Origin of the sequence: Syntrophotalea acetylenivorans (assembly GCF_001887775.1) — a bacterium.
Taxonomy (GTDB): Bacteria; Desulfobacterota; Desulfuromonadia; order Desulfuromonadales; family Syntrophotaleaceae; genus Syntrophotalea_A; species Syntrophotalea_A acetylenivorans.
Genome location: NZ_CP015519.1, coordinates 806891 through 864561 on the forward strand (window position 1 = coordinate 806891; position 57671 = coordinate 864561).

General features: G+C 47.3%; 48 protein-coding genes, 1 tRNA gene and 1 pseudogene (1 of these 50 cut by a window edge). 17 read left to right on the forward strand and 33 right to left on the reverse strand.

Annotation, left to right across the window (positions count from 1 at the left end; all coding sequences use genetic code 11):
* On the reverse strand, positions 1 to 1003 hold the 5' portion of the coding sequence (locus A7E78_RS03695; RefSeq protein WP_072282967.1) for a mechanosensitive ion channel family protein. Its footprint begins 122 nt before the window's first position; the window shows 1003 of its 1125 coding nt (coding positions 1-1003); the start codon lies at positions 1001 to 1003; its stop codon lies off the left edge, out of view.
* Between the two features lie 292 nt (positions 1004 to 1295).
* Here A7E78_RS03695 and A7E78_RS03700 point away from each other — a divergent pair, with 292 nt between their 5' ends.
* From A7E78_RS03700 to A7E78_RS03710, 3 genes are read left to right on the forward strand one after another with little or no spacing between them, the layout of a single operon-like run.
* Positions 1296 to 1739 carry an ATP-dependent zinc protease family protein gene (locus tag A7E78_RS03700; protein WP_072282968.1) on the forward strand — a complete coding sequence of 148 codons (444 nt, stop codon included), beginning with the start codon at positions 1296 to 1298 and terminating at the stop codon, positions 1737 to 1739.
* A 13-nt stretch (positions 1740 to 1752) separates the two neighbouring features.
* On the forward strand, positions 1753 to 2658 hold the full coding sequence (gene rimK, locus A7E78_RS03705) for a 30S ribosomal protein S6--L-glutamate ligase (RefSeq protein WP_072282969.1): 906 nt from the start codon (positions 1753 to 1755) through the stop codon (positions 2656 to 2658).
* Complete coding sequence (locus A7E78_RS03710; protein WP_072282970.1) at positions 2655 to 3686, forward strand: succinylglutamate desuccinylase/aspartoacylase family protein; 1032 nt, start codon at positions 2655 to 2657, stop codon at positions 3684 to 3686. The genes rimK and A7E78_RS03710 overlap by 4 nt, the downstream gene beginning before the upstream one ends.
* A gap of 121 nt (positions 3687 to 3807) precedes the next feature.
* On the opposite strand, the gene A7E78_RS03715 is transcribed toward A7E78_RS03710, so the two are convergent.
* Positions 3808 to 8559 carry an NAD-glutamate dehydrogenase domain-containing protein gene (locus A7E78_RS03715; RefSeq protein ID WP_083552650.1) on the reverse strand — a complete coding sequence of 1584 codons (4752 nt, stop codon included), beginning with the start codon at positions 8557 to 8559 and terminating at the stop codon, positions 3808 to 3810.
* A gap of 462 nt (positions 8560 to 9021) precedes the next feature.
* Here A7E78_RS03715 and A7E78_RS03720 point away from each other — a divergent pair, with 462 nt between their 5' ends.
* Complete coding sequence (locus A7E78_RS03720) at positions 9022 to 10782, forward strand: B12-binding domain-containing radical SAM protein (protein ID WP_072282971.1); 1761 nt, start codon at positions 9022 to 9024, stop codon at positions 10780 to 10782.
* Positions 10783 to 10828: 46 nt separating this feature from the next.
* Here A7E78_RS03720 and A7E78_RS03725 read toward each other — a convergent pair whose 3' ends face one another.
* The gene (locus tag A7E78_RS03725; RefSeq protein ID WP_072282972.1) at positions 10829 to 12370 is read right to left on the reverse strand and encodes a sensor domain-containing diguanylate cyclase; all 1542 of its coding nucleotides are present in this window, start codon (positions 12368 to 12370) and stop codon (positions 10829 to 10831) included.
* A 232-nt stretch (positions 12371 to 12602) separates the two neighbouring features.
* Here A7E78_RS03725 and A7E78_RS03730 point away from each other — a divergent pair, with 232 nt between their 5' ends.
* Positions 12603 to 13547: a class I SAM-dependent methyltransferase gene (locus A7E78_RS03730; protein WP_072282973.1), complete on the forward strand. Its 945-nt coding sequence runs from the start codon at positions 12603 to 12605 to the stop codon at positions 13545 to 13547.
* Positions 13548 to 13696: 149 nt separating this feature from the next.
* Complete coding sequence (locus A7E78_RS03735) at positions 13697 to 15760, forward strand: molybdopterin-containing oxidoreductase family protein (RefSeq protein WP_072282974.1); 2064 nt, start codon at positions 13697 to 13699, stop codon at positions 15758 to 15760.
* Between the two features lie 47 nt (positions 15761 to 15807).
* Here A7E78_RS03735 and A7E78_RS03740 read toward each other — a convergent pair whose 3' ends face one another.
* The 4 genes from A7E78_RS03740 to A7E78_RS03755 all read right to left on the reverse strand — a co-directional run bounded on the left by A7E78_RS03740 (position 15808) and on the right by A7E78_RS03755 (position 19145).
* Positions 15808 to 16710: a class I SAM-dependent methyltransferase gene (locus tag A7E78_RS03740; RefSeq protein WP_072282975.1), complete on the reverse strand. Its 903-nt coding sequence runs from the start codon at positions 16708 to 16710 to the stop codon at positions 15808 to 15810.
* Between the two features lie 168 nt (positions 16711 to 16878).
* On the reverse strand, positions 16879 to 17865 hold the full coding sequence (locus A7E78_RS03745; protein WP_072282976.1) for a serine/threonine protein kinase: 987 nt from the start codon (positions 17863 to 17865) through the stop codon (positions 16879 to 16881).
* Positions 17866 to 18023: 158 nt separating this feature from the next.
* Positions 18024 to 18305 carry a peptidylprolyl isomerase gene (locus A7E78_RS03750; protein WP_072282977.1) on the reverse strand — a complete coding sequence of 94 codons (282 nt, stop codon included), beginning with the start codon at positions 18303 to 18305 and terminating at the stop codon, positions 18024 to 18026.
* A 183-nt stretch (positions 18306 to 18488) separates the two neighbouring features.
* Positions 18489 to 19145 (reverse strand): 3'-5' exonuclease, encoded by a 657-nt coding sequence (locus A7E78_RS03755; RefSeq protein WP_072282978.1) that lies wholly within the window; start codon positions 19143 to 19145, stop codon positions 18489 to 18491.
* 234 nt (positions 19146 to 19379) lie between these two features.
* On the opposite strand from A7E78_RS03755, the gene A7E78_RS03760 reads away from it, so the two are divergent.
* From A7E78_RS03760 to A7E78_RS03770, 3 genes are all read left to right on the forward strand, one after another.
* Positions 19380 to 20366 carry a tRNA-dihydrouridine synthase family protein gene (locus A7E78_RS03760; protein WP_235606792.1) on the forward strand — a complete coding sequence of 329 codons (987 nt, stop codon included), beginning with the start codon at positions 19380 to 19382 and terminating at the stop codon, positions 20364 to 20366.
* Positions 20363 to 20587 carry a DUF3820 family protein gene (locus tag A7E78_RS03765; RefSeq protein ID WP_072282979.1) on the forward strand — a complete coding sequence of 75 codons (225 nt, stop codon included), beginning with the start codon at positions 20363 to 20365 and terminating at the stop codon, positions 20585 to 20587. Before A7E78_RS03760 ends, A7E78_RS03765 begins: the two co-directional genes overlap by 4 nt.
* Positions 20588 to 20787: 200 nt before the next feature.
* Positions 20788 to 21135 carry an RNA recognition motif domain-containing protein gene (locus A7E78_RS03770; RefSeq protein ID WP_072282980.1) on the forward strand — a complete coding sequence of 116 codons (348 nt, stop codon included), beginning with the start codon at positions 20788 to 20790 and terminating at the stop codon, positions 21133 to 21135.
* Positions 21136 to 21657: 522 nt separating this feature from the next.
* Here the strand turns inward: A7E78_RS03770 and A7E78_RS03780 are convergent.
* From A7E78_RS03780 to A7E78_RS03795, 4 genes are all read right to left on the reverse strand, one after another.
* Entirely contained in the window at positions 21658 to 23388 is a 1731-nt protein-coding gene (locus tag A7E78_RS03780; protein ID WP_072282982.1) for an aldehyde ferredoxin oxidoreductase C-terminal domain-containing protein, read from the reverse strand.
* A 483-nt stretch (positions 23389 to 23871) separates the two neighbouring features.
* Positions 23872 to 25419, reverse strand: a complete 1548-nt coding sequence (locus A7E78_RS03785) for a M48 family metallopeptidase (RefSeq protein WP_072282983.1) — start codon at positions 25417 to 25419, stop codon at positions 23872 to 23874.
* A 262-nt stretch (positions 25420 to 25681) separates the two neighbouring features.
* Positions 25682 to 27445: a DEAD/DEAH box helicase gene (locus tag A7E78_RS03790; RefSeq protein WP_072282984.1), complete on the reverse strand. Its 1764-nt coding sequence runs from the start codon at positions 27443 to 27445 to the stop codon at positions 25682 to 25684.
* A gap of 654 nt (positions 27446 to 28099) precedes the next feature.
* Positions 28100 to 29959: an NACHT domain-containing protein gene (locus A7E78_RS03795; protein ID WP_072282985.1), complete on the reverse strand. Its 1860-nt coding sequence runs from the start codon at positions 29957 to 29959 to the stop codon at positions 28100 to 28102.
* 847 nt (positions 29960 to 30806) lie between these two features.
* Between A7E78_RS03795 and A7E78_RS03800 the strand changes: the two genes are divergently transcribed.
* From A7E78_RS03800 to A7E78_RS03815, 4 genes are all read left to right on the forward strand, one after another.
* On the forward strand, positions 30807 to 31427 hold the full coding sequence (locus A7E78_RS03800; protein WP_072282986.1) for a hypothetical protein: 621 nt from the start codon (positions 30807 to 30809) through the stop codon (positions 31425 to 31427).
* A gap of 131 nt (positions 31428 to 31558) precedes the next feature.
* Entirely contained in the window at positions 31559 to 32893 is a 1335-nt protein-coding gene (locus A7E78_RS03805) for a serine/threonine protein kinase (RefSeq protein ID WP_072282987.1), read from the forward strand.
* Positions 32894 to 33016: 123 nt separating this feature from the next.
* Complete coding sequence (locus tag A7E78_RS03810; RefSeq protein WP_072282988.1) at positions 33017 to 34285, forward strand: AAA family ATPase; 1269 nt, start codon at positions 33017 to 33019, stop codon at positions 34283 to 34285.
* Positions 34286 to 34373: 88 nt separating this feature from the next.
* Entirely contained in the window at positions 34374 to 35114 is a 741-nt protein-coding gene (locus A7E78_RS03815; protein ID WP_072282989.1) for a hypothetical protein, read from the forward strand.
* A gap of 275 nt (positions 35115 to 35389) precedes the next feature.
* Here the strand turns inward: A7E78_RS03815 and A7E78_RS03820 are convergent, their stop codons facing one another.
* Positions 35390 to 35941, reverse strand: a complete 552-nt coding sequence (locus A7E78_RS03820) for a recombinase family protein (protein ID WP_072282990.1) — start codon at positions 35939 to 35941, stop codon at positions 35390 to 35392.
* 90 nt (positions 35942 to 36031) lie between these two features.
* Between A7E78_RS03820 and A7E78_RS15010 the strand changes: the two genes are divergently transcribed.
* Together A7E78_RS15010 and A7E78_RS03825 are read left to right on the forward strand one after the other, a co-directional pair.
* Complete coding sequence (locus A7E78_RS15010) at positions 36032 to 36190, forward strand: hypothetical protein (protein ID WP_158516065.1); 159 nt, start codon at positions 36032 to 36034, stop codon at positions 36188 to 36190.
* Positions 36191 to 36601: 411 nt separating this feature from the next.
* Positions 36602 to 37945: a hypothetical protein gene (locus A7E78_RS03825; RefSeq protein WP_201258030.1), complete on the forward strand. Its 1344-nt coding sequence runs from the start codon at positions 36602 to 36604 to the stop codon at positions 37943 to 37945.
* 165 nt (positions 37946 to 38110) lie between these two features.
* Here A7E78_RS03825 and A7E78_RS03830 read toward each other — a convergent pair whose 3' ends face one another.
* Positions 38111 to 38473 (reverse strand): recombinase-like helix-turn-helix domain-containing protein, encoded by a 363-nt coding sequence (locus tag A7E78_RS03830; RefSeq protein WP_072282991.1) that lies wholly within the window; start codon positions 38471 to 38473, stop codon positions 38111 to 38113.
* 477 nt (positions 38474 to 38950) lie between these two features.
* Here A7E78_RS03830 and A7E78_RS03835 point away from each other — a divergent pair, with 477 nt between their 5' ends.
* On the forward strand, positions 38951 to 39556 hold the full coding sequence (locus A7E78_RS03835; protein WP_072282992.1) for a rolling circle replication-associated protein: 606 nt from the start codon (positions 38951 to 38953) through the stop codon (positions 39554 to 39556).
* 355 nt (positions 39557 to 39911) lie between these two features.
* Here the strand turns inward: A7E78_RS03835 and A7E78_RS15705 are convergent, their stop codons facing one another.
* The 12 genes from A7E78_RS15705 to A7E78_RS03895 form a co-directional block, all read right to left on the reverse strand.
* Positions 39912 to 40184 (reverse strand): DUF4236 domain-containing protein, encoded by a 273-nt coding sequence (locus A7E78_RS15705; protein ID WP_072282993.1) that lies wholly within the window; start codon positions 40182 to 40184, stop codon positions 39912 to 39914.
* Complete coding sequence (locus tag A7E78_RS03845; protein WP_072282994.1) at positions 40165 to 40734, reverse strand: Mov34/MPN/PAD-1 family protein; 570 nt, start codon at positions 40732 to 40734, stop codon at positions 40165 to 40167. The genes A7E78_RS15705 and A7E78_RS03845 overlap by 20 nt, the downstream gene beginning before the upstream one ends.
* Positions 40731 to 41369, reverse strand: a complete 639-nt coding sequence (locus A7E78_RS03850) for a ubiquitin-conjugating enzyme E2 (RefSeq protein ID WP_072282995.1) — start codon at positions 41367 to 41369, stop codon at positions 40731 to 40733. Before A7E78_RS03850 ends, A7E78_RS03845 begins: the two co-directional genes overlap by 4 nt.
* Before the next feature lie 4 nt (positions 41370 to 41373).
* The gene (locus A7E78_RS15805; protein WP_072282996.1) at positions 41374 to 41625 is read right to left on the reverse strand and encodes an EsaB/YukD family protein; all 252 of its coding nucleotides are present in this window, start codon (positions 41623 to 41625) and stop codon (positions 41374 to 41376) included.
* A complete protein-coding gene (locus A7E78_RS03860) occupies positions 41612 to 42748 on the reverse strand; it encodes a ThiF family adenylyltransferase (RefSeq protein ID WP_072282997.1) in 1137 nt (378 codons plus the stop codon). Before A7E78_RS03860 ends, A7E78_RS15805 begins: the two co-directional genes overlap by 14 nt.
* Positions 42749 to 42752: 4 nt before the next feature.
* Positions 42753 to 42992, reverse strand: coding sequence for a J domain-containing protein (locus A7E78_RS03865; protein WP_072282998.1), 240 nt, complete (start codon positions 42990 to 42992; stop codon positions 42753 to 42755).
* Positions 42989 to 43741, reverse strand: coding sequence for an OB-fold nucleic acid binding domain-containing protein (locus tag A7E78_RS14905; protein WP_145924837.1), 753 nt, complete (start codon positions 43739 to 43741; stop codon positions 42989 to 42991). The genes A7E78_RS03865 and A7E78_RS14905 overlap by 4 nt, the downstream gene beginning before the upstream one ends.
* A 60-nt stretch (positions 43742 to 43801) precedes the next feature.
* Positions 43802 to 44062, reverse strand: a complete 261-nt coding sequence (locus A7E78_RS14785; protein ID WP_083552653.1) for a single-stranded DNA-binding protein — start codon at positions 44060 to 44062, stop codon at positions 43802 to 43804.
* A gap of 189 nt (positions 44063 to 44251) precedes the next feature.
* Positions 44252 to 45145, reverse strand: a complete 894-nt coding sequence (locus A7E78_RS03880) for a GIY-YIG nuclease family protein (RefSeq protein ID WP_201258031.1) — start codon at positions 45143 to 45145, stop codon at positions 44252 to 44254.
* A 493-nt stretch (positions 45146 to 45638) separates the two neighbouring features.
* Positions 45639 to 46160 (reverse strand): hypothetical protein, encoded by a 522-nt coding sequence (locus A7E78_RS03885; RefSeq protein ID WP_072283001.1) that lies wholly within the window; start codon positions 46158 to 46160, stop codon positions 45639 to 45641.
* Positions 46161 to 46403: 243 nt separating this feature from the next.
* Complete coding sequence (locus A7E78_RS03890) at positions 46404 to 47642, reverse strand: M48 family metallopeptidase (RefSeq protein WP_072283002.1); 1239 nt, start codon at positions 47640 to 47642, stop codon at positions 46404 to 46406.
* 300 nt (positions 47643 to 47942) lie between these two features.
* Complete coding sequence (locus A7E78_RS03895; RefSeq protein WP_072283003.1) at positions 47943 to 48341, reverse strand: hypothetical protein; 399 nt, start codon at positions 48339 to 48341, stop codon at positions 47943 to 47945.
* Positions 48342 to 48825: 484 nt separating this feature from the next.
* Between A7E78_RS03895 and A7E78_RS03900 the strand changes: the two genes are divergently transcribed.
* Positions 48826 to 49263: a thermonuclease family protein gene (locus A7E78_RS03900; RefSeq protein ID WP_072283004.1), complete on the forward strand. Its 438-nt coding sequence runs from the start codon at positions 48826 to 48828 to the stop codon at positions 49261 to 49263.
* A 386-nt stretch (positions 49264 to 49649) separates the two neighbouring features.
* Here the strand turns inward: A7E78_RS03900 and A7E78_RS03905 are convergent, their stop codons facing one another.
* The 8 genes and pseudogenes from A7E78_RS03905 to A7E78_RS03935 all read right to left on the reverse strand — a co-directional run bounded on the left by A7E78_RS03905 (position 49650) and on the right by A7E78_RS03935 (position 57668).
* Positions 49650 to 51056 (reverse strand): site-specific integrase, encoded by a 1407-nt coding sequence (locus A7E78_RS03905; RefSeq protein WP_158516066.1) that lies wholly within the window; start codon positions 51054 to 51056, stop codon positions 49650 to 49652.
* 33 nt (positions 51057 to 51089) lie between these two features.
* Positions 51090 to 51260, reverse strand: a pseudogene (locus tag A7E78_RS15710) (DUF6538 domain-containing protein); the annotation flags it as partial.
* An 88-nt stretch (positions 51261 to 51348) separates the two neighbouring features.
* Positions 51349 to 51435 (reverse strand) — tRNA-Leu (locus A7E78_RS03910).
* A gap of 223 nt (positions 51436 to 51658) precedes the next feature.
* Positions 51659 to 52975, reverse strand: a complete 1317-nt coding sequence (locus tag A7E78_RS03915; RefSeq protein ID WP_083552658.1) for a nucleotide sugar dehydrogenase — start codon at positions 52973 to 52975, stop codon at positions 51659 to 51661.
* 223 nt (positions 52976 to 53198) lie between these two features.
* Entirely contained in the window at positions 53199 to 54209 is a 1011-nt protein-coding gene (locus A7E78_RS03920) for an NAD-dependent epimerase (RefSeq protein ID WP_072283007.1), read from the reverse strand.
* Between the two features lie 84 nt (positions 54210 to 54293).
* Positions 54294 to 55631, reverse strand: coding sequence for a UDP-glucose dehydrogenase family protein (locus A7E78_RS03925; protein WP_072283008.1), 1338 nt, complete (start codon positions 55629 to 55631; stop codon positions 54294 to 54296).
* A gap of 249 nt (positions 55632 to 55880) precedes the next feature.
* Positions 55881 to 56705: a tyrosine-protein phosphatase gene (locus A7E78_RS03930; protein ID WP_072283009.1), complete on the reverse strand. Its 825-nt coding sequence runs from the start codon at positions 56703 to 56705 to the stop codon at positions 55881 to 55883.
* Positions 56706 to 56804: 99 nt separating this feature from the next.
* Positions 56805 to 57668 (reverse strand): secretin N-terminal domain-containing protein, encoded by an 864-nt coding sequence (locus A7E78_RS03935; RefSeq protein WP_072283010.1) that lies wholly within the window; start codon positions 57666 to 57668, stop codon positions 56805 to 56807.
* Between the last annotated feature and the right edge of the window lie 3 nt (positions 57669 to 57671).

The following is a 57671-nucleotide window of genomic DNA, read 5'->3' on the forward strand; positions in this document are numbered from 1 at the left end:
CCAGGAGTTTCTCTCGAACCTCGCAGCGAAGATCCCATGCCATGGAGGAATCGGGAGCGCTCATCAATGCACGGAATTCCACGGTTGTTGCCGTGGCATTGGTCGCTTGCAGCTTCCAAACTTTGCCGTCCCAATTTTCTGACCCAGCCAGAATCCGCTGTAACTCATTTCTGAGGGCCTCAACTGGCACGGTGTAATCGGCGTGGAGGAAAACCGACCCAAGAAGGTCGGCAGAAACCCGCGTCCAGTTCTGGAAAGGCTTTTCCAAGAAATAAGTGACGGGAAGGATAATCCGGCGCAAATCCCAGATTCGGACTACCACATAGGTCAAGGTAATCTCTTCGATCCGGCCCCATTCGCCCTCTACGATCACCACGTCGTCGATACGGATCGGTTGGGTAATGGCGATCTGAAGGCCTGCCAGAAGAGTTCCGAGGCTGCGCTGAGCGGCGAAGCCGACGATGATCCCGATCACTCCCGCCGAAGCCAGAAGGCTGGTGCCCAGTTGTCGAATATTTTCAAAGATCATCATCATGCACGCTGCCGCTATAACACAGATGACAACCAGGGTTATTTTGACCAGTACATTAATCTGGGTGTGAACTGCCCGGGCCTTCAGATTGTCCCGGGCTGTGACATCGTATCGGCTAAGAACCAGGTCGCGAAAGATGAATACGGTGCTCCCAAGGAGCCAGGCAACACTGGCAATAAAACCGAGGCTGAAAATGCGTCGGCATACCATCACGGTCTCTTCTGGAAACTGCAGGGCAGGTGCGATCAACAGGATGGAAAGCAGGGGGATGACCAGACCGGCGGGAGCGCGCAAATGCTTCAACAAGGTTACACTCAGGTTTTGCCTGCTATCTACCGCCCGACACTGAAGTAATCGGAAAACAAGAAAATGAATTATTCGCCCAATGATGGCCGCCGCCAAAAGCCAGCAGACAGAAAACAAAATGTGATCCCAGCTTTGACTGTCTTCAAACAGCATACGCCAATTCATTTACCCACCCCGATGAAGTCCAAAACAGTAGCCACCCTAAAAAAATGACTCGAAATGAACAATGGTAAGGCCTCCTTGTTTTTGTCTAAATATGGCTTTTCGCTGAAAGTTGTTAGTTTCAGCCTTTTTCAAAAACCCTGACTTCAGGATAATTTCTGACAATTATAGGCTAAATGCAATGGAGTGCTAAATGAAATCACAAAAAAACAGTGCAAAATTAGGCACAAAAGATTATATAGTGTCGCAAGAGGAAATTTTGTCATACTTTCAAACAATTAGCTAAGGCTCCTTGATGGATAAAGTTCTTATAGGCTGGCGGGAATGGGTATCATTGCCGGAGCTGAATATTCCCAGAATTAAGGCCAAAATTGATACCGGGGCCAGAACCTCGGCATTGCATGCTTTCTTCGTTGAACCTTTTGAAGAAGACGGCATTGAGATGGTGCGTTTCGGCGTACACCCTCTGCAGAAACGCCTCGACATTGAGGTGATCTGTGAGTACCCGGTAAAGGACTATCGTCAGGTCAGTGATTCCGGTGGGCACAAGGAAATGCGCTACGTAATTGAGACGACGGTTCAACTGGGGGAAAAATCCTGGCCCATTGAAATGACCCTGACCAACCGCGACAGCATGAAGTTTCGGATGCTGATCGGCCGGACGGCAATGCACAACCTTGCGGTACTTCCAGACCAATCGTATCTATTCGGACGGCCCACCACTCAAACTGCCAAATGAAAGGGAAGAAGAGATGAGAATTGCCATTCTCTCCAGAAACCCCAAACTCTATTCCACGCGCCGGTTGGTTGAAGCCGGCACGGCGCTGGGTCACGAAATCAAAGTCGTAGACCCGCTTCTTTGTTACATGACCATCGCCAGCCAGCGCCCAACAATCCACTACAAAGGGGAAGAGCTGATTGGGGTCGATGCTATTATTCCGCGGATTGGCGCGTCCATCACTTTTTACGGCACGGCTGTGGTACGTCAGTTCGAAATGATGGGGATTTATAGTGTCAATGAGTCGGTTGCCATCAGTCGCTCCCGTGACAAGCTGCGCAGTCTGCAGTTGCTGGCCCGTAAAGGCATTGGTCTGCCTGTGACGGGTTTTGCTCACTCAACAAAATACACCAACGATTTAATGGACCTTGCCGGCGGAGCGCCACTGGTCATTAAATTGCTGGAAGGCACCCAGGGAATCGGCGTCGTTCTGGCAGAGACTAGCAAGGCTGCTGAAAGTGTTATTGAAGCTTTTCGTGGTTTAAAGGAAAACATCCTGGTTCAGGAATTTATCCAAGAGGCTGATGGAGCCGATATCCGTTGTCTTGTCATCGGCGACAAGGTCGTGGCCGCCATGAAACGCCAAGGGAAAGAGGGTGAATTCCGCTCCAACCTGCACCGGGGTGGCCAGGCAAGTATTGCCCGACTAACCCCCGAGGAACGTTCAACGGCAACCCGTGCCGCCCGCATCATGGGTTTGAATATCGCGGGAGTCGATCTGTTGCGTTCTAACCATGGCCCGGTTGTCATGGAAGTCAACTCCTCCCCGGGCCTGGAAGGAATCGAAACCGCTACGGGGAAGGATGTTGCCGCCATGATCATCCAATTTATTGAAAAACAAGCCAGGCCCGGTCGGACCAAAACCCGAGGAAAAGGATGAAAAGCGCAAAACCCTTCGAGTTTGGTGGCGTCACGGTAAACCCTGGCAGCCGTGCGACTATCGCATTGCCCATGGCGCGCCTGTATACAAGTAACGAAATGACCCTGCCGGTTCAAGTTGTCCATGGTCGAAGCAGCGGACCGGTTCTTTTTGTCAGCGCTGCCGTTCATGGTGATGAGATCAATGGTGTAGAAATCGTCCGGCGTCTTTTAATTAGCCGTTCGCTTAAAAATTTGCGAGGGACGTTGTTGGCGGTTCCTGTTGCCAACCCCTTTGGATTTATCCAGCGATCCCGCTACCTACCGGATCGCCGTGATTTGAATCGCTCCTTTCCCGGCAAGGTAAAAGGCTCTTTGGCAGGACGCTTAGCACATCTGTTCATGACGGAAATCGGCAGTCGCTGTGATTTTGGCATTGACCTGCATACCGGATCTAATTTCCGTAGCAACTTGCCGCAGATTCGCGCTTGTTTGGACGATGCAAAAACCATTGAACTCGCTTCAGCCTTTGGTGCGCCCATCGTGGTCCCCAGTGAGTTACGGGAAGGGTCATTGCGGGAAGCGGTTGCTGCCCTCGGAAAACCGGTATTGGTTTTCGAAGGTGGCGAAGCTTTATATTTCAACGAGTCCGTTATTCGTACCGGCTTGCGTGGCATTCTCAAGTTAATGCGACATACGGGAATGCTGGCGGCGGATAAACGGGCAAAATACCGGGAGCCCATTATCACAGACCGCACCAGTTGGGTCCGGGCGAATATGAGCGGAACCTTTTCGCTTAAAGTAAAATTGGGAGGCTTGATCAAAAAGGGGAATTTGCTCGGGGTTCTGAGTGATCCCTTTGGCGATGATCGCGAAGAAGTTATTGCACCATTTACAGGGGTGGTGATTGGCCAACTGAATCTACCCTTGGCCCACGAAGGGGACGCGCTGATTCATCTGGCAAAAGTCCCCGACCATGATGAGGCCGAAGAAGTTTTGGACGAATACACATCAACATTAACCGAAGAAGATTTCGGTCTTGAACGATAATGTTTTTGCTCCCGGTGAATTGCCTCGAGTTTCATAACCACACCCAATCCATGCTAATGCGGTCCAGGTTTTTGTTTCAGAACGTTTCCTGGCGATTGCTGGTAGTTTTTCGTCCTGAAGTTTAATGCAGTAATGCCTCCAGCGTTCCCGCCAAAGCCGTAAAGACGTTGTAACTTGGCAAAACTCCTTCTCGAATGCCATCCAGCAATTGACGGTAGCTTGCCAGACGGGTTGGCCGATCAGCGAAAAAGGCGCTTTGATCGCCGGCATTCTTGTTCCAGACGGCCAACGGCAAAGTAAAACCTAGTTCAGCGACCTTATCCAAGAGTGTACGGCGAGCCAAACGATCCCAGGGACTGCTGACCGGCACCTGCTGAAGACGTTGCTCTAAAGTTGCCAGTTCAAGGCCAGCTCTCACCTCTGCATAAAGCTTGGCGGCATCGGCCAGGTCCTGACCGGTTTTGTTCATAAGAGACACCACGGGCAGAAAATGACGAAGCTGAGGCAACAGAACCACCTGCCACGCGTAGTCGTCGTTAATCCCCGCCTCGCGCAAACGTTTTTGTTCCCCCTCGATCTCAAGCCGCGTAGCTTCAGGCAATAATTGCTTTTGAATGGCGGTAAAGCTCTTTAAATCATTGGCCAGGCGACCCAGTAACGGTTCGGCAGGCTCAATCTCCATGTCCTGCAGCAAACTCCAGCGACTCAAAGCCTCTAGACAGGACTCCAACCGATGCAGCAAACCATACTGTTCAACAGGTGGCAAACGGTTGTCGAGATCAGCTATCTGCCGCCGTAATGCTCTCCCCCCCAGCAACAGATCAAAGGTCAGATAAGCCGAGACGAGTTCAGCGGTGGTCGCCCCTGTCTCTTCTGTCAGGCGATGTATAAAGGTGCAACCGGCCTGATTGATCAAAGAATTCGTTAAGACGGTGGCCGCAATCTCAGAAGCCAAGGGATGAGTGACTAAAAGACCGGAAAAGCGGTCCTGCAGCACTTGGGGGAAATATTTAACCAGACACTGTTGACCGACCGATTGCTGCGGCAGAGTGCTTTGCAGCAATTTATGTTTTAAATACATCTTGCTGTAGGCCAACACCGCCGAAAGTTCGGGCCTGGTCAGCGACTTAAATCCACGGTTCTGCAACTTCTCCACCGTCGGCAAGGTTTCGTTCTGTCGGTCGAGAAGTCCGCTGTTCACCAGATGCTCAATCAGTGCCATGAAGGGGGCAGGATCATCCTCACAGCGATGTTTATCGAGGCTAAGGCACAAGCCCTGGCCGTAGCAATCCGCCAGGACCGAGTCGCTTACCGCCTCAGTAAGATCTTCCAGCAATCGATCCCGTTCTTCGCGGCAACCAAGAACCCCTTGCTCTTGTAATTGAAGCAACAGTATCTTGATATTAACCTCACGATCGGAACAGGCGACGCCACCGGCATTATCTATACCGTCGGTATTAATTCGCCCGCCGGCCAACGCGTAATCGATCCGGGCCTGTTGAGTAAAACCGAGGTTTCCGCCCTCCCCCACCACAGGTACCTGAAGTTGCTGGGCATCGACCCGCACACCGTCGTTGATGCGATCACTCACCTGCTGATGAGTTTCGCTACCACTTTTGACATAGGTGCCGATGCCACCGTTCCACAACAAGTCGACAGGTGCTGTCAGCAACAAACGGATCAAACCGGGGCCGTCCGTTGAAGCATGGGAGACTCCCAGCCATGTCCGCATTTCATCGGAAAGGGGAATGTCCTTCGCATCCCGGGAAAAAACTCCTCCCCCTGGCGAAATGAGATCAGGATTGTATTCATCCCAACCCAGACGCAAATTGAAAAGTCGCTGCCGCTCGGCAAAAGAACGCACTGTATCGGGGTCGGGGTCGATAAAAATATGCTGATGGTTGAAAGCTCCAAGCAAGCGGATTTGCTGAGAACGCAACATGCCATTTCCGAATACGTCCCCTCCCATATCGCCGATACCTATCACCGTTATCGGCTGCCGTTGAATATCAATCCCCATTTCGCGAAAATGGCGTTGAACGCTGACCCAGGCCCCCCGCGCGGTGATACCCAATTTTTTATGATCATAGCCGTGAGAACCGCCACTGGCAAAAGCATCGCCCAGCCAATAGTGATATTTCTCGGCGATGGCATTGGCCGTATCCGGCAAATGAGAGGTCCCCTTATCGGCTGCGACCACCAGATAAGGATCCTCGCCATCGTAAACAACCACCCCCGGAGGATGCACCACCTTCCCGCCGACCCGGTTATCCGTTACATCGAGCAAGGCCTTCATAAAGTCGCGGTAAGCAATTTCAGACAGAGCGGCCCCTTCGTTTCGATCGATGAAAGGAGTTTTAACCCGGAAGCCGCCCTTTGACCCGGTGGGCACAATAAGCGCATTCTTGGTCATCTGGGTCTTCATCAATCCCAGAATTTCGTTGCGCAGATCGAGCCGATCCGACCAACGAATACCACCCCGGGCAATATTTCCGCCGCGCAGATGAATGCCTTCCATAGTGGCGCTATGAACATATATTTCAAATCGCGACCGGGGATGGTCCAGATCCAGAATTCCCAGAGTATCCAATTTAATGGCCAAGGGATGTTGTTGAGACTCGGAACAGAAAAAATTGGTCCTAACCGTGGCGTCGATAAGATTGAATAGCGAACGCAGAATGCGATCCTGATTAATATCCGTAACTTGCTTAAGAGCGACAGTCAGCTCATACCGCAGGGGCGGCAGCAGAAGCTCTTCTTTTTCTAAGGCTGCCTCGGCATCGGCCCCGTTGAAAAATCGAGCCGTAAAGTACCGGTTAAGCAGCAAAACAACTTGCGGATTATCAACCAGCGCTGCCATCAACCGGGCCTGGCCGTACGGACCACCCAACTGAATGTAATAATGAATGTAACAACGGAACACATCGATCTGCCGCCATGAAAGTCCACAACTCAATAGCAGGCGGTGCAATGGATCATTGGCCACCAATTGCCTACGCACAGCCTGTAGAGCAAAGAGGAGTAGTTCGCGGACTTCATGGCTCAGGGGCTCCCGGTTCTCTTCGTAGCGGCGCACCGTAAAACTTTTGATGAAGACCACTCGCCCTTCGGCGGCCACCTCAAAGTCCATTTCTTCGACCACCGCCAAACCGAAATTTTCCAGGATCGGCATCAACTCATTGAGATAGGTTTCCTGCAGGCTGTAAAACTGCAGCCGGCAAAAACCCTTTAAAGCGACGAAGGGCCCCCACAGGGCAAAATGTTCCTGACCATCGGTTAAAAGCTGCTCAATAGACTTGAGGTCGCGCAGGGCAAAACGGGGATGAACCAAAGTAAGATATTCGCGACAAAAAGCGGTCTGATACCGGCGCCACAGCTTACCCCCCTCAGACAACCCATAATCCTTTTCCAGCAATTGACGCAACTTGCTGTGCCAGGGTTGACCGATGCGACTTAAGCCTCGCTGCAAGCGAGACAGATCCAGACGTACTTCGCTCTGAGGAGGCGCCAGGGCCACATGCAGGGTTACATAATCGGAAAGAATCTGCATCACCCGCACATCGACGGCATCGCTATGGCAGCAGCGCCGCAAATATTGTTCCATCCGCCTCAAACTGTCACGACTATGAAATTCACGGGGCATCATCACCACCAGAGTCAGGCCTTCAACCGCAAGACTAGGTACTGCGACGACTCGAACCGTTTCATATCGATAGAGGATAGTGAAGGAACGAACCACCTGCTGCAGCTCGGCCTGGGTCATAAAAAACAGCTCAACTTTGGGAAAGGAATCGAGCAGTTCAAAGGTTTTGCGATAGTCGTGACTATCGGTGCGAATTGACAGGTCATGCAAAGCACTGGCAATGCGTCGACGTAAAGCCGGAACATCACTACTCTGTTGCAAACTGGCCTGTCGCGTAAATACACCAAGAAAGGCGTGTTCGCACCAGCTATTAGCACCCGGTTCCCGTAGACCAATATAAAAAAGCTTTTCATCCCAGTGAAAAGGACTCGGCCGCTCGGTATGAGCGACCACTACCGGCCCACTGCGCAGCAGTTGCTCTCCAAACCGGAGCTCCGTATCCACGGCCTCCCGATCTTCACAACAGGCTAACTCCCGCCAGTGAGTAGTCATGCCAAGAGCCGATCCGGGCTCCTGACAAATCCAAACCTTTTCCTGATCGTCGCGCCGAACCTCAATGGCACGATAGGACACAGGCTGAAAGTTGCCTTCATGCAACCATTTCCAGAAATGATGAAACTGTTGCTTGGAAGCGATACCGGCAAGGTGGGCCAGTTGCTTTTCCATGACACTGCGGTCTTCTTCAAGCAGCTGCATGGCATACAGTTGTTCCTGAACCCTCACCAACAAAGGACCAAGTTGTTTTTCAACAACCCCCTTGAGGGCTATCAGGATAAAAGAATCAGCTTGGGCGTTATGGCCTCTCCCCGCGGAAAGGCGTCTGCCTTTGGCACTCATTCTAGTATGCAAAACGGGATGAGCGAAAACCCGAAAACGAACTTCACGGCGCTTAAGAAGGGTCTGGATGGAATCGAACAAAAAAGGAACGTCAGGAGCACAGATCAAAAGCAGCATCTGACCAGACACCCCTGAAGGCAGAATCCGGGCCTCGCCTCGCTCGGGGCGGACCTCGATAAAATGTAAAAACTGTTTAAGCAGCTCGGCTAATTCAGGGGGAGAAAGCCCTTCAACCAGGGCGGGCGAAGCATGATCTTTAAAAGCTTTGATCAATTGTTTCAGACGGCGCAAGGTATCGCGAGTTGTATCCTGACCAAGCAGATTAAAAGCAAGATCAAGTTGCTCAGCCAGTTGCGCCCTGAGGTTGACACCGGTCTGCACCTGTATTTTCATTACATTTCACTTTCGATGGACATCAGGAAGGCAAGAACTACAAGTAATCCCTCGAACAGAACCTGTTTAAATCTTATCAGGATGCGTTCGCAAAAACCTTATGGAAAGCATAACAAACATTAGGAAACAGGCCAATAGCCAGGTATCTGTTTTAAGGGATTACAGGACAGGAAACAATTCAGAGACAACGACTCTGAAAGGTCTTTATAGCGGATTGACGCCAGAATGTAATTTCGTTAGCGGGGATTCCGGCCATCTCGCCGAAATTGCGGGCGACCTTAGCGTCAAATATCCACATGGATAAGGCAGTCCACCGATACACCGATTAAAGAGTATAAGATAGTTGTAAAAGCCGCCGATGCTGATTGTTACGCAGTGTTTTATTCATTTGACTGTCTGTTAGAGAACCGGATAGTATGACCGACTTGATATTTAAACCATTGAAACACCGAAAGAAACACCATGAAATTAGCCTTGGTTTCTATCCACATCGATCATTCTTTACGAGCCATCCCCCTGGGCACGGCCATGCTTGCAGCGGCTGTTGAAAAGGACCTTGGAGAACAGGTCAACACTACCCTGATCGATTGTACCCTCCAGCAGTCCGTTACGGACTGTGCCAAAGAAATCCTCAGGCATCAACCGGACATCGTCGGGCTCTCCATAACGGTCTGGAATCGTGAATTGGCCCTGGATATCGCCCACCATCTGAAAAGTGCAAACCCCAACCTGATCCTGCTTGCCGGCGGTCCCGAGGCTACAGCCAATCCCCTCTCTCTGGAAGAAATCGTTGATCTCGATTTTGTTTTGACCGGAGAAGGAGAGCAAAAAGTCATTACATTCCTGGGCAACTTACTTCAAGGTCAGGCACCAAAGCCTTCGGAACTGATGGCCGTTGAGAGCATTCCTGACTTGGGTGACCTCCCCTCTCCTTACCTTACAGGGATGTTGCGGCCAACCCCGGGCGGCGGTGTCTTGTGGGAGCTTTCCCGCGGCTGCCCCTACCGGTGTGATTTCTGCTTTGAATCCAGGGGCAGCGCCATTGTACGCCGCTTCCCCCTGCAGAGGGCACGCGCCGAACTTCAACTCTTTGCTTCTTTGGGAGTCAGGGAGGTTTTTGTTCTCGACCCGACCTTTAACTACCACAAGCAAACAGCTAAAGAACTTCTGGGAATTATGGCCAAAGAGGGTCAGGGCCTCCATTATAGTCTGGAAATCCGTGCCGAGCTCCTTGACCATGAGTTGGCGGAGCTGTTTGCCAGCATCGACTGTTCCCTGCAAATCGGCCTGCAGAGTGCGGATGCCAAAGTTCTTCGAATGATCAATCGTGATTTCGACCGGGAAGAATTCACGGACAAGGTGCACCTGCTACATCTGGCGGGAGTAAGCTACGGTTTTGATCTCATCTATGGTTTGCCCGGAGACAGCCTGGCAGGGTTTCTTGCCAGTCTCGACTTCGCCCTTGGACTGATACCTAACCACCTGGACATCTTTCCTCTTGCGGTTTTACCGGGAACACGGCTGGCTGATACCGCCACCGGACTGGGGCTGGAATACCAACAGCATGCCCCCTACAAGGTGCGCTCTTCCAACACCTTCACCAGCGCTGAAATAACACAGGCGGCCCGAATCGGTGCCGCCTGTGACTTCTTTTATAATCGCGGACGGGCCGTCCCCTGGTTTGCCATGGTCCTGGATGGTCTGGATTTGGTACCGTCTGAATTCTTTTCTCGCCTTGCCTCGGTCCTGCCCGAAATACCTCCGGATGATCCGTTGCCCTTGCAGCAGAGTTTCGTCGCCGATCAGTTCAAACAGCGGCAGCAACCGGAGGTTGCCGCTTTGGCCTCCGATCTGATTGCCTACTTCGGTGCCGTTGAGCCTTTACTTCGTGACCCAGTATTTAAAGCACCGTCTGGCTTGAAAGCAGGAGAACTCTATCTCAACCCGGACTCTGTCTTCGTCACCTTCAACTACGATCCAGAACAGCTATTGCAACACCTGGCGGACGGTATCACCGACCTGGAAGAGCTGACATTTTTTGCAGAGCCCGTTAATAGCGAATATTGTTGTTACCTTTATCAGGACGAACTGCAGCTATATCCCCTCACCCGGGAACAGGGCGATTTTTTAAAAAGCCTCGATTCCCATACTCCTGCCGAACCACCTTCAGCGAAATTTGTTGCCAAGGTCCTGGAAGCCGGGATGCTTATTCAGGCCCGTTGATCATCAGCAGCCGGGAGCCCCTTTACGTCCTTTAGGACTCCCAGACTCAGCGGCCAAACCACTTCTTCTTACTGTTATAAACCACCACCTGATTTCGGCCTTTTTTCTTCGCCTGAAACATCGCCTGATCGGCAAAACTGATCATTTCGTTTTTGGTAAAGGATTCCGTGGCCGGATTCATGGCGAAAATTCCGAAACTAGCCGTAACACGAAGGCTTTCATGGTCATGCTCGAAGTTGTGCCGGGCAATAGCCAGACGGAGTTTTTCAGCTACCGCTTCAGCCTCCTTAATAGCAGTTTCAGGCAGCACCACTGCGAACTCCTCGCCACCGTAGCGGGAAAACAGATCGTACTCCCGTAATTCGGCCCGGCAAACATCACAGAATTGGCGCAGTACCTCATCGCCGACCTGATGACCAAAGGTATCGTTAAGTTTTTTAAAATGATCGATATCGGCAAACAGCAGCGCCAGCGAGCGGCTATAACGCTTGGAGCGATTGATCTCCTGATCGAGAAAATTCTGGAAATAGCGATGGTTATAGGCTTGAGTCAGTCCATCAATATTGGCCAAAAGTTCCAGCTGGTGGTTTTTCTTTTCCAATTCAGCGGTTAAAAGTTCAAGCTTGACGGTCTTTTCCACCAGTGCTCGATTCATCTCCTCGTAACTGAGATTGAGCACGCTCAATTCAGCATTGGCGATCTGCAGAATTTCGGCAATGGATTTCTGTTCGTTAATACTGAATTCGAAATAGTCGGCGGTCTGGTTCACTTCGGCATGCACGTTATCGAGAAAATCCTTCAACACCCGCTCTTCCAAACCAAGAAATTTCTGCGCCTGCTCATGGAAACGCGCCACAATCGTATCGGGAGCGTTACTGCGGTAAACCTTGGATATCAATCCGGATAAATAGACGACCTGACAAAGCCTCTGAATGGTTGCGTCACAACCACAATCCGCTGGAGCGGAATGATAGCGCAAAGGCAATACCAGGGCGTCAGGAAACCCCCAACTGCGGGTCACCTCACTACCGATATAGGCGTGATCGGCCCCGATCAATTCGTTTTCTACCTGGCTCCGGATCCTTCCTTCTTTTTCGATAATCTGCTCGACCTGCTGGTATTTTTCGGGGAAAGCGCGGGCCAGTATTAAGATCCCAAGGTTCTGCAGCAGGCCAGCCACAAAAGCCTCTTCGGCAGCGTCTTTATCGATAGCCGCCATCAATCGGCGGGCCGCGACCGCCTCGGTAAGGGACTGTTCCCAGAAAAGAGCATAGTCAAAACTGCCCTCATCACTACGACTGGGCTGCAGAAAAGAAAATGATAACACCAGACTGCGAACCGCATTGGTGCCGAGAATGGAGGCAGCCTGTTGAATGGTCACAATCGACTGGGGAAAGCTGTAGAAGGCCGAATTGACCACCTTAAGAATTTTGGCCGACAGGGAGATGTCTTTGGACACCAAATCGGCAATATCGCTAATAGTGGTGTCTTCCTTAGCGGTAATGGTAATCAGCCGCGATGCCACAGGAGAAAGGGTCGGCAATACGTCCGAGTGCAATACCGACTCTAAGACTTCTTCTTTATTCATAAACCCAATGCTCCCTTTAGTCCCATCAGTCATCGTTGATGGCCGCCTTTGAATAATCCCTACAATCCCTCATTAGTCCATAAGAGCATTAATATTTCAACTATTTTCTTGTACCGTTCAATCCACGGGAGTGCCTAATGACGCGATGCGTGCAGTAGCCTGGAAAATTTACGGTAATATATTACCAAGTAAAATCGACTAGGCGTTCCAAGGTCATTAATGAGGGAAGCGAATGAAAACATTTCTGCTGGATTTACTGATTTGCCCGGCTTGCTTGCCGGATGAACGCCCCTTGCAACCTGACGCACTCCAAATACAACAAGAGGACATTATCTCTGGCCAGTTGACCTGTAAGACCTGCAGCCGCAACTATCCGATCCGCGAGGGGGTCGCTTTTCTGTCTGTAGCGAATCAGGTTCAGGGCTTTATACCTTCAAAATATGAAACAGCTTCAGTGCTGTCTTCTTACCTCTGGAGTCATTTCGGCGATCTCCTAAAAGACCCTGCTGCCTCGGACGCCTATCATCAGTGGGCTGCATTACTTAACTCAAAAAACGGATTGGGTATTGATATCGGTGCCGCTGTCGGGCGCTTCTCATTTGAGTTAGCCCGAAAATGCGACCAGGTCATCGGTGTGGACAACTCCTATGCATTTGTCAAGGCTGCCCGGAACCTGTTGTTAACTGGAAAGATAAAAGTCAACCTTGCCATCGAAGGGGTACTGACACGGGAAGAGACCATCACTCTGCCCAAACAATGGCCAACGAAAAATATCGACTTTATCGTCGGCGACGCTCTCGCCCTGCCCTTTCGCCAAGACAGTTTCGCTACGTTGGCCTCTTTGAACCTGATAGACAAGGTACCCAAACCATTGCAGCATCTGACCGAACTTAACCGCATTGCCCGGGATGACAAAGCCCAATTGCTGTTTTCAGATCCTTTTTCCTGGTCGACGGAAGTAGCGGCAGAAGAAGATTGGCTGGGAGGAACTTCGAAAGGCCGCCATGCCGGACGGGGCATGGACAATCTCATAACCTTGTTGCAGGACCACGGAAATTTCTTAAAACCGGCCTGGGAAATTAATCAACAAGGACAGGTGTGGTGGAAAATACGCACCCACTGCAACCATTTCGAACTGATTCGAAGCTGCTACATCAAGGCGGATCGTAATCCTTGAATGGGAGCCCGTCAGGGTTACTATAAGCCGATTGCGAAATCGCTCGATCGGCATAGTTTCCAGATAATTATCGCCAAATAGCCCTGTAATTTCCTCATAATTTTCGTTTCGGCGCGTCAAGACCGACAGCCACCCGGGAGACTTATGCCATGCAAGTCGATACTGTTTGCCGACTCTGTTCCTCCTGTTGCCCGATCACTGCCCATGTTGAACAAGGCCGAATTGTCGCCGCTAAACGAAAGACCTCTCTTCCCCCGGATAAAGCATGGCTATGCCCAAAGCTGGAGGCGTCAGCCGACATCGTCTATTCACCAGCAAGGCTGCGGCATCCCCTGATACGCCAGGCGGACAACAGCTACCTTGAAGCGTCCTGGGACGAAGCCCTTGATCTGGTGGCTAGCCGCCTGCTCCAATGCCGGCAACAGCATGGTGCCGAAACGGTGGCGTGGCTACGGGGTATGGCGGCAGATTGGGGAGCTCCCTGGGACTATGTCAACCGGCTGATGAACGCCTTCGGTTCGCCGAACAGCATCGGCAACGGCTCGGTCTGCCATGTCGCCAGGGAGATGGCTCACAACTATACCTACGGGGCCATGACCATCCCTCAGATACAAAAGAGCGACTGCATAGTAATCTGGGGGAAAAATGATCAGCACACCAATCCACCGGCCTACGATGCCATAATGCAAGCCCGGGAACGGGGCGCCCGACTGATCGTGGTCGATCCGGTTCGTACCGGACTGGCGGCTATGGCCGACATCTGGCTGCAGATAAAACCGGCCCACGACGGGCCGCTGGCGATGGCCATGATCGACCAGATAATCCGTTGCGGCTGGTACGACACCGAGTTTGTCGCCCAATGGACTACCGGATTTGAAGACCTACGCCAGGCAGCCGCATTCTATCGAGCCGAAGACATCGCCGAACAGTTGTCCTTGCATCCGGCGGATATTCAAGCAGCCTCCCAACTCTACGCACAGAGTGAAACGGCCTGCATCATCGACGGCAACGGTCTGGATATGCAATTTGAAGTCTTCGATGCGACCCGGGCCGTAGCCATGCTCAGAGCCTTGAGCGGAAACCTCGACCGGGCCGGAGGCGATTTAATCCCTCAGCCGGTAAAGGCCCGCAACATCCAACTGAAGGAGTGCTTACCAAAGGACCGTTGCCCGGTTACCAGCGACTATCCCCTGTTCAGCACTTTTCACCACAACTGGGGACTGCACGCCCAGTCCTGTGTCGTTGACGCCATTCTGGAAGGAAAGCCCTATCCAATAAATTCTCTGGTGGTCCAATCGGGCAATCCGGCGGTCACCATGACCGATTCAACTCGGGTCAATCAAGCGCTCTCCCAACTCGACTTTCTGGTAGTCATTGACCTGTTCATGACCCGCACCGCCCTGCATGCCGACGTTATTCTGCCGGCCTGCAGCTGTTTTGAAAAGACCCAACTCAACCGGGCTTATCTGCGCCACAGTCTAGTGGTTTTGCAAAATCAGGTGGTCGAACCGCTTCATAATAGCTGGCCCGACTGGAAAATCATCTTTGAACTGGGCCGAAGACTCGGCCTTAAAGATGAGTTCCCCTGGAAATGTGTCGAGGAAGCCATTGACTATCAACTCGAACCTTCCGGTGTGACCGTCGCTGCCCTGCGTGAAGAACCAGAAGGCATTCGCACCGCCCCGTTAGAGCACCAGAAATACAGAGAGAAGGGATTCGCCACCCCATCCGGGAAGGTCGAATTCGCTTCCGAGCGCTTACAAAAAGCCGGGTTTTCAGCGGTGCCCTTCGCCGATGGTCGATTCGACAATCCCATCAGCTTCGCCGGGCAAGCTGACGACTATCCCTTGATCGGAATCAGCGGAGCACGCAGTAGTTGCTTCACCCATTCCCAGTTTCATCATGTACCGATGCTGCGACAACAAGAATCCTGCCCCACAGTCGATATTCATCCCAACGACGCAAAAAATCTCGACATCAGTAACGGCGACCAGGTCGAATTAACGAGCCCCCGGGGGAGAATAACCCTGACAGGTCGAATCGACAGGGATATGAAACCGGGCACGGTGCGAATCGCCTGGGGCTGGGGAGAAAACGAGCCGTCTGCTAACCTTAATAACCTGACTGACGATTATCGTCGCAACCCCATTACCGGCACGCCAAGTAATCGCAGTTTCATGTGCCGGTTACGAAAGTTGCAACGTCACCCGTAACAACCGTGTTAGCAACAGAACTGAGGGCGACAGCCCAAGGGATTGGTTCAGTTCAAACGGTAGTGTAAAACCGAGGTGCCGCGTTCAATATCGGCTTCAGGAAAGTCTTCATCGGGGGTGTGACGTTCCACAAGGCGGGCAGTCGGCAGCAGTTCGGTAAACATCTGCCGCAGTTGAGTGATGGTCATGGTCGGGGTGCTCAAACAAGCCAGCACCTCACCATGAGGAGTAAGAAGTTCGGGCAGACGGCGTATCAGTTTCGGCCAGTGACGCTCGGCGGTAAAACTCTTGCCCTGGCTGGCCGGTGGATCACATACGATCAAATCAAAGGGACCACAGCGTCTTAAGCGTCCGAAACTGCGAAACAACTCCATCGGCAAAAAGCTCGTCCGGCGAAGATCAATATGGTTGATGCGATGATTGAGGCGCCCCAATTCCAAGGCCCCCCGATTCATATCAAGGTTGACCACCTGTTCGGCCCCGCCAACCAAAGCCGCGACAGAAAAAGAACAACTGTAAGCAAACAGGTTAAGTATCCGTTTATCCTTTGCGTTCTCCCGCAACAACCGCCTTCCTACGGCCATGTCGGGAAAAAAACCGACATTCTGCGCGTCACCCAGACGCAGACGATACCGCAAGCCATCTTCATTCGCTTCGACGTCGTCGGGGAGAATCCCCTGCAGCAGCCGGCTCGGCGCCCCCGAGCGAAAACGTTCCTGCAGCACGATACCTTCGGGAGCAAGGGGCAACGCCGCCATCAACAATTCGGTCAACTCTATCAACCAGTCCTGAGGCCGCTCCCGGTAGAGAATAACCAGCACGATTGGCGGATAATAGTCGATGACCAGATCGTTGAAACCGGCGAAACAATGGCCGCGACCGTGAAACAGACGTCGACTCTCTCCTGCCTTTGGCAGATGACGGAGTATTTCCCGAGCAATGATATCCATGAGGTACTCGCAAAAACTTACAGGATGGCTAAGCAAAAATTTCGTCCGGCAATGCCCGGTGTTTTTTCAGGGGTAAAGGCATACATTTAGTATGTCGCGATCTGAAAAACACCGTAACGCGGGAGGGCAGACTTTTTGCGACGCCATCATCCATAACGGTAATATTGATCAAGCCAGCTGCAATAAAGGCTCGTTAAGGGCGGCAATCTGTTCCCGCAGTTCAAGGATGTGATCGCCCCAGTAACGGGGGGTATTGAACCAGGAAAAATGATGAGGAAAAGTCGGATCGTTCCAGCGCCTTGCCAACCAGGCGGAAAAATGCAGGATGCGCAAGGACCGTAAAGCCTCGATCAACCGTAATTCTCGAGGTTGAAAATCGAAAAACTCGTTATAACCCTCCACTAATTCCGCCAACTGGGCATGCTGCCGCGACCGGTCCCCGGAGAGCATCATCCATAGATCCTGAATAGCCGGAGCCATGCGGGCGTCATCAAAATCGACAAAATGGGGTGCATCGTCGCGCCACAGAATATTGCCGCTGTGGCAGTCACCATGGGCACGGATATAGCGCAGGTCCGTTGTGTCGGCGAAGATGGCCTCGATAGCCTGCAGCAGGTCGGCGGTAAGGGCGTCGTAATTGGCCTTGGTTTCCGGAGGCACGAAGTTTTCACTGATCAGGGCGACACTGTCGTGTCCAAAGCTGCGACTATCGAGCCGGGGACGGTGTTGAAAAGGACGAAGAGCTCCGATGCCGTGAATACGCCCCAGAAGACGACCAAGAATCAGCAGATTATCGAGGTTGTCCAGCTCCGGGGCGTGGCCGCCCTGCCGGGGATAGAGGGCAAAGCGGAATGACCCGTGGATAAATAGGCTTTCACCTTGATCGTTCATCAAGGGAGCCACCACCGGCAGTTCATGGTCCATCAATTCAAAACAAAACTGATGTTCCTCAAGAATCTGTTCATCACTCCACCGTTCAGGGCGGTAAAACTTAGCAATTAACGGCGGTCCCTCTTCGAGGCCAACCTGATAGACCCGGTTTTCGTAGCTGTTCAAGGTCAAGGTACGGCAATCACAGACAAAGCCGCAACTTTCCACGGCATCCATGATAAATGACGGAGAAAGAGCCTGAAAAGGATGCTGCTTATCGGTCATGGGAAATATAATCCGTTGTTTCACTGGAAATTAAAGACCACAGACACAAGACCTGTGGCCTTTGGAAAACTACCTTAAAAGGGCTCTGCAGAGCTTCCCCTGTTGCCAGTCCCTACAGCTTTTTGGGTTCAGAAACATATATGACGCGTTCGCAATGATCAATCGGTTCGGCTCAGTACTTGTATGAGATGATAACCGAACTCAGATTTCACCGGTCCGTGAACCGTGCGAAGCTCGCCATTGAAAACCACTTCATCGACTTCAGTAACCAGTTGGCCTGGCTTGACGATTCCCAAATTGCCGCCACGGCGCCCGGTGGGACACTTGGAATGCTTAGTGGCGCAAGCCGCAAAATCCTCGCCGGCTTCAATCTTGGCCTTCAATTCGATGCAGGCTTCTTCGGTAGCGACCATAATATGACGGGCATGAGCGTTTGACATGTAGTTTCTCCCTGGTTATTTGTTTAGCGACCTTGCCATACTTTAAACCGAGATTCGAAAGCCATTTACCGCAGAGATCGCCGAGGTCGCAAAGATAGTCAAAAAACGATGTAAGGAACTTTCTCAGCGTTCTCTGCGTTCTTGAATGAGCTTAGCGAACGGGCGGTAAATAGAACTTTCGGGTTATCGGCTCTTTGCTCCAAGATCTGCGGCATACCGCCGCAGATAAGCATCCACCTGTTTTTTACTGACCTTGCTCAGCCCCTGAAGTATCATAAAGGGCACAGAACCACAGCCATAAGTCGAAGCTATATCATACCCCATTTGCCGCCACAGATGGGCAGTCATTTCTGCATCGGCCAGTGCTCGGTGAAATGTACCCTTGTGCGGCAAATCATGATAATGAACCAGGGTTTGCAATTTGTGGTTGGGCGCTTCAGGGTAGAGGCGTCTGGCCACCAGCAGGGAGCAGGCCATCTCCTGTCGACGCCTTAAGCCGATCAGGGCCAGCTCGGCATCGAGAAACCGGCGATCAAAAGCGGCATTATGCGCCACCAGGGGCGAGTCACCGATAAAATGGAAAAATTGGGACATAATCTCCGCCGCCGGTGGGGCCTCCTGTACCATGGCATTGCTTATGCCGGTCAAATCCTCAATGAAAGAGTTGATAAAACGCCCGGGATTCATCAGGCTTTGAAAGCGATCGACGATGCGGTCGCCAACTAATCGCACCGCACCGATCTCAATGGCCCGGTCGCCTTGTTCCGGAGACATGCCGCTCGTTTCAAAGTCAAAGACCACAACACCGCCGTCGCTTTGATGTAAATTTTCTTCGCCCACTTTGGTTCCCTTTGATACATTCGCAAAAACATACAGGATGGCTAAGCAAAAATTTTGCCCTGGAAGGCTTGGTATTTTTTCACGGCTAAAGGCATGCCTCAATCCTGAAAAAACGCCGTAACGCCGTAGGGCAAACTTTTTGCGACGCCATCAAAGCTTGACAGCATGACCTGTTTTCCCTTTAACTGCCACTGTCATCTTGTCCTTCAAACCGCCTCACAAGGAATAGTTTTTTTGCCTACTGACTCCACGATTATCAATTCCCCTCTGCCTTGGCGGTCCAACACCAAACCTTTAATGCTGGCCCCGATGCAGGGCCTCAGCAACCGCGGCCTGCGCAGCCTTTTTATCGAATGGGTGCGTCCCGATGTGGTGTTCAGCGAATTCATTCGCGTGGCAGGGGGCAAGCGTCGAAACCTGCGCCCGACTCAGATTCAGGACCTTGCTCCACATCGGCGTGGCGTCCCCTTGATCGCTCAGTTGATCGGCCACCAGCCGGACCTGCTGGCTGAGGCGGCCCAAGCCCTGCAGGATTCCGGCGTCGGACACATCAATCTGAACCTGGGATGTCCTTTTGGCCGCACCACCAGCAGCGCCATCGGTGGCGAACTTCTAAACCTCCCACAGCAGATTCCGCCCCTTCTCGCCGCCCTGCGCCAAGTGGTAACCGGCAGTTTCTCGGTTAAACTGCGAGCGGGTTACGATCAACCGCGGCAAATTTTCAAGCTGCTGCCCCTCTTCGAGGATACCGGAGTCGATTTTCTGGTTCTACATCCCCGTACTGTTGTACAGAAATATTCAGGCGCCGCCGATCATAACATAACCGCCGAGGCAGTGCAGCACACCCGGCTGCCTATTATCGCCAACGGTGATATCACTACTGTCGCGCAGGGTCAGCAGCTATTAGAAAAGACCGGAATCGCCGGCTTGATGCTCGGTCGTGGCGCTCTGGCAGACCCAATGCTATTTTCCCGCTTACGGAATGAAGACTCAAACGTGCCAACCGCCATAGAGTTACGGCACAATGCATTATATTTATTAGGCAAACTGCTACCGAACTATCGCCAGCGTTACTGTGGTCAATCCCAGGTGCTCGCCAAACTGCGCAGCTTGTTGCCCTATCTGCAAGAAGTGGGATGCGAATCTCTTTGCGACGCATTACGTGGAGCAAAAACCCTCGAAGCCTTTGAGGCTCAACTCAAACGGATGGAGAACCCGTGAGCGAACTTGTCACCCTGGATTCGGCCTTGTTGCTTGAACTTGCGGAAATGCGCATGCCTTTTGGCAAGCATTGTGGGCAGCGCCTTATCGATCTGCCCGAGCCTTACGTCGTCTGGTTTTCCCAGCAGGGCTTTCCCGAGGGAAAACTTGGGCGCATGCTGCGGACTATTTATGAAATCAAACTCAACGGACTGGAATACCTTTTCGACCCCTTGCGCTGAAACGTGTTCATCCGTAGCTCAAAACATCCAGGCCAGGTCCCTTGTTGCCGCTTCTCCCCTTCGATTAAATTCAACCGGCTGCTCCACGCAAACCATGCTTTTAAAAGTCCGATATGTTAGAATTGCCCTTTCAACTGCAACGGCTGATTTGACTTTTGGCTTCGGCAGCCATTTTTACCAGATGTAGCAAAGGACCGATCATGGCACGAGACGTATATGTAGCTAACATTTCTTTTGAAGCCACGGAAGAAGACCTCCGCAATCTTTTCTCCGTATCGGGAACGGTGAAATCCGTACGCCTGCTCAACGACCCACGCACCGGCCTGTTCCGGGGTACAGCCTTTGTGCAAATGGCGAATGCCGCCCAGGCAAAGGATGCCATCGTCACCCTGGACGGTGCCCTTCTGATCAATCGGGTTATCAGCGTCACTGAAGCCCTGCCCAAAAAACCCCGGGAAGCCACAACCGATCGCGAACAGAACAATTCGCGGCGCAAAGATACCGGGAACAACCGCCGTAAACCGGGCCGCAAAAGTCCACGGAAATAACCTCGCATCGGGGCGGGGGCTGGCAATGGTCGTTTTCCTTAGAAGCCAGACCCACCATAACCTTCGTCTTGCGTGTACCCCCCACCTGAAACGCCATAAGCGTACCTACGTTCAATAAGCCGCTCTCAGGAGCGGCTCAATTCATTAAACAGCCATCGTAGCTGCTCCTATTCGTTACGCGGAAAGTCTATCTTATTGACATAGGTGTCGTCGCCCCGTTGGTTAAGTGGAGGTGGCAACCATCCTGGATCAAAAGGAAGAACTCTTTTAAGGAATACACTGAACACACTAAAACCTTTTAAATCTTCGGTGCTTTCCGTGTGTTCCGTGGACAGAAGCCCCTGATTATTCGATTGTTGAGGGATAAGGCTGTGGATTTTCTCCGTGGCCTCTGTGAGCTCCGTGTTGAAAACAATTGTATTTTTAATTATCGCCTTGAGCAAAATGCATAACCGAATATAAAAGTGGTGAGCACCTTTGTCGGGTGCTCACCACTTTGATCAGTTTACTTTATCAAGAGTGTTAAAAATTCCAGAATTCGTCGATTTCTTCCGGGGTGAAGTCCCAGACGGCGTTGTGCGGAGGAACCGGCTCATACTCGAAAAACTCGGGCAAACGATCATCGGCTTTAGTAAAGCCGGCGGCGTCGTTGAAGGCCTTTTCAGTCTTCAAAATGTACTTGCCGAGCTCAACGACGTCGTCGCCTGTAAGGCTGATGCCGTAGCGAGCGTTGATCATGTCGATCAGAGCCGGCAGACACTCGGGGATATCCAAAGCCGGAAAGGCGATGAAGATACACATACCGGTGCTGTCCACGGCAGCGGTAGCGATGGACAGGTTACGGGACAGTTCAACCTGTCCTTCCTTCTTCAGCGGATCGACGTGACCGCCAACCTGCAGGATGTTGGTAGCGATAGAATAACCGGCAGTGTGGTCGGCACCCATGGTGGAGGTAGCGTAGGTGATGCCGATCCCTTTAACCGAACGGGGGTCGTAAGCCGGGATGCCCTGCCCTTTGACAACCGGTACACGGGTCAGACCGTACGCATGGCCCACCGAAGCGGTGCCGTTACCGAGAATTCGACCGAGGGGTGTGGCCTTGCCGATTTCTTCGTTCATCACGCGCAGGGTTTCTTTGCCGTCACCCCACGGAATAACCCCGGCTTCCATGGCGACGGCGATCAATACAGCACCTTCGATGGAGTCGATGCCGATGTTGTCCATGGCGTTGTCGATACGGGCGCAGTCGTCGAGACTTTCGATCATGCAGTTGATGCCCAGCCCCCAGACAGTCTCATATTCGAAACCGGAGGTAATATATTCTTTGTTTTCGTCAACGTAGACCTGGGAGCACTGGATGATACAACCAGCGTGGCAACCGTGCTTGGTGTGGCCCCCGCGGCTGGAGATAATGTCGTGCATGGTCTCACCGGAAACCTTGTCGTGGTGCTCGCAGGAACCGTACATGAAGTTCTTGGTGGGCAGACCACCAGCTTCGTTCAAGATGTTGATCAGAACGTTGGTGCCGTAGATGGGCAGGCCTTCGCCGGTGACCGGATGATCGAGCATGGCCTTGGCGAAAACCTTGGCGGCAGCGCGGAACTTATCTTTATCGGCGATTTCAACCCGCTTGCCTTCGGAATCGTCGATGGTCATGCACTTGATTCCCTTAGAGCCCATAACCGCACCGAGACCGCCACGGCCGTGGCTGCGGATCTTGTGGTCGGGGTCTTTGACGGAGATGTTAGCAGCCATCAGGCGCTCTTCGCCGGGGATGCCGATGGAGCAAACACCGATTTTCGGACTATATTTCTCTTCCATCTTGGCGATGACATCAAAATTCTGCAGGCCTTTGAGGGCCGAAGCGTCGTGGAAGGTAACTCCGTCATTGTTAACGTGCAGCTCATACCACTTGCCCGCTTCCGGCTTATCTTCAATGATCATGGCCTTGATGCCAAGCTTGGCGAACTGCTGAGCGCTGGTACCGCCGGCGTTGGACTCTTTAATGCCGCCGGTCAGAGGACTCTTGGCGCCTGCCGACATACGACCGGACTGAGCGGCCGGGGTGCCGGTCAGAAGGCCGGGAGCGAAAACCAGCTTATTGTTAGGACCGAGAGGGTGGCAGGTGGGAGGTACTTCAGCTGCAACGATCGTGGAAGTCAGGCCTCGGCCGCCGAGGCCGGCCCAGGCTTCCGGTACATCTTCGATCTTACAGGTGAGGTCTTTCATGTTAACGCGAAAAATTCTGTTCATTTTTTGGACCTCCTTAAGTTAGGTTACTTTTCTAGCTGTTTGTGAAAGTCTCCTTTTAAAGTCCGGAAGTTCCACTGTTTCCAACGGACTCCCTTCGTCTATCAACCATAAGGACCCTCCTCATGAGTTGTAAAACGTAAAGGCTCTGAGAACATAAACGGCCACAAAAGAGCGTTTCGCCATCGCAAACCATCATCCTTGCCAAGAGTACCCAAGTAAAAACGCTTCGCTATTTAGTTTACCACATAACGGAGAATGGTCAGCCAATAGCAATAATTCCTGAACCAGACCCTCCATCCATTTGTCGGGACAGGGCTATTATATTTTGGACTCCCCCTGTCCGTATGTGGGAAAATCGTCCAGGCCTATCGACCACAGTTGCAGACGCCCTTCAAAAGAAAAGGAGCGCACCCCAGTACGCCCCTCCCCTTTTGATTATTCAGCTGCTATCTCAACTCAACAGCCCCTATTATAAAAAACTCTCTATTCGATCAATCGGGCACCGGTCACTGCCGCCTTTACTCCATGCAGGTCATTGCTGACGGCAAAAGGGCCGATACCGGTAGCCACACGAGCCGTCTGCTGCGGGCCGATTTGCCCGGAAACACGCAATGGAATCTGCCGGCGACGACCGTAGGAATCGATGACCAGAACAACCACATCCACATTCGTCACCGCCAGCGGGGTGCTGTTGACCACCTCGGCTAAAAGATAGTTGCGGCGATCAAGGCCAAGCCTGACTTTGAGATACTGCTGTGGATTATCAGGCAGATCGAGGCGCACCAGCGAAGCGGCTGCCTCCTGCCCGTAGGAAGACCTGGATTCAGCGGCAGCGGCAAAATATCGCTTGGCCTGCTCACGGTTTCCCTGTGCCAGACTCGACCTACCGAGAGCATTAAGGGCCGGCGCCGTAGGCAGCAACTTGGTGCTGAGTTCCAGGTCCGCCACGGCCCTCTCCCTCTGACCCAGTTCCTGCAACGCCAGGCCTCGTTGCAGATAATAGTGAAAATAGGCATTGTTGCGCTGCACAGCCCGATCATAATTGACCACCGCATCCTGATAACGTTTTTGCTTGAAACGAACGTCACCACGCAGGGCATGGAACAGGGCTTCTCGTGGCTCAGCGGCCAAAGCCTGTTCGGCTAATTGAAGAGCTTTTCCAGTCTGACCTTCTTCCAGGGCTTTGCGTCCCTCATCGTAGGCGGCATAGGCATCCCTGGCCTTAACCAGAGGAGCGATCTTTTGCTGATAAAGGTCGCGCCCCACCTCCCCACCTGCAGCCAATAGTGCAGCCGTTCGACGATTGGCCTCCACTCGCTCCTGGGACGGCGGATGACTGGAAAAAAGCCCGGAAAGCCAGTCGCTGCGACGCCCTTCAGAGAGACGCACGAAGGTTTGTTGCAGATCGATGGCCGCCCTTGGGTCGTAGCCAGCCCGGGCCATATACTGCATCCCGTAGTAGTCCGATTCCCGTTCCGCATCCCGGCCGTATTTCTGGGTAATCAACCCGGCACCTACAGTGGCTCCACCGACCGCCATCTGGGCAAATTCACTATTTTGGGAAGCAATACCGACTGCCAGCACAGCCCCTTGCATCAATATCCCCCGTTCCATACCCTTGGCACTGTGACGCGCCGCGGCATGGACAATTTCATGGCCGAGAACCGCAGCCAACTCGGCCTCGTTGTTCAATTCGGTCAACAGACCACGATTAATCGCAATCTTACCGCCTGGCAGAGCCCAGGCGTTGGGAGTAGAATCGTTGATAACATTAAATTCGTAAGGCAGCTTGCGATCGCTAACTGCCGCTAAACGCTGCCCGACGCTGCTGACATAAGAACTGATCGATGGTTCGGTCGTATAGTCACCACCCTGCATTTGACGACTAGGCAAATACTGTTCCCGGCCGATATTCAGTTCGGTACTTTCAGGCACCAGGGCAAACTCTGATTTTCCGGTAACCGGATTGACCGCACAGCCGGAAAGGACAGAAAACGCCAGCAACAAGAAAATAAACAGACTCTTCGACATAGTTCACCCTCGTTGGCAAAGGACTAACGCACCAGCTGATGTAAGATTTTGTTCATCATATAACCATAACACCTAACTCTATTTAAATTCAAACACCTTGACACATCCTGTAAGCTGGCAAAATTTTTCACAGTGAGGTCCAAATCTCAAAGTTAGTGGCGCCCTTACCTATGAAAGAAAAAGCCCGTCCAATTCCTGGACGGGCTTTTGTTATTCGATAGACACGGAAGACACATGCCCGGTTGGACCTACCTCATCGACCTCAAGTCTGGCGTGCTTTTTTAGAGGCACGCTTGGCTGCGGAGGGGTGCTTCTTAACCGGCTTATTTCCCTTGTATCCACCTCCGGATTTTCCTGCAGGGCGACGTTTGGGCGGCTTTCCCTGGCGCTCTACACCGGCATCGACACTCAGTTGCAGATGCTGTCCGCAGACCCACACCTTTTGCAGAAGGTGGAACGTGGCAGACGGCATATTTGCTGGCAAATCGACCAGACTGAAATCGTGGAAGATTTTTATCTGGCCGATATCGCGGTTGCTGATATTCGCCTCGTTGGCAATCGCCCCGACGATATGACCGGGCACAACACCGTGCACTTTTCCGACCTCGATGCGATAGCGTCGCAGCCCCTCATCGGCAGAACCGCGCTTGCCTGCAGAAACCCGGGGAGCGGATTGAGAAGGAGGCTCCACATAGGTCTCCTCTTCGGGCATCAGCGGACGATCCTGCTGCAGCAGATAAGCCATAGCGGCAGCAATTCGGCGCGGTTCAACCTCATATTCCTGCTGGCATCCATCGATTAATTCTTCAAAGAAGGTCAGATCCTCACTCTTCATGACAGCAAGAATCTGTTCCTTGAACAGGCCGACGCGACGTTCGGTTATATCTTTACGGGTCGGCAACTTCATCGGGGCAATCTTCTGCCGGGTCGCCTGCTCAATAGCGGCCAACATGCGACGCTCTCGCGGAGCCACAAACAGAATTGCAGAGCCTTCACGTCCTGCCCGGCCGGTGCGCCCGATACGATGAATATAAGACTCGGTATCGTAGGGGATATCGTAGTTTACCACGTGACTGATGCGCTGAACATCCAGGCCTCGAGCCGCCACATCGGTGGCCACCACGATATCAAGCCCCCCGCTCTTCAATCGATCAACGGTTTTTTCCCGTAAAGCCTGGGTCATGTCGCCATTAAGCGCTGCACTGGAAAACCCCCGAGCTTCCAGTTTTTCAGCAAGCTCAACCGTAGCGATCTTGGTCCGGACGAAAATGATCATCGCATCGATATCTTCGGCTTCCAAAATCCGGGTTAACGCATCGAGCTTGGCCAGACCTTTGACCTGCCAGTATCGCTGGCTGATCGTAGCCACGGTAGACGTTTTACTCTTGATACGGATCTCAACGGGGTCCTGCAAATGGCGTCGGGCAATTTTCAGTACTTCTTTAGGCATGGTGGCTGAAAATAGAGCCGTCTGACGTTCTTGGGGGGCATGTTGCAGAATCTGCTCGACATCGTCGATGAAACCCATTTTGAGCATCTCGTCCGCTTCGTCCACCACGACGCACGAGAGGCGATCCAGCTTGAGAGTCCCTCGGCGCAAGTGGTCCTGAATACGCCCAGGGGTGCCGACGACTACATGCGTGCCTCGCTGCAGCTGACGAAGTTGCTGGCCCATATTCTGACCGCCGTACACCGGCAAGACGTGAAAACCTTTCAGATGGCGGGCATAGGTCTGCACCGCTTCGGCGACTTGCAGCGCCAACTCACGGGTGGGTGTCAACACCAACACCTGCGGATATCTGGCAGATAGATCAAGCCGACTCAGCAACGGCAGGGCGAAGGCCGCAGTCTTACCGGTACCGGTCTGGGCCTGTCCAAGCAGATCCCGCCCTTCAAGCAACGGAGGAATACTGCGCGCCTGTATGGGAGAAGGAGTTTCGTAACCGACCTCATCAATCACTCGCTTAATTTCGGGGGCAAGAGAAAGATCGGAAAAGCTGATAGTTGTTTGTGTTTCTTCAGTCATGAATAACCTGTTCGGAAAATGCTCGGAAGGCTAGGTAGAAAACAAGCGATGTGAGGATGACACAAGAAGTGGCCGACCCTGACCTTCTGAAAGGATAGAAAACTCCCCAATCTACCTCTTTACCATCTGAATTACCAGAACAATCGTGACCGGCAGTAATATTTATCCAGAATTACAGTGAGATGGTGACCACAAATCAACAATTTCCATGAGTATGTAGTTAACTGCAGACGCCAACACTCCAATTTCTGCCTGAGATAAAAGCGGCTAATGGAAAACACCCTGCTGTATTCCAATAAAAAAGAGGTCAGCGATTGAATCGCTGACCTCTTAATTTTTATGGTGCCGAAGGGGAGATACGGCACCCTTTCCAAGGTAGCTGATATCATTGAAGTTTAAAGAAGCGATTTCACCCCATTGTGTACTACCTTGTGTACGACTTGTAAATATTGAAATGTCAAAAAGGTTCAGTTTTTACCAACCATCAGACATGGAAAGCCACCAAGCGAATTTGGTGATTTTCCAATATGTCAAGATTTATGAGAAGAGTCACTTAGTGACTGACTTGCATCAACGGAAATATATGGCAAGCTACAAAACTATTTTTACCTATAGTGATAATCGCTAAACAGCGATATCAAATATCATACAAATCTAGTGACTTAAAAAGAAGTTTCTAGCAATATCTTTGCTGGAATAGTGGTCTTCCCTTTTTATCAATTCCAAGGCATCAAAGGCTTTCCGAATGATTCTTCTGCATGCACTCTCTAACACATCAATATTTTGGTCTTTTAAAAATCCAGAATTGTATATTTCGGAAAACCTGTACTTATATAATGATTCTACAGTGTCTCCCCGAACTAATCTACCACAACTTGAAACTGCTTTTCTGTCTTCAAGAATATAGTATTTCCAGAGAGCACACCAGTCTACTTTAACATTTCTGAATAGCTTATTATAATCTTCTCCAATTAGGTTAAAAAATAATCTCATTTTTTTGCTTCTGAATTTCGCCTTGGCGACCCTTGCATAACCGAATGATTCCGAAGTTGCTATTTCAATTTCTATATTAAAAAAGATATCATATACGTGCCTTCTAACATCCTGATTTACGTACTCCTCAAAGCTTCCTTTAACCCCAAGGACATCTTTCATAAGTGGTAAAATGAAATACTTGCTGTATTGATATGGTTTAAGACTTGATAGGTATGCTAACTCCTCAAACCAGTCTCTATACCCATGCTTTATAAATAATGAGAACAAACCCTCAACCCACTTGTCTTGTTTATTACTTATATATGAGGCTGAATAATATTCCTGGACACTTTTGTGTATAAACTTCAAGAACCTGCCCTCCTTGAGGAGAAGGCAGGTGACATTAACTATGTCGTCAATAAAATATTGCGGATCCGAATCGACATTAGTGTCCCTCAGTGCTTCTTTTGATATTTTTAAAATTTCATTAGGGCCAAACTGAAACCCATCAATTGTCTTTGAAAAGAAGCACAAGGCGTCAAAGCAATCCCTGAACTGTCTATCGGTTAACCCAGAGGTCCTTTCTCTCGGAGACATATGAATCTTGCTACTATCATGCCTATGAAGCAGCAACTCAAGAATAGAATCATAAAATTCTTCTAAATTACTCGGAATAAGTTTATAAGATCTATACGTCACTAAAAGAAGTGTTATCAAAAGTGGGGTCTTTAACAATTCAATAACACCCATCTTATTTTTTTCTATGCTTTTGATAGCCATTTCTGCAAATTGTAAATCACCAGAAAGTCTTTTCACATAGGACTTATACTCCTCGCTTTTCACACCATCTATTCTTACAACTTCAAAAAGTGGCGAGGTCCTTAATTCTGAATTAGGTCTTGAACTTGCTATGATTTTTACACATTTATTTTTTTTAGAAAAATCTTCTATTTGCTTGGTCAGTTTTTTCCTTAATCTTGTGCCTACCTCATCAAATCCATCTAGTAACAATACTACTTTTCCTGTTGAAACTATTGTTTCATATATATTGCCTGCTTCTACATTGAACCCCAAATAAAATAACGTATTTTTCACTAAACAGTTAAAATCTATTTCTTCATCAAATTGTCTTAGCTCAATGAATAATGGTAGGAATCTTCCTAGTTCTAATTCTTTAACGCAAAGATATCTTAAAAAGATGGATTTACCTTGCCCAGCAATTCCCTCCACAAGAATATTACTGTCAATTTCAAACTCGGATAATGATTTAATGTTTATTCGTTTCTTATCTATTATGAGAAATGGGTCGCAGTAGAACCTTTTTATAGAGATTGCCCTATCCAACTGCCAAAAAGTCTTTACCTTGCCATAATCTTCAATTTTATTCTGCAAGTCATATAAATTCTGTTTAATTTCCCTAAGTTCAATAGCATCCTTAATAGTGCCCTTAATCTTGCTATAAATATCCTTACCAAGCTCTTCGAATGCGCTTTTTGCAATCAAGGCTGCCCCAGCAGCTAATTCTCCAACAGCATTCATAGTTCCTCCATTCGCCAAGGTTTGATTATTCAAATATATCGGTAAGGGAAATTTTTGTGAATTTTATCAGCACTGCCCGAAACAAAACCAGCATAACTGAACAGGCGCTTTAGGAAAATATACTTAATTAGCCACAGCTTCAATTGATAATTACGTGGAAGAAAGGCGTGATTAATTTGATCGCTTTACAAAGTTGGTGCTTGCGAATTAGATTTTCTTGCCATTCTTTGGATCAAAAAAACTCAACAGGTGAATTTGGCGGACTTTATCATTGGTCACTACCTACCAGACAGGAAAAGTCCTCGATCTATGGACTGGGGATTTTCACGCAAATCAGAAATTTTAGTTAGCCCCTACTTCTCCCTTTTTCTACTGCCCCCAAAAGCGAGAGAACTTGTCAAATATCTTACTCTTGTTCTTCATTGGTTAGCTTGGCTGCATTGGCACTATTTCATTGTGGTGAATTCCAAAAAATAACTTGCTAACAAAGATCCCAACCTATCCCAATATAAAAGAGTTTCCAAACTGGAGAAGACTCGGTAAACGGACTTTTTTTCGTGCACGGTCATTGCTGTTTGCCACCGAACGTTAGTCGGTTTGTACAGTCTGTATAAACCAAGTAAAGCAAAAGTCCAGGCTTGTGCAATAACCTGAAAGAATTGGGGTTTTGGATGTTTTAACCTTGAAAATCGTCTTATATAGCCTGTAATGTGTTTGTGCTAGTAGTTTATACAAACTGCCAAAGCTTAGTTATGTGTAAATAAAGAGATCTACTCCTTTTGAACACAAGAAGTTGTCTACGCAATTTTATCCAATTTTTTACCGAGATAATAAAGAAGAAAAAACCATGAGTCCTGCATATAAATTCCCTTGGAAAAGAGCCTCTAGAGAGGATCTGTCTCCATATGCTTACCCTGGCAGACCTCAAAACAAAATTCTAACCTCAATAAGAGAAAAAGAAAAAGCTAATCCAGCGCCTTTCTCTGATAGAACCCTCATCCGTATGGACAATTCCGGGGCGCCAGATTTTGAAAAGCCTTTCAATTTTACTCCATTCTTACGAGCTGATTGGGTAGAATCCACTGAAAACTTGAATATTCCTGTATGCCAAATACTTGGTTGCCATAGCACTAATAACCTTGATAACTACCAACCCGGTGACACTTTCAAAGAAGTACTTTTCGAATCTTTACATGGTTTGGGCATTATTGAGGAAAGTAGTAAATTTTTAGTTGGCCCTGCTTCGAAAGATATTGAAATGCCACACGTAAGAGACCCTGAAGTTCCCAAGTCAGGATCTCACGGACCTTTAATACTGTCTCAGTACGGGGATTGGTTTTTTATAAAAAATGGGCAACAAAGGGGAATTATTGCAATGTATTTGATATGGCAGAAGTATGGAGATAAAGGTCTTTTAAAAAACGTCAAAGTTAATAGTTACATACCAAAACATGCTGGAGACGTATAAACACATAACAAAAGTTTCAAGCGGATAGAAGACACAGAGGCGCATCACGAATAATGTCTACCAGTTTGTTCTGAGATGGCCTGCCGTTTAAATTAACCTGTTATGCCACAAAACAAATAAAAGGGAAAAATATGCATTTCAATGTTGGTGATGTAATTGATGAGAGATTTGAAGTTACTGGGACCTGTAGTGAGGCAGGGGGGATGGGTGCCATACTTTTCGTCAAAGACATTGAAGGTGAAATTACAGAAGAAATTGTTCTTAAGTATTGTAAAGAAGAAGATGATGAGTACATAAAAAGATTCCGAAGAGAAGTCAGACTTCTAACTGAATTCGAAGGAAATTCTAAGGTTGTGCAGGTTTTGCATCACAATGTTAAACATGATCCTCCATATTTTGTAATGCGGTACTACCCCGATGGTGACCTGACTAGTCTTGCTGATGAATTGGAAAGCGATCTTCAATGCCAGGAAGAAATCATCAATGCAATGATAGCCTGCATTGCCGAGCTCCACTCCCAAGACGTATTTCACCGCGATATCAAACCTCAAAATTTCCTGTGCGATGGTGACAGCATTGTTGTCTCTGATTTCGGCTTGGGCATGGAGCCAAACTCAACCTCTAGGTTTACAAGTAGTTCAATGTTTTGGGGCACTCAGGGTTTTTTGCCGCCAGAATTTCAAAGAGGGGGCTTCAAGCATGCCGATGCCTCAGGCGATATTTTTATGCTTGGAAAAAGCGTATATGTTCTTTTGACCCGTCAAGATCCAACCTATCTTATGGACGAGGGCCTTCCAGCTCCGCTTTTCCATGTGATTGAAAGATGCTGTGCCCTCGACAAGACACGGCGATATCAGTCGTTATCCGATTTAAAGCAAGCCTTAGGTCTGGCATTTGATGTAATGCTTAATCGCGGAGGACGTCTTGGGGAAGTCAATCAGTTGATTGCTACCATAAAGGATAGATTGGTAAATGAGGGCAAATACAAATCCTCCGAGGTCATTGAATTTATTGAGAAATTGTCCTTACTGGAGCACGAGGACCAAGTTCGAATATGTCTTGATCTTGAAAAAAGAATGTTCGTTATTTTGACCCATGAGAAACTTAGAGGGCATGTTGATAATTTCTTGAAAATATATTTGGAAATGATTGAAAGTGAGAATTACGGCTGGTCCTTTGCTGAGAACATTGCAAACAATATGCAGATAATATTTAATGCAGAAGAAATACCTGCCAGGACAAGAGGAAAGGCACTTGATTTGGCAGTTGAGGCGGCAACAAGAATGAATAGATTTGCGGCTATGGATACCTGTAATTCCATGATAACTTCTGTTGACAATAATGAACTGGGTGTTCACATAGCAGCAATAATCCAAGGAAAGCCAGACTCATTTCTCAGTGGAATAGAACCTTCGCAGTGTAAATGTGACAGCATAAGAGCTGCAATTAGGGCTATAAAAGAATAGAGGTATAACCAATCGGTGGAGGCGGACGGATTTTACAAGAGTGCTTTTTAAAAAATGAGTACTAAATTGTTCTTCGTTCCGCCGCCGGTTACTCCAACCGTTAGCGCATAAGGGGTAGGCAACATGAATCAAACGGTTATTGATAAAATCACAAAGCATTATTTGGAATCAGGTGATTTTAATGGATATCCAGTTTATGCCCTAAAGAAGAAATATGAGATTAACGACGAATCAGCAAAAGCACTTCTCCGAGAATTGATTCTTTCCAGAAAGATCGATGTTGTATTCGGAAACATTCACCCAAATCCGCATATAAAGGCATTTTCGGATACATCAGCTGAACAACAGATCGAGTTTCTTGAACAGCTCGAGTTTGTCGACCATTTCTGTTTATACCCTTCCAAGGAAACATTGAGCCAGTTTGTGCAGCGCCCAGATTACAGTAGCGAGCCGTATACAGAGCAACTTGCGCTTGGCGAAGGGCAATTAGATTTTAGGGTGTTCGACCTGTCCGTGCTCGAATACTATAGAAACGATCCAAGGTACCACTATCAAACAGATTTCATAAACGGCCAGATTTCGGTAACAAATGAACACTACGAATCAGAATCCATGCCTGAACATGACCAGGTTCTGCTTCAAACCTTCGGATTTGCTCATGACAAAAACTTGAATAGAGCAGTTGCTGTTTTTTTGAGGTATCTATCGGATCTCAGCCCGGAGCACCAAGCGATTTGGAAATATAAAGAGTTGAAAGGTGATTACCAACTTCATCCCGACTATTTAAGAAATAGTATGGGGCATTGGGGCACAAGAATATCAATTTTTGAAGCCTTCAGTCAGGAAATGCAATTGATCAACGAGATGGCAAACTTGATTGGGAAGCCACCTCTGTTTCGACAGACATATGAGCATGAATACCCACGGAACTTTGGTTTCCTGCTTAGACCCACTCTGGCCGAGCTTAACGCTTTTGTTCTGTTATTAGATCAATTGATGTCTGATAATTTGAACAAGAAATTCTTTTCTCCAGAGTTGGAGCTTGAGCAAGATCATGCACGAGAAGATGGTCGGGTAGAGGTAAGGCGGAAAGGGACCATCGCGCTACTTGATGAATGGGTACATCACTATTTTCAACCAGAAAACCCTGAGCCACTTGACCGCATGATTGCCACTTTCCGCAAGGTTCGCTCTCTACGGCAAAAACCCGCACATTCAATTAGAGAAGACGTATTCGATCAAAAATATTTTCGTGACCAACGGTCTTTGATTATGGATGCATATGGCGCAATACGCACTCTTCGGTTGGTGCTTGCAAATCATCCCAACGTCAAAGCTAATGCTCCAAAAATCAACAAATTCCTTTACGAAGGAAAAATATGGTCCATTTAGGCGTTTACAATGCCATTAATGCTGACCTGTTTTCCGTTCTTGTTGCTCACTACAAATCCGCCGGTTATGGCTGGCGTTATCAAAAAAGATGATTTATCACTACCTAGATGAAACATTCCGCCAATCAGGTGGCTACTGGCACTGTAGTATTGGGGGCCTCCTGGTACCTCCTAGTCAAATTGTTGATTTTGAAATCGAATTCTCGGAGGCAATAGAAAAATGTAACTCTGAAATAGAAAGTTCTTCCTGTAACATAGAATTCAAATACTCTAATTTCTTCAGAGAAAATAGCGATACTTACAAGCTGGCAGTAATTTCTGAATTCGCCAATATTGTCCGAAGCCGTGGCCTTAATATATCAATAAGCCACGCGAAGATTGCAGAAGAAAATGTTCGTGTTTTTGGCGGATTCTTTAGTAGCCCGCAGATAGCAATTCAGTATCTTTCTGCCACAAACATTAAATATCATTTGATGGATATTACGAAGAATCAACAATTACAAATAGTTGTAGATCTTGGGTTAAGTGAATCGTTTCGCCCCATATACGATATACATTCTGGCTCAACAAGATCAATTCCATATATGAAGGCCATGGGTTTAAATGAGTCTGAAATAACATTTCCAAACTACAGGAATTTTCTGGCCCCTTTATATATGGATTCAAGAGACTCTAGAGCAATTCAGTTTTCCGACTTGGTTATTGGTCTTTCATTAGCCAGACAGACAGGCGAACTAACTGGCTTCAAGGCTGATTTGTACCAAGCACTTGAGCCTATACATTCACACATCACAATAAACAGCATTGAATGGAATAAAGACAGGGCTTAATAAGGCCGTAAACCATAACGCATTTTTCGCTCGTTTTACTCATTACTGATTCGCCGATTTGTGCATCCATTGAGAATATAGGAAAATGCTTTCCGATAAAGCACAATCACCAGAACATGAACGGCCCACCCTTTTTGCCAATGTTTGGACCGGCTTATATATTTTCTCAAATGGGTCCTTAGACCACCTAGAACTTATCAGTCGTCCTGTGTGGAACCAGGTGGACAGGTTCATGATATATAAGGTGGCCTTATTGGCATTAACCGGTAGCCACACTAGTTTTTGTTTTTTAAGATTCGATAAACGCTAGCAATTCCGATATCGAGTTGTTCAGCAATTTTCTGTTTTGTCATACCCGACCTGGCTAGTTCTATTACTTGTGGGGCCTTGGCCCTCGCGGTCGGCTTTCTCCCTTGATATTTCCCTTCCTGCTTTGCCTTCCGAATACCTTCTGCTTGGCGCTCCAAAAGCATTTCTCTCTCAAAGGTAGCTATTGCCCCTAACATGGTAAGCATGAGTTTTCCAGTAGGGGTTGAGGTGTCGAGGTTGATGTTAAGTACCTTGAAGGAGACACCTCTCTCTTCCAGTAGGTCTACGATCTCCAAGAGGTGTTTGGTGCTACGAGCTATCCTGTCGAGTTTGGTAATGATAAGGGTATCTCCCTCCCTCATATAATTAAGCATTGCGGCCAATTGTGGTCGATCCCTTTTTACCCCTGAAATTTTCTCTTGGAAAACTTTGTTAACTCCGGCTGCCTGAAGTTGTTCAAGTTGGATATCAAGAGACTGGTCGGCGGTGCTAACTCGCGCATAGCCTATGATGGACATATTTTCTCCTGTTGGTATCAAAAGAGTCTAGGACATAATGAGAATGTCCTATCAAAACCAACATGTCAAGCCTATTGATAGGAGGTTTGCATGAAACAGGAAGCTCTCACAGGGGTATGCTTTATTGAGAATTGGGGAACAGCGAAGGTAGATGGTTTGCAAAAAGCCATGTTTTTATTAAAAAACATACCAGCCTTTGCACCTACTTCCATATTCGCCCTGCTCTTGCATAAGGGGAGTCTTGTATAGTTTATGCCCCCACTTGGTAAGGCATGCTGAAAACTTAGGAAATGATAAAGTATGTCTTCAGGGAAAGGGATCAAAGTGGACATACAGTCTGTCTGCAATTAATTGATAGGGACCTAGAGACACATTTCTAACATCGCCCTTGTGAGAGAAGATTGGCCATGATAAATTAAGCTACGTTTTTATGCTAGTCTTAAAGAAATGTTTTGCGATATCAGTTCTTTTTCTTTTTTATCCCTTTGTTTGTCAACTACCTGCCTTGCGGCACCAACCTTTTCTAGACGAAATGCCAGCATTACGATAGAAAAAAGCAGCTATAAAAGGAAGAAATGCATGTTCCATGAATATAGCTAAAGATACTTTTTTGGCTAAATTGTTGCCCGTTTGAGGATTCCAAAAACTTGAGGAGACATTATGAAACGGCCCGCCTACTTGGAGTCTGGTGAGTTAGCCCGACTGATACCAGTCGCAACTAAACCGGAACTGAGAAATACCTGCGTTACATGTGCCATGCTTATGGCTGTTGAGGAATTTGCTGAAGCTCTACTCTCGCCGTTTGGCGCCCCCACCGGCAAACGGGCCAAAATATATGTATGGGTTGAACCCGTCTTTAAGGGAGACAAGAATAGCACTAAAGAACGACCTGATGCTCTCATCATCGTGGACAACGGCAGAAGGATTTGGCGCGCTCTCGTGGAAGCAAAGGCCAAAAAGACAGACCTTGAGGCTAGCCAGGTCGAGCGTTATCTGGACATTGCCAAGGCGCAGGGGATCGAAGCAGTAATTACAATTTCAAACCAATTTGTGCCAACGCCAACGCAATCACCCTGTGAAATCAATAGACAGAAATTAAAGAAAGTAGTTCTCTATCATTGGTCGTGGTCATACCTTCAAACTGAGGCAAAAATCCAGCTCTCCAAAAGTGCTGTTTCGGACCCTGATCAAGCGTATATGTTGAACGAGTATGTGCGGTATCTTGAGCATGATTCTGCAGGCGTTAGTGAATTCGAACAAATGGGCAAGGAATGGGTAGAATTCTGCAAACTATATTTCGCAAAATCTAAGTTGGACAAAAAATCTCCGATTGCTGCTGCTGTTGTTAGCGATTGGGGTGAATTAATGCGCTGTACTGCCTTACAAATGAGTCGGGAGCTTGAAACAAACGTAACTAAAGTACCGAGTGCAAAAGAACGTTCAAACCCAACCGCACGTGTTGAGGCAGTGAAAAACTCGCTCGTTAATACTGGTGTACTGGAGAGCCGCCTTAACATTCCAGATGCAGCATCCCCGATATCGGTTGAAGCAGACCTTACGCGGCGTTCGGTTACGGTTTCAATGACGGTAGAAGCCCCTCGTGACAAGAAAAGAGCTTCAGCAACGGTTACTTGGCTCTTGCGTCAGCTTGTGAAGACAGAAGACGGGAGCGTGCTAATCGTAGCTAAGTGGCCAGGTCGAACTCCAGACTCCTGTGCAGACCTCAGCAAGATCAGAGGGGATATTGACGCATTGGTTGGGGATCGCAATGGCGCTCTTCCTAGGACCTTTGAAATCAAAACAGTCTCTGATTTGGGAGGGAAGTTCACGCAACGGAGAAATTTTGTCCCAGAAATTGTTTCGTGCGTAACCAAGTTTTATGAGTCTGTTGGTCAATATATTGTGCCGTGGCAGGCACCTCCTCCAAGGCCGAAAAAAACGACTCTAAATGCTGAAGAAGATTCCCAAAGCCAAGATGCAACCGGTGATGAAGTTAATGCATAACAAAGTGTTTGGGCGACTTGCATTCGGGGGCATCGTGACACAACGTTAACTTTCATATAGATCTCAATTCATCAGACATTTAAGGCCCGTCAGAAGCACTTGGCGGGCCTTTCTCGTATTGCAGTGGATAGGGAGAAACTTTATGTGATACATCTGGCAACACAATTATTCATCTTCATCGATACCTAAGCTTTTTACTATGTCATTTAGCTCGTCACGATCAAACTTGGCAAGCCTATCCGTCAACCTATTGTATTGAGTTCTAGTCCATTTCCCCCCTTGCCTTGCCTCGATCCCCATCCTGTTTAACTCTTGAACAACTTCTCCCACGCTATTGTACCCAGCTTTATAAATATCTTTAAGTGGTTTAAGCATCTGCAATGCAAACCGATCGGCCTTTTCCTGCCTAGCCTTGTTTGCATTGGTTAAGTCGGAATTACGTGACACCTCGAGGGTCGGATTACCAAGCTTCACGCCTTTCTGCCTTGCCCTCTCTAAACCCTCCTTGATTTTCCTGCTTCTATCCATATTTAAAGCCTAAGTTTAGCGAAACGTAACCAGGTTAAGTAAATACTAATGGGCTGCCAAAATATACTTTTTACGGCAACAATTATCATATGTTTAGCGAAATGTAACACAGGTGGGTAAATAAATATAAGGATAAAAATTAAGATATTGGGACAAACAAAACCTTCAAGCATCGCACTCCCAGCCAGGGTAAGCCCAAGGATGGGAAGAAGAAAAAAGTTTCCCGAAATCGAAAAAGTAAGATCGCCTAAAAGGGTAAATACTTATAGGGGTAAAAAAATCTGTACTGAATCTTTCATCCGTGGGTCTTTTTAAGGATTTATATCCGAGCAAAAGCGGCGGTTGCAGTCATCAAGTTATGGCAAATGAAAATTACTTACGGATACATAAAGCAACCAGGACAGTGTCTTATGACACTTGATTAGTATAACTGTATCTAAAGTATGATAATTAACAGACAAATCAAGGAGCTAACTAATGAATAACATTCAAAACAATATCAATCAACTTGAGTCACAGATTAATAAAATGAACAAAGAAAATATAGAGTACGATGGGGTTAAGCATATATGGCAAAAAATGAAAGAAAAGTCAGCGAGCATAGACTGGATAAATAATTTTGATTATAAATATTTTACAACAATAACATTTATCAACGAACAAAAAGAGTCCACTTCTAAGAAACAACTATGTGAAATACTAAAAATGATAAATAAGGATTATTTCAAAAATAGGAATAAAAACAAAGAGCATTTTGAGGGTTTTGTGTTTACTGAAAAACAGGCATCTGGAAATATTCACTTCCATATATTGTTTCGTGAAAATATTGTATTTAATGCAAAAAGAAATAGAAACAAGGAATTTGAAAGGGTTTTTAAGGAGAAATGTAGATTGATCAGAAATGCGATACCTCTAAAGGATGGAATTGAATATATTGGAAAAAATACTATCGATCCTGACATTGGAGTGGATGTTCAAGAAGTCTATGACGAGAATATCGTGGAATATTGCATGAAGGATCATCCTCTTTTTAGTAAAAATATAGATAATGTGGGAATCTTAAATTATGATGGATTCGAATAGATATTTTCAACATAGACTTATGATTGCGCTAAATTCTTCACGCATCGCGAACTACCCACACAAGCCTCAATGAACAAAACAAGAAGAATTGACTGTCCGATAATTCCTTTGGTGAAGTACGAAGCAAGTTGGGACAAAATGTAAGACGGCCCAACCTATGCAGAATAGGTTGGGCCGATCATGTTCCGGTGAGCGTGACTTGTGAGACGTCAACAGCATGGATCGCAAGTGTCTAGAAAACCAAGGGCGATTCACTGACTCGCTGATGACCTGTCGCTCATTCTCTAGGTACTTAGGCAGAGCCTTTATATTTAAAACCCATACGTAAGCTGTAATAGCACACAAGTAGATTTGATTATTTAAGGTTCTTCCACTTTCTAATGGATTGTGGTTTTTCTCTTGTGTCTGGGGATTCTTCTTGGCAATCGGGACCAGTGTGTTTTGTTTTGAGATATTTAAAATAGCGTAAGCCGGTTCCAGGAAGCCCAAACGAAGCCCATCTTCTGCCATTTGGCGACACTCCAAAACGCAACCCAAGTGCCCCCCATGACCAACCGACTCCCCTGCCTGATAGATTCGCATTTAAACCACCAAACAAACGAATCCTTCTATACCAACGCCAAGCCATCAATCGTCCTTAAAATATTGTCAGCAGACAGTTCGACAGATTCGCTCCCTCTAAACCAACGCTCCTCTTTTCTGATAGGGTCAACAACTAAGCCAAGGCTGTAGCTATTAGTAAAAAAGTTTTTTTGAGTACTTCTGTCTGTTCCACTAAAAAAAGCTCCTAAATTTGGGTGGCTATGGTACCAACCAACGACGAAATTCGTAGCGTCCCCATGTATATTTGCATCCTGCCACACATTAGCGTCCATACTTAAAGACACGCATGAGGATTTAAATGTTTGGCTTGGTACGGCTTGCGTGATTTTAATAGCAACAATTCCATCAATAAGGTCTTTATTGCTAATTACGTTTCCCAATAGTAAACCACCAAGCTCAACATTTTTTGTAGATAGATGCTCCGAGATGGCTTTGCGAACCAGGCCGCCAAAGAGGACGATTGGCTCATGTTGGGTAAAATTTAATAGCTCAAGGACATCAAATGCCGACCAGTTTGAAGCTATTGAACCTAAAGACAGAGCCCTAATATCAGATCTTACATTGTTCCACTTCATGTTCTTATAAAGAATTTTTCGTTACATTTAGGACAAAAAACATTGCCACTTTTCCCAACAGGAACCCGAAGTGAAGCGTTACATTTAGGACAAGAAACTAAAGTCCTCTCTTCCCCTCCTCCCTCAACATTTTTCCAAGACATTGTCGTTTTTTTAGTCTCCCGGACGACTAATTTGTCTGTGGGGAAAGCATTAGGGTTTTTGCTTATGGCTCCCCTGTACCAGCGTAAAGCATCACTATTTGCAGGAGATTTTTCGTTCAATATTGTCTCATCAAATGTGATGATTTGAATAATTCTCTTTGTTAGCAAGTCTAGCCCTTGCGTAGGAAGCCATTTTGTACCAAAACAGATTTTCCCAGAGGTATAAACATTAGGATGATAAATAGGCGTTATAATTGTAGCTGTTGGCTCCTGAAAAGGGTAACGACTTAATAGCTCTATCTTGACCTCTGTAGTGTCTTGCACTTTATCCGGGTAAGCTTTTGATGGCGCAGTTGGGTATTTAATTTCGAGTACTATTTTATTTATAGGGCTACCTTCAGTACTCTTGATTTTAATTCTTCCATCAAGAGATTTAGCAAGCTCCTCAATTTTCCTTAAGTCCTGTTTCACTCGTTCAGAAAGTGCGCTCATTGATCTACCCTGCCACAAGAACGGGTTGTACTTCTAAAACATCGCCATCTTTTACCCCATACTCGCCAAGTGTTGAATTGGGGGGCAAGGTCTTGCCAGTAGCGGTGTTCACAAGACTATAGTCCGTATCAGTGGGTAGAGACCAGTTATCTACAGATGCCTGAATTACGTCTGATCCCGTATTGTCTGTGTCGAGAGCAACTTCTGCCTTTCTAGTCTGGTCTGCTGTTCGTATGATAATATTAACCTCTGGCATAATAATCCTCCAATTCTATAATTGTGGTTATGTTTCCTGAGTCATAGCGAAGAAACTTACACGGAAATTCGTATCCTTGATAATTTTTCTTTATTTCAGAAATTGAAAAACTGTCTTTAATAATTACTTCAACAGATTCTTTTTGACATTTATCACACTCTGTGATCGTTGAATCAAATTTAGATGCATTTTTAAAAATGATTGTATGAGTACTTAGTTCAGGATCACACTCGATACATCTTTTTGAAACTAAAATAGGGTCACTAGTAATAAAACTACCATTCTTTAAAGAAACTTTTTCACCAAAGACACTTTCTATTTTTGACCTACTGCTAACAATCGATATGTGTTCTTTAACTGAAGAACATGCTACACAATCATTATTTTTATCTAAATCGCTTATCATTGATCTTCCGGTAAATGAATCGATTAGAGTCCTTGTAGGCTTAAATTCATCTTTATTCTTCAGAAAGCTAATTGCATGAGAACATGCAATTGCCCCTGTAATACTTGATGTCAATATTGTTGTTGGAATCTTTTTCTCCACAAAGGAAATCTTTTTCAGCCAGCCACATGAGTATCTCTTCTGGATTCTTTCATATGCAGTGCTTGGCAGATTGCACTCATAGCACGGCAAAAAATGAATTTCCCTGAATGGAAAAACCTCTATTTGGCAGAATTTACTATCTATCCCGGTGTTAATCAGATTTGTTTTAGTAAAAACACATATTTGATTTAATTTTATTCTTGCTTCAAAATTGTCTACACAACACAAAATACAGTCATACGTTTTAGCTTGAGAAAGTGAGAGTTTTTCCCAAAAATCACCAACAAAAAACTTAACATCAATATTAGGGTCAAGCTCTTTAATTCGAGATGCACAAACCTCCGCCTTGCTTTTACCAACATCACCCTCTCTAAACAAAACACTTCTTGTTAAATTATGAATTTCTATACTGTCAAAATCATATAAATCAATCTTGCCAACACCAAGCAATGCAAGGTTTTTAGCAACTTCGTTGCCAACAGCTCCACAACCCACTATGGCAAAAGATGAAGACTTCACGTCCTCTTGAGAGAACCAATCTATAAGCGAATGTCTTAGATACCTATCTGTGGACATTTGTCTATTTTCCTCTTATTTGGGAAACTGCCTCATTCAAGAGCTTTATTACCTCTTCACTATATTCGGACATGAAAGCATCCGTCTTGTCTGGATGATATAAAAGGACCTTTTGTCGATATGCTTTTTTAACATCTTCCGTAGATGCCCCCTGGTCTATCCCAAGCCGTTCGTGGGGAGATTGCTGTTTAATCTTTTCAAGCTGGCTAGAATAGTTTGTTTTTAAATTTTTCCACTTCATCATTTAGCACTCAAAATCATCGACTTTTCAGATACAATAATTTCGTAGCCGAAAGTTTGATGTTTAACAATTAGCCCTCTAACTTTCACAGTTTTTCCATTCAATGTACTTATAAAACGTTTCCCACCAACACGGCTAATTGCTGTTCTGAAAAATACCAACTTGAATCCCTTGGTCCATGACTTGTCCTCGAACATCACCGCAAAATCGTTCCCTCTACGACTTTCTCGAACCTTAACAACCCTACCTTCAAAAGTAACAACTGATCCAACATGCTGCTTGTAATCACTCAAAGTAACGACATTAGGAGTATAATCTCTACCTTGTGCTTTTTTCCCACCAGCAAGAGCAACTATATTTGTTGACTGACATGAAACGCACCTTGAATCATTTACTTCACGTAATACCTGCAGACTTTCAGTGTGATAAAAAACAGTACAAGATTGACATTGATGTAAGCCAAGCGTCCTATCAAGAGGAGCGCCTGTAAATGCGTCATGCAAACCTGAAAGGTCTAGTTTGGCCAAATCTGTTGTTGTACTGCTTGAGGCAGAGGAATCTCTGAACTTGATATTTGACTTAGCTCTAGATTGCGAGGCAGGACGAAAAGTTTGACTCTCCTGCCTTTTTCTTACTGTTCTGGGATGGGAAGCAGACGAAGAATTAGTACTTGGTGGCCGATCCTCCCCCTTAAAGGCGTTTATAATAACAACTAAGAGCCAGATTCCCCCGACAACTAAAAGTACTTCCACCCACCCCTCCAAGCTAAATGTATCTTAATACGCAATCATATCAAGCTGAGAAATCATCGTTTAAAAAGGAGGGACATCAAGAGGTACTTCTCCATTTTCTGACGGAGGATAGCCAAAAATAGCTATCTCCTCTGGGGAAATTTCTTCAGATGCAAAACCTTTAAACTTTTTAGGCTGTGAAAGGACTTGCATCTGGCTTGCTATAACCTCAGTGATGTGCCTCTTATTTCCATTGCGATCATCATATGACCGTGTTTGCAGCTTTCCTTCTATGTAAACCTGTGATCCCTTTATTAAATCCTGACTACATATTTCTGCCAGTTTTGACCAAGAGACAACATTATGCCATTCGGTACTCTCTTGCTGTTAGCCTAATTTATTGTTGTAGCGTTCTGATGTAGCTAACGGTGAGTATTGAGACGTTTTTTCGGCTTAACGTCTTGCTCACCACATAATCAGGAGCGCAGCGAGGAGTTTTTCAGTAGGCAGCAACTTGTTATGGGGGAAATCTCAATTTTCGGCCAAGGTTGCAGCTTCCCACTCTTTATAGGTTTGCTTTGTGCCCTTTACTTTCCAAGCGATTGGGCCCGCAGTAGATCTTCCATTGCATACTGCACCTGCTGCGCTGGTGCTCGGGAATGCGTAACTTTGTGTAAAAACCTTGTGTTTTCCATGATCAACTAAAATCCCTTGTTCTACAAGCTTGTCGTGGTGCTTCCAATAGTATGACTTTTCGCTTCGATCACCTATGTAAGTTGCTCTAGCTAAAGAACCCTTCTGAACCACAAATTCACCATCTTCCAGTATCGCCGTAGCAACTATCCCTTCTTTTTTTAAGGTTAGCTCGAAGACAGGGCTTTCTGTTGATTCTTTGGATTTTTCTATTTCGCTTTGTTTGTCTGGCTTGGCTTTACTTGTGAATAAATCGACTCGTATTGCAGGAAGCACCATTAGCAATTGCGAAATGAATGCTTCCATATTCGCTTGCGCTGCCTCTGAAAGACTCGGAAGGGATGGATTCGTGCCGTTTTCCAACTTTGTGTTGGCAGCAGATATTCCTTCTTGAACAAGCCGCGACTCAAGATATTGCACATGAGCCTTATGTAGGTTATTGGCGGCGGATGTAATCAGAATAATCCTAGTCCACCAGTCCTTTTTTGCATCGTGGCTTTTAATTCTGGCAGCAATGCTCTCACCTTCACCAATATACGCCAGTGGATCCTCATTTAGTTCACCGAGAAGGATATACACCCCAGTGTATGAGCTTTCTTTTCGCTTCAAAGCTTCAGGTAGCCGCGTCCTTGGCGCAACGAGAATATGCCCCGTCCAACCGAAAACTTCCGCAGTAAGCATGCCATCTGGTTTTCCATCGATAAAAAATAGTTCTAGTGTGGTTGCGCTCAATATTTTGCCTCAAGGTTTCAGTCTAGTTTAAGGGGAAGTCTATGCTGTGGCCCCATAGCAGCGCCTATGCAGACTGCATAAGCCGACCAAAAATTGTTCCAAACAGCAATGCCTGACCTAGTGGAAAAACCGCCTATCGGATCTTCTCGAATCTAGACGCTTTTTTGAGAGGTATCGCCTTGTCTCTTTTCAAGCCAGTATTCTTCTGGAACACAACAATATGAATCAGGGCCAATGTAGCCAAATTAAGCTGCAGCGGTCAAGAGCATGATGTCCGATATTTTGTTTCGGATTATTTTCATGCAAAGGAGGAAGGGAAATGCCGAGTTTATTAAAATTCCTTCAATGTGAGAAAAGCCCACCAAGGTTGCTTGTTGGGCTTTTGCCATTTGATAGATGGTGAATTTAGGGATAAAATTTTCTTCGGATCAACGTAAAGCCAACCAGTATAGCTTTCCGGATTATTTATTTAAGCACATGGTTCAGTTGAATTTCATGTCCTCATGTCTGATATTAAAACAGGGTAAATTTTTGTGCGGAAATAATCGTTAAGAGTTTCAGAATTTCTTTGAGAAATACGTGTTGGTGCAGTATCAAAAATGACTTTTGTAGACTTGTGTTCTTGCTCTGTAAACTCCCATGAAACCTTGGTTTTATAATTTGAGCCGAGGAACCCACCCTTCCAATCCACCATAATTTCTACAAGAATACTATTGTTTAATTTTGATACAGTATATTTATCTAATATTGGTTCCTTACCTGTTGGATGAGAAATATCTAGTATTGCCTTTGAAATTTTATTTTTATTTCGATCTATAAGTAGTCTTGTCATTGTGTCTGCACGATCTTCCCAAGGAATGGCTTGTTTCAAAACTCCGAGTTTATTAATGGCATCTTTACCTTTTTGGTCTGTGAAATGATAAAATGCAAACACTCCGACAAAAATCGTAACGGCAATACAGACTAGCTTACCTAGGATTAAAAGGTTCTTCCTTGGGTCGAGGAAAGCAGACATCTTATACTCCCTTTAAAGAATTTTATCATGTTCAAATGCAGCCCCCCTCCAAGGGAACTGCAATATTTTGTGAGCATCGAGTCGCCATCCAATGGAACCGGATTATTTAGAAAACAAAGTTCAATTCATCCAAGAATAGCGTATTTTCATGGGGGGGGGCACCCTCTTACCGTGCGAAATCGGTAAAAGTAGTTTTCTCAGTCTGCCGAACTCCAAGCGCCCCACCAGTCCATTGCTCACAACTCATAATGCTTTGGCGTTGTCATACATGAAGGCGATATCGTTCGAGTTCGTATGGTATGCGTCCAATTCAGGAGAGGAAAAATCGACATAAAAAGTAGTATTTGGGTTAAGCACCCCGTCAAGCCCCTGGGTAATAGTCAGCGGAATTTTGGAACCATTCCGAATTATTGCCTTGAAACTTAAATCCGTAAGAGGTCGGTTTCCACGATAAAGAATGGTGAACCGCCATTTGTTGGCTGACATTGCTTCAGACCCAACAATTTTAGAAACCCGGTGAACTGATCGCATAAATTCTATTCGGGCCTTCTGTCGGCGTTCTTCCAACTTGGCTTTCTGTTTTTGCTGGTATGTCGATAACGCTGCGTCTAATGCAGCAAAAAAACCGCCGCCCTCACCGGCGGCCAACTCGGATTTTTGCAATGAAAATAATTCGTTATCTTCAAGAATTTGCTGGTAATTTGAATTTATAGTTCCCGGAACATAGTATTTTTGTACCAAATCAGCTACACGCTTTGCCTCTGCCGCACGCTCTTCGTTCATCGGATGATCGTGTATAAATAACGCATCATTTCCACTTTTTTTGTGCATCCTCTCCCAAATGCGGCCTCCTGCGTAGGGATCGAAGCCAGCCAACGAACAATAAAGAACGGCAATTTGGTCAGCTTCCGTTTCATTCTCATGTGTAAATGCCGCTTGAAAAGTATCACGCTTTGCTGACTTTGAACCAGCGAGAGCATTAATTTGTTGAAAATCACGGCGCTCGAATGCATGGTTGGCGACGGTATGAGCCATTTCGTGTGCAATGACGTTTGCTAGCTCAGAGTCGTCTTTCAAATCCTTTTCAAGTGCTGAAAAGATTACAAAGTAGGTTCCTCCTGTTGTAAAGGCATTCCAGCTGTCTTCTTCAATAATTACCGGCGTCCATGCCTCTTGCCTTAAATGGCTTACTTGATGAAGCTGTTCAAAAATTCGTTTGATTCGTTTATATGCAGCAAGGTCATATTCCTCATTTACTTTTTTCCCTTCTGCCCTCGCTTCAGCAATAAATTTTTCGACAAACTCGTTTCCTTTTAAAGTTTGTTCTTCCCTATCAGCAAGACAGAGTGATCTTTTTCCAGAAAGGCGATCGCGCTCTGTAACCGTTTCTGTCGCGGAGTAAAGACCTTGATCAATTGCTTTCATTGTTGCGCAACCGGATAGTACTGACGTCAACAAAAGCAATGTCATGAAAAATTTCATTATGATGTCCACTCCCAGTCTTATAATTTTAAAAAATCAATATGAGTGTTGGGACTTTCCTGATAACAGTCTTTTTAAAAGGTAGAGTTTTGTTTTATGTTTGCCTTTGGCCCTGTTTGGTTTTGGGCGAAGACAATCAGGCAGGCCCATTCTCACACCCCTTACAAATAGGAAAGGCCCACCGACTCTCCTGGTGGGCCTTTCTCGTCTGACGAGTGGTTGGAAAAGAACTTTCCCCATTTCCACGCTTACAAAGAAAAACCGTCTTATTTTCGAGCGGAGTACTATATGTTATATGGGTTAATTTTGACTGACCCTAGTTTCAGGAAACAAATCAATATGAATGTTTGTTTCATCCAAAGAATAGGCTCCGGGAGAAGCTAAACCGACAAACGGAACTAGCCAGACAACGCCACCAACAATATCCCACACACCTGAACCGTTCATGTGCGAATCAATGCTTCTATAGTAAGTTTTATAGCCTTCCCTGTTGGCCGTGACGCTCACACCGTTGTCTCTCCTAACAGCTATTTGGCCGGGGCAAGCAGCCTGCTGCCCATTCACGTGAACCAAAACCCCTTCTTGATCACAAGCTAGGTTAAGGGTTTGAGTAGATGACCGGAAACACGAACATCCAAAAGAAAAAGTGGTGAGACATACCATTAAGCCCCATACAACTACATTTTTAAGCAACTTCATAACATCTCCTCTTTGAGTTAATTTGCTCTCTTTGAGCACCTAATTTTAAGTTGCAAGAAATTTTTCCAATTCAGGATTATCTTATAAATGATCTGTATAAACTCTGCGGAGCACAGACGATCCATGCCTAGGCACATGAGATGTGCGTTGCTATAGGTTTGCTGTGGGGCTTGAGGCATTTAGAGACAATTTTTCTCTGTGGGATTAGGCGGCTTTAAATTATTCTAGCCTGGGAAAAAAATCAATAATTCTAATTATTTTTCTTGAAATAATTACACAAGGCTTATTTTATTTGGGCCAAACTGTATTACGGATTCAGTGTTTCTGGATTCCTGCAAAAAAAGAATGGTCTACTAGGTTCCTGGGCGTGCATTCGCGCCTGAGAAGTGATGGCATTACAATTGGCCAGGCAGACCCTTTCTTGTATTATGCCTGTTGAATTGGCCCCCTATCGTGCCCTACATCTTTCCTAAGGAGTTCTCTTATGAAAACGTCCCGCCTGTTGGTCTGTATCGTCCTCTTGCTCCTAGCATCTACGTCCCTAGCCGCTTCATCAAAAATCTATGGTGACGTTGTAGTAGCCGAAGTAACAAGCATTTACGATGGTGACTCTTTCAAAGTTAACCTCAAGGGATACCCGCCAATTGCAGGAGAGCGGATCGGAATCCGGATCAATGGCATAGATACCCCAGAAATGAGGGATAACCGACCAGAGATAAAGGCTTTAGCCCGAAAGGCAAAGCAGTACACCGTTCAGCGTTTGCGGGAAGGCCAGCAGATCATCCTGCGTAACATGAAGCGAGGAAAATATTTTCGGATCGTTGCCGATGTTTACGTGGATGGGAGCAATTTAGGGCAGGAGTTGATTTCAGTTGGGTTGGCTAAGCCCTATGGCGGTGGGAAGAAGCCGAAATGGGAGTGATGCGTTTGTCAGACAGTCCCTGCAATGCGAGAAAAGCCAGCCTAGAAAGAGGTCACGCCTTTTGGCTGTAAAAATGATGATCTGTGAGTCAACCCCAGGGCACAATCAACTTCAGGGCCGTTTGGAGAACCTCAACCACAAACCCTCCCCCTACCCTTCACAGACAAAAAAAAGGACCCACACGGAAAGCTAGAGACTGCAACACCAACAATTCATAGCGGGAACGCTATTCAAATTACTTCTTTTCACCTCTAGCAAAACAAACCCTACCAAACCCAGTACCAAAGCCCCCTTGGAAGCCATTTCTGAATAATCTTTTAGCAGCCAACGTAGTATTAACAGAAACATAGAACTTAGCGCGGTAGCCTTTAAAGTGAACTACAGAATCACCATTTAAGTTTCTTTATCTTTTTCCAATCAACTGAACGAAAACTTAACTTATTAATAGCTTTTTGCATTACTAATGGCCCAACATCTTTAATATAATTTTCTACTAAAAAACTACCTTTAAATTTGTGCCCAACAATAGCACATGCGACCCTATCAGATATGTTTGAATTGGCAAAAAAGTCCACTACATTGTGTCGAAATGAGTGAAATGATGTTTTTTCACTCGTCACACCACATTTCCACTTCCAACCATATTCATTTTTCCTATTAAAGTTATTTCCAAATCCTTTGTAGTTTTTCCCGTTCTTATTTTTAAGTTCTCCGAACAGCATCTCTTCCTTTGGTCTACTTTTTACATAATCTAAAAATCCAAGCGATATTAGTTTTGAATGTATAGGTAAAACCCTTGGCGCTGTCTCATTTTTCAATCCTTGGTTCCGTTCTTCATTCTCTCTTAAACGAATTACATAGACATCTGTACCATTATATTTTTCAATATCATCGGTATAGAGTTGTGCTAACTCCTCTCCTCTTGCACCAGTAAATAAAGCTAACAAAGGCAACCAATATCTTGATGGTTTTTTGAATTTTCCATTTTCGTATACTTCATTATTAAACAACAACCTAAGTTCATCATCAGTAAATGGATCTTTTTTTTCATTTGCTTTTATATAGTCTGGGGCATATTGAAGAAATTTTTCCATATCATTAAGAACATAACCTTCTAGGTCAGCCCAACGTAGAAATTGCTTTACCCGCATTACATGTTTATTGATTGTACCTGGCTTCCTTTTATCTTCACTAGGTATATCCATATTTAGAATTTCATTAATACTTTTGTTTTTATATTTTGATTTACGGGTGTGGTTTGTTGGAATTCCCCAAACTGCTTTTTCATAATTTCTTATGACCTTTCTACTTAGATCACAGCATTTTAAATCATTTCCAACAATTAAAATGAATTCCCTAAAAATCCCAACATACTCTTTAATGGTTTCATCTGGTGCAGATTTACCTAGCCTATCTTTCCTTTCAAAATGACACTCTAAAAACTCTTTAACCTTATCAGAAACCAACTCTGTGGACAGCCGGTTCTTTTCAGTAGCTGATTGTTCAGGCTGCAACTCTGATATATCCGGCAGACTGGGTATGGCTTTAACTTTGAGCTCCTCAAGTACAGTATCTTTTCTTGATTGAGGCAGATCGTTCCAATCATCTAACTCCTTATTGAGTAGATCAATCCCTTCTGGTGTCAATCCGCCTACAAAAGCCTCTACAGTTAGTTCTTCATCGTAATCTCGCAAATATGATTCATCATCGCTTCCCATATCCGCAATAAGATATTCCTTCAGTAATTTCCTGCCTTCATTAGCTTCCTGAAATTCCCGATCCGAATCTTTCATTTTATAGTCACTAGCCTCCATCAAAACCCACAATTGCCTCGCCCGTTTCTGTGCTATTGAAATATCACGAGTGCGCAAAGACGATCTAACCTCTTTTCGAGTGGTGCCGTATTTCTTCCGAATGTAACCTGGAATCCGAACACGGAAATAATATATACCACGAGGAGTTTTGAACAAATAGGTTGGGTTTCGTTTCAGTATCATTGTGTACGGCCTTGTGTACGACCAATGATACCAAACCAAAAAAGGGATCCCCTAAGTCCTTGTTATGACTTAGAGAATCCCTTGAAAATGGTGCCGAAGGGGAGACTCGAACTCCCACGTCCCTGCGGACACTAGACCCTGAACCTAGCGTGTCTACCAATTCCACCACTTCGGCTTGAAGCGAAGAAACTTATAACAAAACGGTTATTTGAATGCAACAAAAAAATATCAGTGGTCCCACTATCCCTGACCGAATCAATAGTCGCAACGAACTTATCAAATGGCCATCTATCGACAATGTCCACAGCAGGCACGGCGTTTAAGCTGCAAGACCTTAACCGGGAGTACGAAGCGGACCAGGTTATAAAAGCTAATTTATCTGTCGCAAAAGCCCCTTGCTATAAAGCCCAATAAGACAGTCCGCTAGCGGAGATATCATCTCCATTAAGAACTGCTTTGACATCAATTACAACGCCCTGCTTATTTCCGTTAGAACAAAGCTGCTTGAATTGCGCACTGGACATGTTTATAAAATCATTGTGAGCCACCGCCAGGATAACGCCATCGACGGGACCAATCTCTTCCAGACTCTGAAGTTCGATACCATACTCCTTGCGCGCTTCCCCCACTTCGGCCACCGGATCATGCACCAGCACCTCAACTTGAAAGTCCTGCAATTCGGCGATGATATCCACTACCTTGGTATTGCGGATATCAGGGACGTTCTCCTTAAAGGTCAGACCAAGAACCAGCACCCGGGCCCCCTTGACCGCCTTATCCGCCCGAATCAACTGCTTAACAGTCGTCTCAGCAACGTACTTACCCATGCCGTCGTTGATGCGACGGCCAGCCAGGATAACCTGAGGGTGATAACCGATCTCCTCTGCTTTATAAGTGAGATAAAAGGGATCGACACCGATGCAATGGCCGCCTACCAGACCGGGAGTGAACTTAAGAAAATTCCATTTAGTACCGGCCGCTTCGAGTACGGCTTGAGTTGGAATCTCAAGCCGATTAAAGATGATAGCCAATTCGTTCATCAGGGCGATATTGAGATCGCGCTGAGTATTTTCGATAACTTTAGCCGCCTCGGCCACCTTAATTGAAGCCGCCCGATAAACACCGGCCGTCACCACCAGTTCGTAGACTTTGGCTACCATGTCAAGGGTCTCGGCATCCTGCCCTGAAACCACCTTGATGATTTTGTCGACCGTATGCACCTTATCCCCGGGATTAATACGCTCCGGTGAATAGCCAACCTTAAAATCAACACCGCAGCGCAACCCGGACTCCTGTTCCAGAATAGGCACGCAAACGTCTTCTGTGACACCGGGATAAACCGTCGATTCATAGACAACGACAGACCCGGGAGTCAGGTGGCGGCCGATGGAGCGGGAAGCCGACTCGACAGGAGTCAGGTCCGGTTTTTTATGATCATCGATGGGTGTCGGAACAGTGACGATAAGGAAGGACGCTTCGGCCAGGCGTGAGGCATCGGCGGTATAATCGATGTTTGTGGAGGCCAGATCCTCACTGGTCAGCTCTCCTGTGGCATCATAGCCGTCACGCAACTCGCCAATCTTTTCATTGCTGATGTCAAAGCCGATCACTTCGGCCTTGCGACCAAAAGCAGCAGCCAGGGGCAGGCCGACATAGCCGAGACCGACCACGGCAATCTTTTTCTGCTTTTTCTGAATTTGTGCAAAGGTAATCAAAGAAACCTCCCTAGGATGAAATCGAATCCAAATTCATATCGAAATAACTTCAAAAATCAGTCGTTCACCGCCGAGGTCTAAAAAACCGCCGAGAAAAATTCCCAAGATATCGTTTTACCTCAGCGTTCTCGGCGGTAAACTGCCCTTAGAGCGGCCTTGAAAAATGTAGCACAACACAAGGGAAACCTGCCCAAAAGATTGCGCCCTTCAGACTTGCGCAACCCTAGACCTGGTAGTACTCCCGGTACCACTCCACAAACCGCTGAACCCCTTCGGCAATGGGCGTGGCGGGCTTAAAGCCGACATCCCGCATCAAATCGTCCACGTCCGCATAAGTCGCAGGGACATCACCAGGCTGGATGGGCAGCAGGTTTTTCTCAGCGCTTTGCCCCAGGGCCTGCTCCAAGGTACCGATCAGGTCCATTAGCTCCACGGGGTTGTTGTTGCCGATATTATACAGCCGACTTGGGGCACTGCTGGTACCGGGGTCGGGCTGCGCTCCATCCCAATCAGGATTGGCGGTAGCGGTGTTGTCCAAGGTACGCATTACGCCTTCGACGATGTCATCAACATAGGTAAAGTCGCGCCTCATCTTGCCGTAATTGAACACATCGATCGGCTTTCCGGCCAGAATGGCCTTGGTGAACAGGAACAGGGCCATATCCGGCCGCCCCCAAGGCCCATAGACGGTAAAAAAGCGCAGCCCGGTCACCGGCAGACGATAGAGATGGGCGTAGGTGTGGGCCATCAGCTCGTTGGCCTTTTTCGAGGCTGCATAAAGAGACACGGGATGATCGACATTGTCGTGCACCGAAAAAGGCATGCTGGTATTGGCGCCGTAAACCGAGGAGGACGAGGCGTAAACCAGGTGCTCTACCTCATTGTGCCGGCAACCTTCAAGAATATTCACGAACCCGGTGAGATTACTGTCGACGTAGGCGTGGGGGTTAATCAATGAATAACGCACCCCGGCCTGGGCAGCCAGGTTCACGACCCGATCAAAACGCTGCTCCGCGAACAGGGCGGCGATTCCTTCACGGTCGGCCAGGTCGAGCTGAACGAACCGGAAATTATCCTTGCCCTGCAGGCGAGCGAGACGCGCTTCTTTAAGGGTAACATCATAATAGTCGTTGAGATTGTCGAGACCGATGACCTCATCGCCCCGTGCAAGCAGCCTCTGAGACAGATGAGAACCGATAAACCCGGCAGCGCCGGTAACTAAGATTTTCGCCACATTTTCCTCCAAATCGGGCAGTAACCTGGTACCCGTATAAACCTAATACTTCAACAGGGGCAAAGTCTAGCAAAGGGACCTCTGTTAGCCGCGACGACCAATCCCCAGATATTCAAAACCGGCTTCGCTCATCTGCTGCGGATCATATTGGTTTCGTCCATCGATAACAACGGGCTGCTTCATAATTTTCTTCATGGCCATAAAGTCGGGGGTGCGGAAAGGCTTCCATTCGGTGACCAGCACCATGGCATCAGCAGCCTTAAGAGCATCATACTGATGATCCGCCAGCACCAGATCGCAGTTATCAAACCAGGCCTTGGGCAAAAGTTTACGAGCCGCATCCATGGCGATAGGGTCGTAGGCCTTGACCCGGGCGCCCGCACCGATAAGATCGTGCAACAAGACCAACGATGTCGCTTCGCGCAAATCATCCGTACCCGGTTTGAAAGCCAGTCCCCAAACACCGATGGTGATACCGCTCAGATCGGAACCGAAGCGTTGGCAGATTTTCTCGAACAATACTCTCTGCTGGCGTTTGTTCCGTTCATCGACGCTGCGCAATACCTGGGAATCGTACTGACAACTTTCCGCCAGATGAATCAACGCTTTGACATCCTTGGGAAAGCAGGAACCCCCGTAACCGCAGCCGGGGTAGATATAGGAATAGCCGATACGGCTATCGGAGCCGATACCGCGCCGCACATTTTCCACATCGACATCGAGGCAATCGCACAGATTGGCGATTTCATTGATAAATGAGATTTTGGTCGCCAGCATGGCATTGGCGGCGTACTTGGTCATTTCCGCATCACGCACCCCCATATACACCGTGCGATCCCGATTCATATTAAAGGGCATATACAGTTGCCGCATAAGTTCACGGGCTCGGTCGCTGTCGGTACCGACAATAATACGATCGGGTCGCATAAAGTCTTCGATAGCCGCCCCCTCCTTGAGGAATTCAGGGTTACTGACCACATCAAAATCGATCTCCACATCTCTCTTTTGCAGTTCAGCCTCGATGACGGCCCGCACCCGGTCCGCGGTCCCTACAGGAACCGTCGATTTATCGACCACCACGGCATAATGGTCCAAATGCTGACCGATTTCTTTGGCTACCGCCAATACCTGGCTGAGGTCCGCAGAACCATCGTCGTTAGAAGGAGTTCCGACGCCGATAAAGTAAAGACTGGAATCGGCCATTGCCTCAGCGAGGGAGGTGGAAAAGTGCAACCGGTTTTCCCGGGCATTGTTGCTGACCAAGACTTCCAGTCCCGGCTCATAGATGGGAATCTTGCCGTCCTTCAAAGCGGCGACTTTGTTCGGATCCGCATCGACACAGGTGACATTATTTCCCATCTCGGCAAAACAGGTTCCGGTAACAAGCCCCACATATCCTGTTCCAATGACGGTTATATTCATCGAAAATCCATCCTTAAAAAATAGTTAAATGATTGCCTTAACACCCTATAATTGAATTAACTGAAAACACTCTATTAAAATACCCCTAACGCTTTGTGTCAAGCCCCTGTCCCGTCTTAACAAAAACTTTCAGACAGGTGCTAAGCATGAATACGAAAGAGGAATATGATTAGCGTGTTAAGCAGGGTCACCCGGAGGTTCGGAATAGCGCCTTAAGGTGGAGTGGGAGCATGTATCTATTTCCGTTTATTATGAAGACATTGGCGTTTGCATATCACCATTATCTTCTATCGCTCCGGCCAAACTGGACCCCGAATCGAGAATATCCAATCCACCTTCGTGGTTGGTCAAGATCTGCAGTGCCGGCAGAAGAAAGGCTTCCAGGGATTCGACGCCATGCCCATCGGTTGCAAAACACGAGTAAAGACCTTGGGTAAGATTAGCCTCCGCCCGTTTTTGCACTTGCTTGCCGTAACGCCCTGAAAAGCTGAGAAGGTTGCCCTGGAAAAGACCTCCCGTACCTTTGAGTTCATCCTGTAAAAATAAGTCGGATGGAGCTGCCCCGGGAAAAGAGGATGTTGTATTCGAGGGGAAAAACCTTTTAAAAACGCCATTAAAAGGCCACCTTATGGGGCAAAAATCGCCCTGGGCTAGAAGATCTGTGCGTTCAGGGTGAGCCATTAAAGGTATCAGACCACGCTGGATGATACGCTGAACATTATCCCGAACCAGCTCAGATGAAGCCTCACGGGGAACCTCAACCAACAGCAACCGACTATCCCCCAGGCATTGCGGCTTTTCAAGCAATACCGGAAAGTATTCGTCCAGGAAATATTCCATTCCAGGGCTCAGCAACAGAGGAATTCCTGCCCGGTTCAACTCTTTTTGCAGCGTGGATGTCGCTTTTTGAACCTGCGACGGTCGGTTGTCGAAACGGCCGAGAATGCAGTGGGGTGTACAATGTACCTGACGAAAACCGGCGGCCGCAAGCAGCCTTGCCATCTCCAGAGATTCAGCAAGGGTTTCGGGGCCGTCATCTATTCCAGGTAGAATATGACAATGCCAATCAATCATAGAGTATTAAAACCAGGCGAATATTTATCCGGAACTCAAGAGCGGTGAGATCTAGATTTTGAAATGTAATTCAGGCTGCAAACGCGGGGAATTGAACTCTTATTTATCGACCTTGATCCAGACGGTCTGCTCTTGATGAAGATTGCTGGTACGCCAGGTAAGAATCCCGCGAGAGACTTCATCCCCTTCCCGGAGATGATGGCCAAGATCGACCCATTTACCAAGGGGGACCCGCACCGTGCTCATCAACTCTTGCAATTTAACGGGCGACGGCATGCCCATCATGCGGGCACTACTGCGCTGAAACCCCTCCAGATAGGGGCGGATTTCTAAAGTAGCATAGCCCCGTTCCAGAATCGGCCTTACCCAGAAACCGGTATTGACGGCCTGAAACTCAACGGTCTGACCATAACCGGCATAACGACGGGCCAGCAACAACATCTCCCGCACATAGGGCACCATCTCCCCCATCAAAATAAACCCTTTGCTGCCATCCCGCAGCCGGAGGGTCTGCGTAGTCTGCTCGGCAGTATTGCCAAGACGCCGCGCTCCCGATGAGTAGGCAGGACCATTCTCAGCCCCATTGGCCCCTCCAGAGGATGCCGCAGAGCCATCGGGTTTTACCGTGCCGGGTACGGAGGAGTTGGACAGCACCGCCCGATTGCCGGTCCGACCATGGCGATCTTCCTGGCGCACACTGATACGCAGCATGGTCGGAGGGACGTCGATCTGCTGAAGCACCTCCTCGAGGGTGGCAATTTCCTCCGCCGAAGCGTTGACGATCAGACGATTATCCCAGACGCTAATTTTGCCCTGCCCTTCAAGGACATCACGAACTACCGGCAAAATTTCTTCCGCTGCAACATGTTTCAAAGCCATTACTTTGATAGCTGCCTGACAAGGCCGGGCGGCTACCAGCGAGAGCAACAGCAAACAACAAAACAGTGTAAACCTGCCGGACATATC

Coding starts and splice junctions, on each gene's coding strand:
- A7E78_RS15705 (WP_072282993.1), bottom strand. CDS start 40,184: ATGGCTTGGCGTTGGTATAGAAGGATTCGTTTGTTTGGTGGTTTAAAT.
- A7E78_RS03790 (WP_072282984.1), bottom strand. CDS start 27,445: ATGACTGAAGAAACACAAACAACTATCAGCTTTTCCGATCTTTCTCTT.
- A7E78_RS03925 (WP_072283008.1), bottom strand. CDS start 55,631: ATGAATATAACCGTCATTGGAACAGGATATGTGGGGCTTGTTACCGGA.
- A7E78_RS03770 (WP_072282980.1), top strand. CDS start 20,788: ATGGCACGAGACGTATATGTAGCTAACATTTCTTTTGAAGCCACGGAA.
- A7E78_RS03930 (WP_072283009.1), bottom strand. CDS start 56,705: ATGATTGATTGGCATTGTCATATTCTACCTGGAATAGATGACGGCCCC.
- A7E78_RS03810 (WP_072282988.1), top strand. CDS start 33,017: ATGAATCAAACGGTTATTGATAAAATCACAAAGCATTATTTGGAATCA.
- A7E78_RS03720 (WP_072282971.1), top strand. CDS start 9,022: ATGAAATTAGCCTTGGTTTCTATCCACATCGATCATTCTTTACGAGCC.
- A7E78_RS03730 (WP_072282973.1), top strand. CDS start 12,603: ATGAAAACATTTCTGCTGGATTTACTGATTTGCCCGGCTTGCTTGCCG.
- A7E78_RS03780 (WP_072282982.1), bottom strand. CDS start 23,388: ATGAACAGAATTTTTCGCGTTAACATGAAAGACCTCACCTGTAAGATC.
- A7E78_RS03800 (WP_072282986.1), top strand. CDS start 30,807: ATGAGTCCTGCATATAAATTCCCTTGGAAAAGAGCCTCTAGAGAGGAT.
- A7E78_RS03895 (WP_072283003.1), bottom strand. CDS start 48,341: ATGAAGTTGCTTAAAAATGTAGTTGTATGGGGCTTAATGGTATGTCTC.
- A7E78_RS03825 (WP_201258030.1), top strand. CDS start 36,602: ATGAAACGGCCCGCCTACTTGGAGTCTGGTGAGTTAGCCCGACTGATA.
- A7E78_RS03865 (WP_072282998.1), bottom strand. CDS start 42,992: ATGATGAAGTGGAAAAATTTAAAAACAAACTATTCTAGCCAGCTTGAA.
- A7E78_RS03815 (WP_072282989.1), top strand. CDS start 34,374: ATGATTTATCACTACCTAGATGAAACATTCCGCCAATCAGGTGGCTAC.
- A7E78_RS03745 (WP_072282976.1), bottom strand. CDS start 17,865: ATGACCGATAAGCAGCATCCTTTTCAGGCTCTTTCTCCGTCATTTATC.
- A7E78_RS03735 (WP_072282974.1), top strand. CDS start 13,697: ATGCAAGTCGATACTGTTTGCCGACTCTGTTCCTCCTGTTGCCCGATC.
- A7E78_RS03835 (WP_072282992.1), top strand. CDS start 38,951: ATGAATAACATTCAAAACAATATCAATCAACTTGAGTCACAGATTAAT.
- A7E78_RS03740 (WP_072282975.1), bottom strand. CDS start 16,710: ATGGATATCATTGCTCGGGAAATACTCCGTCATCTGCCAAAGGCAGGA.
- A7E78_RS15805 (WP_072282996.1), bottom strand. CDS start 41,625: ATGCCAGAGGTTAATATTATCATACGAACAGCAGACCAGACTAGAAAG.
- A7E78_RS03845 (WP_072282994.1), bottom strand. CDS start 40,734: ATGAAGTGGAACAATGTAAGATCTGATATTAGGGCTCTGTCTTTAGGT.
- A7E78_RS03795 (WP_072282985.1), bottom strand. CDS start 29,959: ATGAATGCTGTTGGAGAATTAGCTGCTGGGGCAGCCTTGATTGCAAAA.
- A7E78_RS03700 (WP_072282968.1), top strand. CDS start 1,296: ATGGATAAAGTTCTTATAGGCTGGCGGGAATGGGTATCATTGCCGGAG.
- A7E78_RS03935 (WP_072283010.1), bottom strand. CDS start 57,668: ATGTCCGGCAGGTTTACACTGTTTTGTTGTTTGCTGTTGCTCTCGCTG.
- A7E78_RS03820 (WP_072282990.1), bottom strand. CDS start 35,941: ATGTCCATCATAGGCTATGCGCGAGTTAGCACCGCCGACCAGTCTCTT.
- A7E78_RS03860 (WP_072282997.1), bottom strand. CDS start 42,748: ATGTCCACAGATAGGTATCTAAGACATTCGCTTATAGATTGGTTCTCT.
- A7E78_RS03710 (WP_072282970.1), top strand. CDS start 2,655: ATGAAAAGCGCAAAACCCTTCGAGTTTGGTGGCGTCACGGTAAACCCT.
- A7E78_RS03805 (WP_072282987.1), top strand. CDS start 31,559: ATGCATTTCAATGTTGGTGATGTAATTGATGAGAGATTTGAAGTTACT.
- A7E78_RS03715 (WP_083552650.1), bottom strand. CDS start 8,559: ATGAAAATACAGGTGCAGACCGGTGTCAACCTCAGGGCGCAACTGGCT.
- rimK (WP_072282969.1), top strand. CDS start 1,753: ATGAGAATTGCCATTCTCTCCAGAAACCCCAAACTCTATTCCACGCGC.
- A7E78_RS03725 (WP_072282972.1), bottom strand. CDS start 12,370: ATGAATAAAGAAGAAGTCTTAGAGTCGGTATTGCACTCGGACGTATTG.
- A7E78_RS03900 (WP_072283004.1), top strand. CDS start 48,826: ATGAAAACGTCCCGCCTGTTGGTCTGTATCGTCCTCTTGCTCCTAGCA.
- A7E78_RS03750 (WP_072282977.1), bottom strand. CDS start 18,305: ATGTCAAACGCTCATGCCCGTCATATTATGGTCGCTACCGAAGAAGCC.
- A7E78_RS03785 (WP_072282983.1), bottom strand. CDS start 25,419: ATGTCGAAGAGTCTGTTTATTTTCTTGTTGCTGGCGTTTTCTGTCCTT.
- A7E78_RS03905 (WP_158516066.1), bottom strand. CDS start 51,056: ATGAAAGATTCGGATCGGGAATTTCAGGAAGCTAATGAAGGCAGGAAA.
- A7E78_RS03885 (WP_072283001.1), bottom strand. CDS start 46,160: ATGTCTGCTTTCCTCGACCCAAGGAAGAACCTTTTAATCCTAGGTAAG.
- A7E78_RS03850 (WP_072282995.1), bottom strand. CDS start 41,369: ATGAGCGCACTTTCTGAACGAGTGAAACAGGACTTAAGGAAAATTGAG.
- A7E78_RS15010 (WP_158516065.1), top strand. CDS start 36,032: ATGAAACAGGAAGCTCTCACAGGGGTATGCTTTATTGAGAATTGGGGA.
- A7E78_RS03890 (WP_072283002.1), bottom strand. CDS start 47,642: ATGAAATTTTTCATGACATTGCTTTTGTTGACGTCAGTACTATCCGGT.
- A7E78_RS03830 (WP_072282991.1), bottom strand. CDS start 38,473: ATGGATAGAAGCAGGAAAATCAAGGAGGGTTTAGAGAGGGCAAGGCAG.